General features: G+C 40.3%; 53 protein-coding genes and 1 tRNA gene (1 of these 54 running past the window's edge). 22 read left to right on the top strand and 32 right to left on the bottom strand.

Annotated features, from left to right (window positions below; all coding sequences use genetic code 11):
* Window positions 1–105, top strand: partial view of a M14 family zinc carboxypeptidase gene (locus QZ574_RS03530; RefSeq protein ID WP_297086835.1) — the 3' end only. 1,638 nt of this gene lie to the left of the window's left edge; 105 of the gene's 1,743 nt are visible here — the last part of the coding sequence; its start codon lies beyond the left edge, outside the window; its stop codon occupies window positions 103–105.
* A gap of 36 nt (window positions 106–141) precedes the next feature.
* Here the strand turns inward: QZ574_RS03530 and QZ574_RS03525 are convergent, their stop codons facing one another.
* The 10 genes from QZ574_RS03525 to QZ574_RS03480 form a co-directional block, all read right to left on the bottom strand.
* A complete protein-coding gene (locus tag QZ574_RS03525; RefSeq protein ID WP_297086833.1) occupies window positions 142–807 on the bottom strand; it encodes an inorganic pyrophosphatase in 666 nt (221 codons plus the stop codon).
* 84 nt (window positions 808–891) lie between these two features.
* On the bottom strand, window positions 892–2,358 hold the full coding sequence (locus QZ574_RS03520; RefSeq protein ID WP_297086831.1) for an aldo/keto reductase: 1,467 nt from the start codon (window positions 2,356–2,358) through the stop codon (window positions 892–894).
* A 79-nt stretch (window positions 2,359–2,437) separates the two neighbouring features.
* Window positions 2,438–4,069: a glycoside hydrolase family 9 protein gene (locus tag QZ574_RS03515; RefSeq protein ID WP_297086829.1), complete on the bottom strand. Its 1,632-nt coding sequence runs from the start codon at window positions 4,067–4,069 to the stop codon at window positions 2,438–2,440.
* Window positions 4,070–4,265: 196 nt separating this feature from the next.
* On the bottom strand, window positions 4,266–5,804 hold the full coding sequence (locus QZ574_RS03510; RefSeq protein WP_297086827.1) for a YifB family Mg chelatase-like AAA ATPase: 1,539 nt from the start codon (window positions 5,802–5,804) through the stop codon (window positions 4,266–4,268).
* Window positions 5,805–5,869: 65 nt separating this feature from the next.
* The gene (locus QZ574_RS03505) at window positions 5,870–6,799 is read right to left on the bottom strand and encodes a DUF58 domain-containing protein (protein ID WP_297086825.1); all 930 of its coding nucleotides are present in this window, start codon (window positions 6,797–6,799) and stop codon (window positions 5,870–5,872) included.
* 109 nt (window positions 6,800–6,908) lie between these two features.
* On the bottom strand, window positions 6,909–7,226 hold the full coding sequence (gene trxA, locus QZ574_RS03500) for a thioredoxin (RefSeq protein WP_297086823.1): 318 nt from the start codon (window positions 7,224–7,226) through the stop codon (window positions 6,909–6,911).
* A gap of 42 nt (window positions 7,227–7,268) precedes the next feature.
* The gene (gene dnaE / locus QZ574_RS03495) at window positions 7,269–10,916 is read right to left on the bottom strand and encodes a DNA polymerase III subunit alpha (RefSeq protein WP_297086820.1); all 3,648 of its coding nucleotides are present in this window, start codon (window positions 10,914–10,916) and stop codon (window positions 7,269–7,271) included.
* A gap of 116 nt (window positions 10,917–11,032) precedes the next feature.
* Entirely contained in the window at window positions 11,033–11,428 is a 396-nt protein-coding gene (locus QZ574_RS03490; protein WP_297086818.1) for an HIT family protein, read from the bottom strand.
* Between the two features lie 5 nt (window positions 11,429–11,433).
* Entirely contained in the window at window positions 11,434–11,907 is a 474-nt protein-coding gene (greA, locus tag QZ574_RS03485) for a transcription elongation factor GreA (protein WP_297086816.1), read from the bottom strand.
* 162 nt (window positions 11,908–12,069) lie between these two features.
* Window positions 12,070–12,459: a hypothetical protein gene (locus QZ574_RS03480; protein WP_297086814.1), complete on the bottom strand. Its 390-nt coding sequence runs from the start codon at window positions 12,457–12,459 to the stop codon at window positions 12,070–12,072.
* 111 nt (window positions 12,460–12,570) lie between these two features.
* On the opposite strand from QZ574_RS03480, the gene QZ574_RS03475 reads away from it, so the two are divergent.
* On the top strand, window positions 12,571–13,014 hold the full coding sequence (locus QZ574_RS03475; RefSeq protein ID WP_297086812.1) for a hypothetical protein: 444 nt from the start codon (window positions 12,571–12,573) through the stop codon (window positions 13,012–13,014).
* Between the two features lie 50 nt (window positions 13,015–13,064).
* On the opposite strand, the gene ahcY is transcribed toward QZ574_RS03475, so the two are convergent.
* Window positions 13,065–14,483 carry an adenosylhomocysteinase gene (gene ahcY, locus QZ574_RS03470; RefSeq protein WP_297086810.1) on the bottom strand — a complete coding sequence of 473 codons (1,419 nt, stop codon included), beginning with the start codon at window positions 14,481–14,483 and terminating at the stop codon, window positions 13,065–13,067.
* A gap of 85 nt (window positions 14,484–14,568) precedes the next feature.
* The gene (gene recQ, locus QZ574_RS03465) at window positions 14,569–16,755 is read right to left on the bottom strand and encodes a DNA helicase RecQ (protein WP_297086808.1); all 2,187 of its coding nucleotides are present in this window, start codon (window positions 16,753–16,755) and stop codon (window positions 14,569–14,571) included.
* Window positions 16,756–16,979: 224 nt separating this feature from the next.
* Here recQ and tatC point away from each other — a divergent pair, with 224 nt between their 5' ends.
* The 8 genes from tatC to QZ574_RS03425 all read left to right on the top strand — a co-directional run bounded on the left by tatC (window position 16,980) and on the right by QZ574_RS03425 (window position 23,228).
* Window positions 16,980–17,828, top strand: a complete 849-nt coding sequence (gene tatC / locus QZ574_RS03460; protein WP_297086806.1) for a twin-arginine translocase subunit TatC — start codon at window positions 16,980–16,982, stop codon at window positions 17,826–17,828.
* A gap of 32 nt (window positions 17,829–17,860) precedes the next feature.
* Window positions 17,861–18,583, top strand: a complete 723-nt coding sequence (gene lptB, locus QZ574_RS03455) for an LPS export ABC transporter ATP-binding protein (protein ID WP_297086804.1) — start codon at window positions 17,861–17,863, stop codon at window positions 18,581–18,583.
* Between the two features lie 199 nt (window positions 18,584–18,782).
* Window positions 18,783–18,854: transfer RNA gene (locus QZ574_RS03450), tRNA-Glu, on the top strand.
* A 30-nt stretch (window positions 18,855–18,884) separates the two neighbouring features.
* The gene (gene rpsT, locus QZ574_RS03445; RefSeq protein WP_297086802.1) at window positions 18,885–19,136 is read left to right on the top strand and encodes a 30S ribosomal protein S20; all 252 of its coding nucleotides are present in this window, start codon (window positions 18,885–18,887) and stop codon (window positions 19,134–19,136) included.
* Window positions 19,137–19,283: 147 nt separating this feature from the next.
* The gene (gene radC / locus QZ574_RS03440; RefSeq protein ID WP_297086800.1) at window positions 19,284–19,982 is read left to right on the top strand and encodes a DNA repair protein RadC; all 699 of its coding nucleotides are present in this window, start codon (window positions 19,284–19,286) and stop codon (window positions 19,980–19,982) included.
* Window positions 19,983–19,996: 14 nt separating this feature from the next.
* Entirely contained in the window at window positions 19,997–21,319 is a 1,323-nt protein-coding gene (locus QZ574_RS03435; RefSeq protein WP_297086798.1) for a polysaccharide deacetylase family protein, read from the top strand.
* A 13-nt stretch (window positions 21,320–21,332) separates the two neighbouring features.
* The gene (locus QZ574_RS03430; protein WP_297086796.1) at window positions 21,333–22,250 is read left to right on the top strand and encodes a hypothetical protein; all 918 of its coding nucleotides are present in this window, start codon (window positions 21,333–21,335) and stop codon (window positions 22,248–22,250) included.
* 6 nt (window positions 22,251–22,256) lie between these two features.
* A complete protein-coding gene (locus tag QZ574_RS03425; RefSeq protein ID WP_297086794.1) occupies window positions 22,257–23,228 on the top strand; it encodes a polysaccharide deacetylase family protein in 972 nt (323 codons plus the stop codon).
* On the opposite strand, the gene QZ574_RS03420 is transcribed toward QZ574_RS03425, so the two are convergent.
* Window positions 23,225–24,124, bottom strand: a complete 900-nt coding sequence (locus tag QZ574_RS03420) for a sulfotransferase domain-containing protein (protein ID WP_297086793.1) — start codon at window positions 24,122–24,124, stop codon at window positions 23,225–23,227. The two genes, QZ574_RS03425 and QZ574_RS03420, sit on opposite strands and share 4 nt — an antisense overlap.
* A 93-nt stretch (window positions 24,125–24,217) precedes the next feature.
* On the opposite strand from QZ574_RS03420, the gene upp reads away from it, so the two are divergent.
* A complete protein-coding gene (upp, locus tag QZ574_RS03415) occupies window positions 24,218–24,880 on the top strand; it encodes a uracil phosphoribosyltransferase (RefSeq protein ID WP_297086791.1) in 663 nt (220 codons plus the stop codon).
* Window positions 24,881–24,945: 65 nt separating this feature from the next.
* On the opposite strand, the gene QZ574_RS03410 is transcribed toward upp, so the two are convergent.
* Entirely contained in the window at window positions 24,946–25,626 is a 681-nt protein-coding gene (locus tag QZ574_RS03410) for an FAD-binding oxidoreductase (RefSeq protein ID WP_297086789.1), read from the bottom strand.
* 204 nt (window positions 25,627–25,830) lie between these two features.
* Between QZ574_RS03410 and QZ574_RS03405 the strand changes: the two genes are divergently transcribed.
* Window positions 25,831–26,334 carry a flavodoxin domain-containing protein gene (locus QZ574_RS03405; protein WP_297086788.1) on the top strand — a complete coding sequence of 168 codons (504 nt, stop codon included), beginning with the start codon at window positions 25,831–25,833 and terminating at the stop codon, window positions 26,332–26,334.
* Here QZ574_RS03405 and QZ574_RS03400 read toward each other — a convergent pair.
* From QZ574_RS03400 to QZ574_RS03370, 7 genes are all read right to left on the bottom strand, one after another.
* Entirely contained in the window at window positions 26,331–27,041 is a 711-nt protein-coding gene (locus QZ574_RS03400; protein ID WP_297086785.1) for a methyltransferase, read from the bottom strand. The genes QZ574_RS03405 and QZ574_RS03400 overlap by 4 nt on opposite strands.
* Window positions 27,042–27,059: 18 nt before the next feature.
* Complete coding sequence (locus tag QZ574_RS03395; RefSeq protein WP_297086783.1) at window positions 27,060–27,836, bottom strand: TIGR02757 family protein; 777 nt, start codon at window positions 27,834–27,836, stop codon at window positions 27,060–27,062.
* 5 nt (window positions 27,837–27,841) lie between these two features.
* Window positions 27,842–28,492 carry an ABC transporter ATP-binding protein gene (locus QZ574_RS03390; protein WP_297086781.1) on the bottom strand — a complete coding sequence of 217 codons (651 nt, stop codon included), beginning with the start codon at window positions 28,490–28,492 and terminating at the stop codon, window positions 27,842–27,844.
* Window positions 28,493–28,504: 12 nt separating this feature from the next.
* The gene (locus tag QZ574_RS03385) at window positions 28,505–29,554 is read right to left on the bottom strand and encodes a calcium/sodium antiporter (protein WP_297086780.1); all 1,050 of its coding nucleotides are present in this window, start codon (window positions 29,552–29,554) and stop codon (window positions 28,505–28,507) included.
* A 25-nt stretch (window positions 29,555–29,579) separates the two neighbouring features.
* Entirely contained in the window at window positions 29,580–29,846 is a 267-nt protein-coding gene (locus tag QZ574_RS03380) for a twin-arginine translocase TatA/TatE family subunit (protein ID WP_297086778.1), read from the bottom strand.
* Between the two features lie 480 nt (window positions 29,847–30,326).
* The gene (gene secDF / locus QZ574_RS03375) at window positions 30,327–33,329 is read right to left on the bottom strand and encodes a protein translocase subunit SecDF (protein ID WP_297086776.1); all 3,003 of its coding nucleotides are present in this window, start codon (window positions 33,327–33,329) and stop codon (window positions 30,327–30,329) included.
* 106 nt (window positions 33,330–33,435) lie between these two features.
* Window positions 33,436–33,837 carry a hypothetical protein gene (locus QZ574_RS03370; protein ID WP_297086774.1) on the bottom strand — a complete coding sequence of 134 codons (402 nt, stop codon included), beginning with the start codon at window positions 33,835–33,837 and terminating at the stop codon, window positions 33,436–33,438.
* A gap of 183 nt (window positions 33,838–34,020) precedes the next feature.
* On the opposite strand from QZ574_RS03370, the gene QZ574_RS03365 reads away from it, so the two are divergent.
* Together QZ574_RS03365 and QZ574_RS03360 are read left to right on the top strand one after the other, a co-directional pair.
* Complete coding sequence (locus QZ574_RS03365; protein WP_297086772.1) at window positions 34,021–34,458, top strand: gamma-glutamylcyclotransferase family protein; 438 nt, start codon at window positions 34,021–34,023, stop codon at window positions 34,456–34,458.
* 102 nt (window positions 34,459–34,560) lie between these two features.
* On the top strand, window positions 34,561–35,331 hold the full coding sequence (locus tag QZ574_RS03360) for a DUF6090 family protein (RefSeq protein ID WP_297086770.1): 771 nt from the start codon (window positions 34,561–34,563) through the stop codon (window positions 35,329–35,331).
* A gap of 20 nt (window positions 35,332–35,351) precedes the next feature.
* On the opposite strand, the gene QZ574_RS03355 is transcribed toward QZ574_RS03360, so the two are convergent.
* The 8 genes from QZ574_RS03355 to QZ574_RS03320 all read right to left on the bottom strand — a co-directional run bounded on the left by QZ574_RS03355 (window position 35,352) and on the right by QZ574_RS03320 (window position 45,393).
* Window positions 35,352–35,777 carry a retropepsin-like aspartic protease gene (locus tag QZ574_RS03355; protein WP_297086768.1) on the bottom strand — a complete coding sequence of 142 codons (426 nt, stop codon included), beginning with the start codon at window positions 35,775–35,777 and terminating at the stop codon, window positions 35,352–35,354.
* 110 nt (window positions 35,778–35,887) lie between these two features.
* The gene (locus QZ574_RS03350) at window positions 35,888–36,808 is read right to left on the bottom strand and encodes a malate dehydrogenase (protein ID WP_297086766.1); all 921 of its coding nucleotides are present in this window, start codon (window positions 36,806–36,808) and stop codon (window positions 35,888–35,890) included.
* A 256-nt stretch (window positions 36,809–37,064) separates the two neighbouring features.
* Window positions 37,065–39,239: a DUF5916 domain-containing protein gene (locus QZ574_RS03345; RefSeq protein WP_297086765.1), complete on the bottom strand. Its 2,175-nt coding sequence runs from the start codon at window positions 39,237–39,239 to the stop codon at window positions 37,065–37,067.
* Window positions 39,240–39,408: 169 nt separating this feature from the next.
* On the bottom strand, window positions 39,409–40,743 hold the full coding sequence (locus tag QZ574_RS03340; protein WP_297086764.1) for a TolC family protein: 1,335 nt from the start codon (window positions 40,741–40,743) through the stop codon (window positions 39,409–39,411).
* Window positions 40,744–40,801: 58 nt separating this feature from the next.
* Window positions 40,802–41,932 carry an efflux RND transporter periplasmic adaptor subunit gene (locus QZ574_RS03335; protein ID WP_297086761.1) on the bottom strand — a complete coding sequence of 377 codons (1,131 nt, stop codon included), beginning with the start codon at window positions 41,930–41,932 and terminating at the stop codon, window positions 40,802–40,804.
* A 108-nt stretch (window positions 41,933–42,040) separates the two neighbouring features.
* Window positions 42,041–43,318 carry an ABC transporter permease gene (locus tag QZ574_RS03330; protein WP_297086758.1) on the bottom strand — a complete coding sequence of 426 codons (1,278 nt, stop codon included), beginning with the start codon at window positions 43,316–43,318 and terminating at the stop codon, window positions 42,041–42,043.
* A gap of 24 nt (window positions 43,319–43,342) precedes the next feature.
* Window positions 43,343–44,605 (bottom strand): ABC transporter permease, encoded by a 1,263-nt coding sequence (locus QZ574_RS03325; protein WP_297086756.1) that lies wholly within the window; start codon window positions 44,603–44,605, stop codon window positions 43,343–43,345.
* A 62-nt stretch (window positions 44,606–44,667) separates the two neighbouring features.
* Entirely contained in the window at window positions 44,668–45,393 is a 726-nt protein-coding gene (locus tag QZ574_RS03320; RefSeq protein WP_297086753.1) for an ABC transporter ATP-binding protein, read from the bottom strand.
* 429 nt (window positions 45,394–45,822) lie between these two features.
* Between QZ574_RS03320 and QZ574_RS03315 the strand changes: the two genes are divergently transcribed.
* The 8 genes from QZ574_RS03315 (at window position 45,823) to QZ574_RS03280 (ending at window position 54,808) form a co-directional block, all read left to right on the top strand.
* Window positions 45,823–47,355, top strand: coding sequence for an FAD-dependent protein (locus QZ574_RS03315; RefSeq protein ID WP_297086751.1), 1,533 nt, complete (start codon window positions 45,823–45,825; stop codon window positions 47,353–47,355).
* Between the two features lie 424 nt (window positions 47,356–47,779).
* Window positions 47,780–49,342: a T9SS type A sorting domain-containing protein gene (locus QZ574_RS03310; protein WP_297086749.1), complete on the top strand. Its 1,563-nt coding sequence runs from the start codon at window positions 47,780–47,782 to the stop codon at window positions 49,340–49,342.
* A gap of 12 nt (window positions 49,343–49,354) precedes the next feature.
* Window positions 49,355–50,134 carry a hypothetical protein gene (locus QZ574_RS03305; RefSeq protein ID WP_297086748.1) on the top strand — a complete coding sequence of 260 codons (780 nt, stop codon included), beginning with the start codon at window positions 49,355–49,357 and terminating at the stop codon, window positions 50,132–50,134.
* Window positions 50,125–50,781 carry a hypothetical protein gene (locus QZ574_RS03300; RefSeq protein ID WP_297086747.1) on the top strand — a complete coding sequence of 219 codons (657 nt, stop codon included), beginning with the start codon at window positions 50,125–50,127 and terminating at the stop codon, window positions 50,779–50,781. Before QZ574_RS03305 ends, QZ574_RS03300 begins: the two co-directional genes overlap by 10 nt.
* A 159-nt stretch (window positions 50,782–50,940) precedes the next feature.
* Window positions 50,941–51,441 carry a hypothetical protein gene (locus QZ574_RS03295; protein ID WP_297086745.1) on the top strand — a complete coding sequence of 167 codons (501 nt, stop codon included), beginning with the start codon at window positions 50,941–50,943 and terminating at the stop codon, window positions 51,439–51,441.
* A 236-nt stretch (window positions 51,442–51,677) separates the two neighbouring features.
* Entirely contained in the window at window positions 51,678–52,937 is a 1,260-nt protein-coding gene (locus QZ574_RS03290; RefSeq protein WP_297086743.1) for a diaminopimelate decarboxylase, read from the top strand.
* Window positions 52,938–53,027: 90 nt separating this feature from the next.
* Window positions 53,028–54,137 carry a glycosyltransferase family 1 protein gene (locus QZ574_RS03285; protein WP_297086741.1) on the top strand — a complete coding sequence of 370 codons (1,110 nt, stop codon included), beginning with the start codon at window positions 53,028–53,030 and terminating at the stop codon, window positions 54,135–54,137.
* Window positions 54,138–54,244: 107 nt separating this feature from the next.
* Complete coding sequence (locus QZ574_RS03280; protein ID WP_297086739.1) at window positions 54,245–54,808, top strand: L-threonylcarbamoyladenylate synthase; 564 nt, start codon at window positions 54,245–54,247, stop codon at window positions 54,806–54,808.
* 55 nt (window positions 54,809–54,863) lie between these two features.
* On the opposite strand, the gene QZ574_RS03275 is transcribed toward QZ574_RS03280, so the two are convergent.
* The 3 genes from QZ574_RS03275 to QZ574_RS03265 all read right to left on the bottom strand — a co-directional run.
* Window positions 54,864–55,568, bottom strand: coding sequence for a head GIN domain-containing protein (locus tag QZ574_RS03275; RefSeq protein ID WP_297086738.1), 705 nt, complete (start codon window positions 55,566–55,568; stop codon window positions 54,864–54,866).
* Between the two features lie 331 nt (window positions 55,569–55,899).
* Complete coding sequence (locus QZ574_RS03270; RefSeq protein WP_297086737.1) at window positions 55,900–56,427, bottom strand: hypothetical protein; 528 nt, start codon at window positions 56,425–56,427, stop codon at window positions 55,900–55,902.
* A gap of 781 nt (window positions 56,428–57,208) precedes the next feature.
* A partial coding sequence (locus QZ574_RS03265; RefSeq protein ID WP_297086736.1) for a 30S ribosomal protein S16 occupies window positions 57,209–57,671 on the bottom strand: 463 nt, incomplete at its 5' end.

Raw genomic sequence — 57,671 nt, 5'->3', positions numbered from 1 at the left:
GAATTTGCACAAAACCATCGTGCGCAGCTCGGGTTTATCTACAACAACTCTGAATGGGCTGAAGAAACGCACAAACGTTACCCTGTAGCCCGAATTTATGAATAGAAAAAAGGCCTGATTTTCAAAAAATCAGGCCTTTTTTTATGCGAGCAGTTTGCCTAAGTTTGCAAACTTATTGTTGTAATCTTCAACTGACAGCCTAACAACCTCAAGCGCTTCTTCCTGCCCATAAGTTGCTGCAATTTCTGTATTTGAGTCAACGCCAGGCATATCTTTGTAAGTCAAAAAATAATGCTCTAATCGTTGAATAACAATCTCGGGCACCTGGCTAACATCGGTAAAATGACCATAAACGGTATCGTTATCCAAAACGGCAATAATCTTATCGTCAGCCTGGTCGCCATCAATCATTCGGAATCCGCCAATCGGACGCGCGGTAACCAACAAATCGCCGTGTGCCAGATCCTTTTCTGTTAGTACACAAATATCAATCGGATCGCCATCTCCTTTAATGTTTTTCCGGCCTGCTTTCTCACTACAGTACTCGCCTACCTTGTTGCCACAATAAGTTTGCGGAATAAAACCATAAAGCGCAGGAACAACATTCGAGAATTTTTGCGGCCGATCCACGCGAAGGTAACCGCTATCTTTATCAATTTCGTATTTAACTGTATCTGTTGAAACCACTTCTATAAAAGCAGTTAATTCTTCGGGAGCATTTTCACCAATAAAAACACCGTGCCAGGGGTGTGATTTATAACGTAGCCCCATCAGCCGTCCAATAGGATCTGAAAGTCTGTCTACCATAATTGTTAATTTTTGTTTTTATTCTGAAACCAATAGTAACTAAATTAGTTCAAATTTGAACTGCATTATGTAATTAATTTTTTATTAAACAATTTCAAAATCTGCTCTGTTTCCGGCTTTATCAACAGCAGCAACACTTATTTTTCCATTTGTCTTTAAATCAAAACTAAAAGGTTTACTTTTTAAAATTTGCGGGTGATGCTCCACTTTTCCAATTAGTTTTTTATCCTGAAAAATTTCGTAATGCGAGATCGGCTCATCGGCGGCAATTGAGGTATCCCATACCAATTTTCCATTCTGTTGGCGTACATTTTGGGGAGCCGACAGTTGTTTCCTCTCCAAAGCCTGAAAATAATTACTTGCCGGCTTTACTTTATTGGCCTGTTGTTCAATGCGTTTTCTTTCGTCCTTACTCATCCCGTCTGTCTCAATCTGCGCGGCATAAAAATTTTGCACCAACTGGCACTTTACAGGGTCATCATCAATCTGTCCGATACCAATAATCAGGGTATGCACACCCGGCGTTGTTAACGAATACTCAATTAATGGTTTACTGGGTAGTTCAGGCGAACCTACTTTCCGAAAAACATCGTCGGGGGTTTGCGACCACCGCGGCTCTTTATGATACATAGCGGCATCGGCAAAAACTTTCATCCCTATTATACCCATTCCTTTGGCAGCTGCAACCGGAATTACATTGTGTTGCATATTCATTTTTGTTTTATCGTTGGCGTTAATGGCCACCAGCATACCATCTAAAATTCCGAATTCGTCACGCTGAATCATCTCCATCATTGCCGGAGGATTGGCGTGCCCCGAAAAACCTATGTGCCGGATTAGTTTTTCGTTTTTAGGATTCATCCCTGTCAGGTTTGTTCCATCGCGCAAATCGCGCAGTGCCACCAGTGCTCCAAAGTTACTATCCGGATCGAGTGGCGTTTCCAATCCCAGGTAAAGTACATCTACCTCTTCGGTGTTGTGAAGGGTGTGGCACAATACCATATCCAGGTAGGCTCCTTCTGGGTAATTGCCTTTTCCATCGCCAAAAACCTGTGTTAATGTTCGTTTTACATCATCAACGGCACACTTTACATTTTCGCCCTGGCTCCAGTTGCGCACACCATCGCGTTCGGGCCAACCGGGTTTTCCCCATCGCATGGCTGTTTTGCTGGTTAACCAAATAGATTTCCGCAAGTTTTCATCATAAGCTTCTTCTCCCGGAATAAGGTTTAGCTTTTTAAAAGCTTTATTAAAATTGAGTTGGCTTTCCTGGTAAAGGTTTGAGGTGTCAAAATAATTTATGCCAAGCGAAAAAGCTTTTAAAATTATCGCAACCGGATCAACATCATCCGGTGTCCACTGAATAGATGCCTGTCCGCCCAGCCCGAGGGTAGTGACATTAAACCCGAGCTTGCCAAACGGACGTTTCATGGGCTCGGGCAGTTTTTCGGTATTACAGCCACCAAACGAAATAGCAGAAACTGCAGCCGTTGTTGTTGCTGATACTTTTATAAAATCTCGTCGGGTTACAGGATACTTTGATGGTGCCATAAGTGCTTGATTTTTGATTTCTTTAAAATTAACGGAAATTAGCAGAACGACCTAATATTCAACACAAAAACGCTGGCAGTCAGTATTGAACAAAACCCGCCAATGCATATACCAAGGCAGCCTGCCAGTTAATCGCAATTTCGTTTTTACTGTAAGAGGCCTGTTCATCTACCCAATCGGTAGCCGAGTGTCCTCCACCAACAAGATATCCCGGCCAGGGAGCATCAATTTTATCGGCTCCCGAACGGCGGTCGTGCGGGCGCATGGGCGGGTTGATGCCCAAACCGGTTACATACGATCGATTGTAATAATTCTTTCCGAAAATATGATCGAGAATTCCATTAGCTGTGTTTTTATATTTTGGATCCGGCTGAAGCAAATGGGCAACCTGCAGATTTACGGTTTGTCGGGCAACAGTTCCATTACATCCCCAGTAATACCTGCCTCCGAGTGTACGCCCATACACATCGGTCTCACCTTTTTCTACTAAAGCATCGGCATTGGCGATAATATTCTTTTTTATGGATGATGCTGTTTCGGCATTTTTTTCTTTGCGCAACGAAAGGGCATAGGTATACATGCCCAGATTCGACACATTTTGCCAATCCCAGTTTTCAAGTATTTCGTAGTTGATTGCCGCTGCCCTTTTTTCAAAATCAGCCAGGCAGCTTTCGTCACCTGTAGTTTCCCAAAGTTCTGCTGCTGCCCACAGTCGGTCGTCAGCATCTTTTGATTGGTAGCCTCCGGTTGAAAATTTACCCTGGTCAAAACGTTTATGCTCCGTGTTTTTCTGCAGAAAACGATAACTTACCCACGCGGCATCCAGACATTTTTTGGCATAAGCCGCATCGTAGGGTTTAAAATGCCGTGCTGCCATAGCCATAATAGCAACAAAATCAGCTGTTGCCGCCGAACTCCATTCGGTAAAATATCGCTTGGCATGATCGTCGCTGGCCATTATAAAACCTGAAAAGTTTTTTCGTGTTAGTTTATGCGAAACCCTGCCCGAACCATCGGGGTACTGCATTTTTAAAACCCAGTCAGTTTCCCACTTCAATTCCTGCAGGAAATCGGGGAAACCGGGTGCTGTTTCCGGAATATCCAGATCCATTTTTTCCAATTCAGCATGAAAATGATCCCAGGCATAAAACAATACTCCCATTGTTATTCCTGCATTTACCACATATTTTCCATGGTCGCCGGCATCGTGCCAACCGCCTGTACCATCGCGCTTCGAACCTTTATCGCCAATGTAATCTTCGTAAGCATCGTTTAAATGGCAGGCCTCCTGGTGGTAGTGGTTTCCGCCAAACTCACCATCAACAGCCATGCCGCAACGCCATAAATAAAAGGCACGCATACTTGTTTTGGCTGCAAAATTAAAAGCATCAGTAGCAATGGTAAATTCATGGCTTTGACCAATTCCGGGTACTTTCAGTATATATTCTCCCGGTTCTTGAAAATCGGAAAAATCAATTCTCCATACTTCCTGATTAACGTCTTCCTGGAAAATTGGCCCTGTAGCGTTACCTTCAAAAACAATTTCTCCGGATGAAACTGAAACAAGTTGAAATGAAGTACAGGATTTCGGAATAGCAGCTGTTTTGGGGCCATCAGTTAAAAACCCCAACGAATTAATATGAATACTTTGTGCAAAACCCAGGGAAAAACTACTCCAGAAAAAGAGTACAAAAATGACAGTTTTTTTCATGGTATGGTTGTATTGATTTAGGCTTTGAAGATACGAAATTTACTTATTGTTTAAAAGACAATATTCTTTACAACTTTAGGGCACCGATTAAAAATCAAGCCGGGGCTTCATCAAGCAAGTCAGAGAAGGTAAAAGCAGCGTTTTTTGGCTAATCAGCGAGTCTCATTTGGATTGCGACCATCACGATAGTTGATGCCTACCCACCCCAATTCTCCCGATCCAGGCTACGGTAATGAATAGCTTCTGACAAGTGATGTGCCTGCACCTGCTCTTCGCCCTCCAGGTCGGCAATCGTGCGCGACACTTTCAGTATGCGATCGTAGGCACGAGCCGATAATCCCAGTCGATCCATCGCATTTTTAATCAATTCGTTACTTTCGCTATCCAGCACTACATATTCGCGTATGAGTTTTGAACTCATTTGTGCATTGGCATAAACGCCTTTATGTGTTTCAAAACGTTGTTCCTGAATTTTTCGGGCAGCCAACACCCTTTCCCGAACGGCTTCACTACTTTCCGATGATTCCATTTCAGAGAGTTTTTTGAACGGAACGGGAACTACTTCAAGGTGAATATCGATACGATCGAGTAGCGGCCCAGAAATTTTATTGAGGTACTTTTGCACCACACCGGGGGCACAAACGCACTCTTTAGTAGGGTGATTATAATAACCACACGGACAGGGATTCATTGACGCAACCAGCATAAAACTTGCCGGATACTCCACCGAGAATCTGGCTCGCGAAATGGTAATATTGCGGTCTTCAAGCGGTTGGCGCATAACTTCCAGCACTGTTCGTTTAAATTCGGGCAATTCATCTAAAAATAAAACGCCATTTTGCGCCAGGCTAATTTCTCCGGGTTGTGGATAATTTCCACCACCTACCAAAGCTACGTCAGATATAGTGTGGTGTGGCGAACGGAATGGCCTGCGGGTCATCAGCGCAGTTTCTTTATCGATTTTGCCGGCAACCGAATGAATTTTTGTGGTTTCCAGCGCTTCTTTTAACGAAAAAGGTGGCAAAACTGTCGGTATTCGTTTGGCCAACATGGTTTTTCCCGATCCGGGTGGGCCAACCAAAATGATGTTATGCGAGCCTGCAGCTGCAATCTCCAGGGCGCGTTTTACATTCTCCTGTCCTTTAACGTCTGCAAAATCGAGCGGGTTATTATTTATTTGAGCGTAAAACTCGGCTCTGGTATCAATAACTGTTTGTTCAAGTTTGCTTTCATCATTCAAAAAGTCAATCACTTCCGTAATATTTTCGGCACCATACACTTTAAGCCGGTCGACTACAGCGGCTTCGCGTGCATTTTGTTTGGGCAAAATCAGGCCTTCAAATTCTTCTTTACGTGCATTTATCGCGATGGGCAGCACCCCCTTTATAGGTTGCAAAGTACCATCAAGCGAAAGTTCGCCCATTAAAACATACCTGGCCAGTTTTTCTGAATTAATTTGACCCGATGCCGCCAAAACAGCTGCTGCCAGCGTTAAATCATAAGCCGATCCTTCTTTCCGGATATCGGCAGGGGCCATATTGATAATGATTTTCTTTTTAGGCCATTTGTAACCATTTAAACGCAGGGCCGATTCAATTCGTTGCTGACTTTCTTTTACAGCACTGTCGGGCAAGCCAACAAGCAGGAATTTAATTCCAGTGGTTACATCTACTTCAATGGTAATGGTTGTAGCATCGATCCCAAATACTGCACTTCCGAAGGTTTTAACTAACATAAACGGGGATTTAGTTTAACAGTAGTAAATGTAGCAAAAAGGGAGGAGAATTAAAAGACTGGCAATCAGAACAATTTTTTACGTTTTACCAGGTACGAAAAGAGTACATCATTAAAATCTTTGTTAATGTCAGCTTCTGCAAGGTCAATCTGGTATTGCCCGCACTTTACTTTTAAATCTTCAAAATATTGGTTTACCGTAGCGGTATAGTGCTGTTTTACTTCCCACGGATTAAACTTTACAACCTGGCCACTTTCCAAATCCACAAATTTATGTGGCCGGTTTCCAAAGTCAAACTCCCGCTCGAGTTCATGATCGGTTACATGAAAAAGAATAACCTCGTGTTTGTTGTAACGCAGGTGTTGCAGTGCCGAAAACAACTCCTCGTTTTTCGAGCTGTCGAGCATGTCGCTAAAAATAATAACCAGCGAACGTTTGTGAATGTTTTCTGCAATTTGGTGCAGTACCTGTGTGGTATTGGTGGTTTTTCGCAAACTGGCATTTTCGGGCTGAATAAGCTCCGACAGTTTTCCGTACATCACCTCGGCGTTTACCGACGATATGCGGGGCGAGGAGTGGAACTCGATTTCGTCTGAAAAAAGGGTAAGTCCAACGGCATCGCGCTGTTTACGCATTAAATAAATGAGTGCAGCTGCGGTGTAAACCGAAAAGGCCAATTTGTTTTGCAAATGCTTTTTCCCTTTTGAATAGGGGAATAACATGGATGAGGAGGTATCGACTACCAATTGACACCGCAGGTTGGTTTCCTCTTCGTATTGTTTAACGAAAAGCTTGTCGGTGCGTGCGAACAGCTTCCAATCCACATGCTTGGTTGATTCGCCCTGATTGTAGAGACGGTGTTCGGCAAATTCAACCGAGAAACCATGAAACGGACTGCGGTGCAAACCGGTAATAAATCCTTCAACTACCTGCCGGGCCACCAGTCCGAGGTTATCAAAACGATGAAATTGTTCTATGTCGAATATATTCTTCACAAATCAAAAAAATAAAAACTGTCATCCCCGTAGCCAGCAAATGCAGCATTTTTAATCGCTACATTCTTCTTACAACTACCAGAAATGACAGTTTTAATTTACAGAACTATTACAGCAGCGCTTCCAGCTTGTCGATAAAGGCTTGTTTTGGAGCTGCGCCAACCTGTTTGTCTACAACTTCACCGTTTTTAACAAACAATACTGTTGGAATATTTCTGATTCCATACTTTGCTGCAACCTCTCCGTTGTTGTCAACATCAACTTTGCCAATCACTGCTTTGCCTTCATATTCGGCAGCCATTTCTTCAACAATCGGTGCAATCATTCTACAAGGGCCACACCATACTGCCCAAAAGTCGATCATTACCGGTTTGTCTGAATTCATTACCAATTCTTCAAAATTGGCATCTGTAATTTCTAAAGCCATATTAAAATCTTTTTATTGTTGTATGTCGTTTGATTCACAAATCTAATTAATTCTGTAACTCATTTCGGCCTGTTGGTCAAAAAAGTTCAGAAAACTATCCAAAGGATTTACCCGTGTTGTTCTTGAAAACATTTCAATGTGCATATTGTTTTCCGGATCGAAAACATTAAACTTTAACAAGGCCTTGCCTTTGTACTCTTTTGACAAATTATCAATTTGTTTTACCAGGCTCTCATTCAGAGCTTTAAGTGGAATATTTATGGTTATACTTTTTATGTAATTCTCGCGAACATCGTCGAGCAGTTCAATTTTATTCACTTTAAATTCGTAAAAATCGCTATTGAACCGTTGTTTTACCGAGCCTTTAACCATGATAAAAATTCCCACTTTGCAATACTTACTAAAGTTTACATAGTCGTTACCAAAAAAGAAAAGTTCTTTTGAGTCGGTGTAGTCAGACAGGGTCATCACAGCATACATATTTCCGTTTTTCGATTGTCCTTCGCGCGCAGCAGTTACCATTCCGCCAAAAGTAAAATCTTTCTCCTTGTACTTCGAGATGTCGTTGTTCAGGTCTTTTAGGGCTACATCTTTGGAGCAAAAATTGGTAATCTCCAATTTATAATCATCAAGTGGATGGGCGGTAAGGTAAATACCAATCAGGTTCTTTTCTTTTTCGAGCAGGATTAGCTTGGCCCATTCATCCACCTTGGGCACCGGAGGTTTTTGTATATCCTGCGCTGCGCCCATGCCCCCAAACAAGCTTTGCTGAGCACTTTGTGCCTCTAGTTGTATACGATTACCGTATTTAATTAATTTCTCGATAAAGTTGGTATCATCATTTTCATGTTCTCCGGCAAAAAAGCAGCTACGGGTTAATCCCTGCAGGTTATCAAAAGCACCGGCCATTGCCAGGGCCTCAAGGTTCTTTTTGTTTACGGTTTGCAGGCTTACGTTCTCCACCAGGTCGTAAATGGTTTTAAATTCACCTTGCTCCTTTCGCACATCAATAATATTTTGAACAGCACCGGCTCCCACGCCTTTAATTGCCCCCATTCCAAAACGGATATCACCAATTTTATTGGCAGTAAACTTGATAAAACTTTCATTTACATCAGGGCCCAACACATTAAGTTTCATGCGCTTGCACTCGGTCATCAGCTTGGTAATATCGGTAATATTGTTCAGGTTTCGGCTAAGGTTGGCAGCCATAAACTCTGCGGGGTAATGTGCTTTTAAATAGCCAGTTTGGTAAGCAATGTATGCATAACATACCGAGTGCGATTTATTAAAAGCGTACGAGGCAAATGCTTCCCAGTCTTTCCAGATTTTTTCAATTACCTCGTCGGTTGTTTTGCCTTTGTTTTTGCATTCGTCAACAAATTGCCGGTTTGCCTTACAGCCGTCAACAAACTTTACTTTTAGTTTATTCATTACAGCCATAATCTTTTTACCCATTGCCTTTCGCAGGGTATCCGAGTCGCCGCGTGTAAACCCGGCTAACAAGCGCGAGAGTAACATCACCTGTTCCTGGAAAACGGTAATACCATAGGTATCACTAAGGTACTTTTCCATCATGGGCACATCGTAATCTACTTTTTGTTTGCCATGTTTACGGGCAATATAATCGGGAATGTATTCCATTGGTCCCGGACGATACAGTGCGTTCATTGCCACCAGGTCTTCAAAACGGTTTGGTTTCAAATCGCGCAGGTGCTTTTTCATTCCGTCCGATTCAAACTGGAAAATGGCAGTAGTTTCTCCGTGGCTAAAGAGCTCAAAAGTTTTGGTATCATCCAGCGGAATATCGTTTATGGCAATTTCAATCCCTTTTGACAGGCGGATATTCTCGAGACATTCTTTAATGATTGACAATGTTTTTAATCCCAGGAAATCCATTTTCAGCAACCCGATATCTTCTACAAAGCGGCCATCGTACTGAGTTGTCAGCAAATGCTCTTCGTCTTTGGTGGGCATCAACGGAATATGGTCGGTTAGCGTATCGCGACTAATTAGAATTCCGCAGGCGTGTACACCGGTATTCCGCACCGAACCTTCCAGCTTTTCGGCATAGTTAAGCGTATCAACCACCAGCTCTACCGGCGAATTCTTTTCCTGCGCCAGTTCGTTGCTTTCTTTAAAGGCTTTTTTAAAGCTCATTTTTGGCGCATCGGGCACCAGTTTTGCCAACCTGTCGGCCTCGGGCAATGGCAGTTTTAATACCCGCGCCACATCTCTTATGGAGGATTTGGTGGCCATGGTTCCGAAGGTACAGATGTGTGCTACTTTATCCTGTCCGTATTTGTTGGTCACGTATTCCAGCACCAATTGTCTTCCATCGTCATCAAAATCAATATCAACATCGGGAAGCGATATCCGGTCGGGATTCAGGAAACGCTCGAAAAGCAAGTCGTATTTAATGGGGTCGATATTGGTGATACCTGCGCAATACGAAACAGCGGCACCGGCGGCCGAGCCACGTCCGGGCCCAACGATTACGCCATTATCTTTGGCCCAGTTGATAAAATCCTGCGTAATCAGGAAGTATCCCGGATAGCCCATCGTTTTAATGGTATTCAGCTCGAAAATCAGCCGGTCCTCCACACTTTTTTCAAGCGGATCGCCATACCTTTCCTTTGCCCCTTCGAAGGTAAGGTGTTCTAAAAATGCCGATTCGAGTTTTACACGGATTACTTTTTCATAACCTCCAAGACGTTCAAATGCCGAATCGCCAAATTCCTCGCGTAAGTCAGCTTCCGAATATTTTTCTTTAAAACTTTCCTCAGTCCCTATTTCTTCGGGTATTGGGAACACCGGCATAATAGGTGCCGAGTTTAATTCGAAAGTTTCAACTTTTTCTGCAATTTCGTTGGTGTTGGCCAATGCCTCCGGCAGGTCGCTAAACAGCTGATTCATTTCGGACTGGGTTTTAAACCACTCTTGCTTGGTGTAGCGCATACGGTTCGGATCATCAAAATCCTTTCCCGTATTTAAACAAATCAGCAGGTCGTGTGCTTCGGCGTCTGCCTCGTTTGTAAAGTGAATATCGTTGGTGGCAATTAATTTAACACCCATCTTTTTAGCTAACGGAACCAGCAGCTTATTTACTTTTACCTGCCAGTCGTACACTTCTTCGCGTTCGCGCTGCGATTGTGCCGGATGCCGCATTAACTCCAGGTAATAATCATCGCCAAATAAATTTTTATACCACAAAATAGCTTCTTCAGCATCTTTCATGTGGTTGGCCATCAGTAGTTGCGGAATCTCTCCCCCCAAACAAGCCGACGATGCGATTAATCCCTCATGGTGTTTCTCGAGCAACTCCTTGTCAATTCGCGGTTTGTAGTAAAACCCGGAGGTGTTGGCTACCGATATCAGCTTAATCAGATTACGGTACCCGGTTCGATTCTTTGCGAGTAGTATCAGGTGATGTCCCGAGCGATCGACCTTATCACTTTTACTGCTGATTGACCGTGCAGCCACATAAGTTTCGCAGCCTAAAATTGGTTTAATTTCAGCTTTTGAACAGGCTGCATGAAACTCTTTAATGCCGAACATAGTTCCATGATCGGTTAAAGCCAAAGCCGGCATTTCATCTTCTTTTGCTTTGCTAACCAGGTCGCTAATGCTGGCCGCCCCATCTAAAATTGAGTACTGCGAGTGTACGTGTAAATGCGTAAAAGGTACCATAAAAACTGTGATAAAAAGTTTTTAAAGATACCAATAATGGCAACTGGAATAGAGGGGTGTTAATAAAAATTGATGAAATTAAGGCAAAAAAAAATCCTGATGTTTTATCAGGACTGTCAATCAATATTTTCTGCAATCAGATTTTTTATTGTCTCAAATTCTTCGGGTGTGAATTTCTTTTTATCCGAAAAATTCAGAATGTCGGCTTCATTTTGCATGGGCACCAAATGAATGTGAGCATGTGGTACCTCGAGGCCTAAAACCAAAACACCCACCTTTTGGCAAGGAATTGCTTTTTTTAAACCCTTTGCCACTTTTTTGGCAAACATTTGCAAACCGGCATAAGTCTCGTCATCCAGGTCGAAAAGGTAATCCACCTCTTTTTTAGGAACAACCAAAGTATGTCCTTTGCCTACCGGAAATATGTCGAGAAATGCAAAATAATTCTCGTCTTCTGCTACTTTGTAGGCAGGAATTTCTCCGTTAATTATTTTGGTAAATATGCTTGCCATTTTTCCTAAATTGAAATTTCTACAATCTCAAAAGGTATTATTCCCGACGGAACTTTTATTTCAACTACATCGCCAACTTTTTTCCCCATTAACCCTTTGGCAATAGGTGTTTGAACCGATATTTTTCCTTCTTTAAGGTTTGCTTCACTTTCAGGAACCAAAGTATATTGCATGGTAGCATTATTCTTTTTGTTCTTTATCGTCACCTTATTCAAAATCTGCACCTGCGAGGTGTCAATTTTCGACTCGTCAAGAATACGGGCATTGGCAACTTTCCCTTTTAGCTGTGCAATTTTAGCCTCCAGCATTCCCTGGGCATCTTTGGCCGCATCGTATTCGGCATTTTCAGAGATATCGCCTTTTTCAATAGCTTCTCCAATTTGCTTCGAAATCTTCGGACGCTCAACAGTCATTAAGTGTTCCAATTCTTTCTTTAGCTTTTCTAAACCGTCTTTTGTTAAATATGTTACTTCGGACATTTTGTATCCTCCTTTAATTACTATTATGCCTTGACAAGGCTATAAAAAAATAGAAAGAACCCCGAATGGATCGGAACTCTTCCTGATGCAAATTTAAATATTTTCTTGGATTTAAAACTAATCTAACTAAAAAAATATCGAAAACAGGTGATTTTTACGCAGTTAGACATATTTTCGATTAATAATCTCGCTATAGATTACCGCTTTCTTTAGTGAAAATTCTTCCCCCATAACCAATTTCCTTTTTTTATTCTCTCGTACTGATTTCATTGGCTTTCTTATCGATTTCGCTCCTTCGCGGTCTGCCTTAAAATCATATACGGGCCGTTCAATAGTTTTTGGTTCCGGCTGAACCAGTTCTTCTTCAAACGGCTCTTGCCTTTCTGTAATCAATTCTTCTTCCTGGTCCATTAGCATATCCCAAAAATTCTGCGATTCTTTTTTCGGAGGCACGGCATTGTTGGCGCCGGCTGCTTTCTTTTTGCGCTTCTGGTTTAGTGCTCCAAATACAGCAATTACCAATGTCAATATAATTACTAATACATCATCCATAATTTTCTATCGCAATAAATTGTACTTTTGGCTGTTCAGAATATAAAAGTAAGAAACGCGCACGGAAATAAAAATTTTTACATCAAAGAACAGTAACGAATAATAAACAGGATGGATACAAATGGAAAATTACATAGATTTTGGAGCAGGGGTATAAAACAATTATTTTTTCTTTCCTTGTTTTTTTTAATGTATTCATCATGCGATGAAATTGATTCGGAAATACCGGACGTTCCGGTAAGTCTTAATATTGATCTCGGGATTTGGAATGATCTTACAGTTCCGGGCAACTCCGTGTTTTTTCAGAATTTTGGCTTCGGCGGCATAATTGTTTATTGTGAAATAGAAGGCTCTTATTATGCTTTTGATGCTGCATGCACCAACGAAATTAATCCATCGTGTAAAGTTGCGAATGAAGGGGTGGTTGGGAAATGTTCCTGCTGCGAATCGGAATTTATTTTTATTGGCGGAACACCAACAAAAGGGCCGGCGGCAGCACCGCTCAGGCAATACAAAACTTCGCTTAGCGGAAATATGCTCAGGGTGTACAATTAAAAATGGGCTCCACTTTGTGAAACCCATTCTTACAACATATCTTATTTTGATTAATATCTGTAATGGTCAGCTTTAAATGGCCCTTCTTTCGACACGCCCAAATAAGCGGCTTGTTTCTCGGTGAGTTCCGTTAATTTCACACCAATTTGTTGTAGGTGCAAACGTGCAACCTCTTCATCCAGTTTTTTCGACAAGGTATAAACACCAACCTCGTAGTTATTTTCCCACAAATCAATTTGTGCCAACGATTGATTGGTAAATGAGTTGCTCATTACAAACGACGGATGGCCGGTAGCACATCCCAAATTCACCAGGCGCCCTTCGGCCAACAAGAAAATACTTTTACCATCCTGGTAGGTATATTTATCTACTTGTGGTTTTATATTCAGTTTTTGTATTTCGGGCCATTTTTCAAGCTGTGCAACTTGTATCTCGTTATCAAAGTGGCCAATATTGCACACAATAGCCTGGTCTTTCATGTTGGCCATGTGTTCGGCTGTAATTACATCACAGTTTCCGGTGGTGGTAACATATATATTTCCTTCATCCAGCGCATCTTCCATGGTTTTCACCTCAAAACCTTCCATGGCGGCCTGAAGCGCACAAATCGGATCAATTTCTGTCACAATTACGCGTGCGCCATAACTCCTCATCGAGTGGGCACAACCTTTTCCAACATCGCCATAACCGGCAACAACCACTACTTTACCCGCAATCATAACATCAGTAGCACGTTTTATTCCATCGGCAAGCGATTCGCGACAACCATATAAATTATCAAACTTCGATTTGGTTACCGAGTCGTTAACATTTATAGCAGGCACCAGCAATTCTCCTTTTTCAAACATCTGGTACAAGCGATGTACCCCGGTTGTTGTTTCTTCCGAAACACCTTTCCAGTCGGCAACTGCCCGATGCCATTTTTGATTGTCTTCTTTTAATGTCTTTTTTAGCAAATCAAGAATTACTCCTTCTTCTTCACTCGAGGGCTCTACATCCAACACACTTGCATCTTTTTCGGCAGCAAAACCTTTGTGAATAAGCAACGTAGCATCGCCGCCATCATCAACAATTAATTGCGGTCCTTTTCCTTCGGGGAAACTCATAGCTTCACGGGTGCACCACCAGTATTCTTCAAGCGTTTCGCCTTTCCAGGCAAATACCGGAATACCAGCTTCTGCAATGGCGGCTGCAGCATGGTCTTGTGTTGAAAAAATATTACAACTGGCCCAACGCACATTGGCACCAAGCGCTACAAGCGTTTCAATTAGCACTGCAGTTTGTACCGTCATATGCAAACTACCCATTATTCTTACGCCATCAAGGGGTTTGCGTGGCCCAAATTTTTCTCTGATGGCCATTAAACCGGGCATTTCCTTCTCTGCAATATCAATTTCCTTTCGCCCAAAATCTGCTAACGAAATATCTGCTATTTTGTAATCCATTGTTTTCTGAACTATCACTGTCATTTGTTTCTCTTTAGTATTTTCAAATAAAAATGCGTGCAAAAATAACAATTTCTGCAACAAAAAGTTGTATATCAGCAATTAGGATTTAGTTCCCCATATCGGAGAAGAATTTCACGCGCATCAGGCGAATATCATCTTCCGAGTATTCATCCTCGCCCAACTCGTCTAAAGCTTCTTGAACTGAATCAGTTTCTGCTTCGCGAAAATAATCGAAAATTTCTTCCTGATGATCTTCATCAAGCACATCATCAATGTAGTAGTCAATATTTAATTTTGTACCAGAATTTACTATTGCTTCGACCTCGCTAATTACGTCACTCACCTCAATTCCTTTCGAGTCGGCAATGTCTTCAAACGATAACTTTCTGTCAACACTTTGAATGATAAACACCTTCATTTTCGACTTATTGGCCACCGTGCGCACTACCAGGTCTTCCGGGCGCTCAATCTCGTTTTCTTCAACATACGATTTTATTAGCGCCACAAATTCTTTTCCATAACGCCGTGCTTTTCCTTGTCCAACCCCTTGAATATTCTGCAACTCTTCAATATTTACAGGGTATTGTATCGACATGTCGGCCAACGAGGGATCCTGAAATAGTACAAAAGGTGGCAAATTGTGTTTTTTTGCCATTTTCTTGCGCAGGTCTTTTAACATTGAAAACAGCTGCGGATCGCCGCTTGCACCTCCCGATGGGGCTCCCCCTGAGTTTCCCGAATCATCCTCTTCTTCGTACTCGTGGTTTTTAACCAGCATAAAACTATGTGGTTTTGCCAAAAACTCATGCCCTTTTGGTGTCACTTTCAGTAAACCATAATTTTCAATATCCTTATTTATTATTCCGGCAACCATCGACTGACGGAATACAGCATTCCAGAATCGCTCATCGTGTTCTTTTCCGGTACCAAACGATTTCAAGGTGTAATGTTTAAACGATTTCACAGCCGCTGTACTGTTACCAATTAAAATATTTGCAATATGGTCGCCTTTGTATTTCTCGTTAACTTCAAGAATAGCTTTTAGTGCTGTTACTATCTCATTTTTAGCCTCAATCTGCTCTTTAGGGTTTAAACAGTTGTCGCAGTTCCCACAATTTGTGGGTTGGTATTTCTCACCAAAATAGTGCAAAAGAATAATGCGCCGACATATAGCCGATTCGGCATACGAAACAGTATCGAGCAACAATTGTTTTCCTATTTCCTGTTCGGCAACAGGTTTGCCGTGCATAAATTTTTCAAGTTTCTGAATGTCTTTATAACTATAGAAAGTTATGCATTGCCCTTCGCCTCCATCTCTTCCGGCACGTCCTGTTTCCTGGTAATATCCCTCCAGGCTTTTCGGAATATCGTAATGAATTACAAAACGTACATCGGGTTTATCAATTCCCATCCCAAAAGCAATTGTTGCAACTATTACATCAACCTCTTCCATCAAAAATTTATCCTGGTTACCCGAACGGGTGGCTGCATCCATTCCGGCATGGTATGCCAGTGCTTTTATGCCATTTACCTGCAGGGTTTCAGCCAGTTCTTCAACTTTCTTGCGGCTCAAGCAGTAGATAATTCCCGATTTACCTTCATTTTGTTTAATAAACTTAATGATTTGCGTTTCGGTTTTAACCTTCGGTCGTACTTCGTAATATAAATTTTCGCGGTTAAACGAGGCCTTAAATACTTTTGCATCAAGAATACCCAGGTTTTTCTGAATATCATGCTGAACCTTTGCTGTAGCTGTAGCCGTTAAAGCAACAATTGGCGATTTGCCTATTTCTTCAACAATAGGTTTTATCCGGCGGTATTCGGGTCTGAAATCGTGTCCCCATTCCGAAATACAATGAGCCTCATCAATGGCGTAAAATGATATCTTGATTTGTTTAAGAAAATCAATATTCTCTTCTTTTGTCAAAGACTCGGGTGCTACGTACAATAATTTGGTCTTTCCAGCCAACACATCTTCTTTCACCTGTGTTATTGCCGCTTTCGACAAGGATGAATTTAAAAAATGCGCCACACTATCTTCTGCATGGGTTCCTCTGATGGAATCTACCTGATTTTTCATCAAAGCAATTAAGGGTGAAATAACAATTGCCGTTCCCTCTAAAATTAAAGCGGGCAACTGATAAATCAACGATTTTCCTCCCCCGGTTGGCATCAACACAAAAGTATTATTTCCTCCAAGAACACTTTCAATTGCCTCTTCCTGCTGCCCTTTAAAACGGTCGAAACCAAAAAAGTGCTGCAGCTTTTCTGCTAATACAACTTTTTTACTCATATAATCACTCTCCCCATATCTGTAGCCTTAAGCAAATTCTAAATTATTAAAAGTAAGTAAAATGGCAATAGCTTTTAATATTTTTTATTGTTAAAATTTAAGGTTTGTGATAAAGATTAATTTATGCTTGAAAAGAAGAAGCAAAACAGTATATCGGAATTATAGTGATTTCAGATGAAAAAATTCATTTACATTTGTGAAGTTTTTTTTGAAAACCAGAATTCATGAGCGAAGAACATAGCACTAAAAAACAGGGAGAAAAAGGCAAAACCAGCGAGATGTCGTTTCTTGAACACCTCGAGGTACTTCGTTGGCACATTATCCGATCGTCGGCTGCCATACTTATTTTTGCCATTGCTGCATTTATTTTAAAAACATTTATTTTTGATGTGGTTATACTGGCCCCACGCATGCCCGACTTTTGGACCAACCGCATGTTTGCGAAACTGGGCGACCTGGTTGGATCAGAGGCCGTAAAAATTAACCAGGTGCCGCTAAAAATGCAAAGTATTAAAATAGCCGGTCAGTTTTCTACACATATAATGGTATCAATTATTGCCGGTTTTATTATGGCTTCGCCCGTTGTTTTTTACGAGTTCTGGCGCTTTATAAAACCCGCTTTGTATGAAAACGAACGCAAACATGCCGGTGGAGCTGTATTTTTTACATCAATACTTTTTTTAATGGGTGTACTGTTTGGCTATTTTCTAATCGTTCCTTTATCCATCCATTTTTTAGGAACCTACCAAGTTAGCAGCGAAGTTGAAAATACTATTAATCTTCGTTCGTACATCGGCTCGGTCACCTCCATTTCGCTTGCTGCGGGGGTAGTTTTTCTGATTCCCATATTTTCGTACTTTTTAAGCAAAGTTGGTTTGCTTACCCCGCAATTTATGAAAACCTACCGTCGACATTCTTACGTAATAATGTTGCTGTTATCGGCAATTATTACCCCACCCGATATTTTTAGCCAGGTAATGGTATGTTTCCCTCTGGTATTTTTATATGAGATTGGCATTTTTATTTCGCGGAGCGTGGTTAAAAAACGTGAAAAAGCCATGGAAGCCATGTAAATCAGTTAAAAATTGACGTTATTTGATCCACTATGATTCTTCGAGCAGAAAATATTGTAAAAAAATACCGTAAACGAACCGTTGTAAAAGGTGTAAGTTTTGAAGTTAAACAAGGAGAAATTGTTGGTTTACTCGGACCAAACGGGGCAGGAAAAACAACCTCGTTTTATATGATCGTTGGACTTATCCAGCCTTTTGCCGGAAACATTTATCTTGACAGTGAAGAAATAACCAATTTGCCCGTTTATAAGCGTGCAAAAAAAGGTATCGGGTATTTGGCACAGGAAGCTTCTGTATTTAGAAAACTAAGCATTGAAGACAATATTAAAGCCGTGCTTGAAATGACCAATTACTCAAAGGAGTATCAGAAAGAAAAACTGGAAACTCTCATTGAAGAATTTAGCTTAGGTCATATTCGCAAGAGTAAAGGCATCCAACTATCGGGAGGTGAACGGCGCCGTACAGAAATTGCACGCGCACTGGCCATCGATCCAAAATTTATTTTGCTTGATGAACCTTTTGCCGGAGTAGATCCTATTGCTGTTGAAGACATTCAGCAAATTGTAATGCAACTTAAAGAAAAAAATATTGGTGTTTTAATAACCGACCATAATGTACACGAAACACTACGAATTACCGACAGATCTTATTTGCTGTTTGAAGGAAACATTTTAAAAGCAGGCACCGCCGACGAGTTGGCTGCCGACGAAGATGTACGCCGGGTATACCTGGGCCAAAACTTTGAATTACGCTAAAAAGATTATTTTCTAACTTTTTTTTCATTTTTTATTTGCAGTTTAAAAAATCTTTCTTTCCTTTGCAGCGCTAAAATAAAAACGGCACTATAAACGAATAGAAAACGTATTTTAGCTGAGAAAAAATCCTGAAAAAATTTGGTTGATTACAAAAATGCAGTATTTTTGCAGTCCCAAAATTAAGGGAGTTAAATAGGAAGGCCCGTTCGTCTAGGGGTTAGGACGCCAGGTTTTCATCCTGGTAGCAGGGGTTCGAATCCCCTACGGGCTACTAATTTTTTAAAAAGAGAGAAACGAGAAAATGGCACATCATAAGTCAGCATTAAAAAGAATTCGTCAAGACGAGAAGAAAAGAGTACACAACAAGTACTACGCAAAAACTACTCGTAACGCGATTAAAGCTTTACGTAACGCTACCGATAAAGCCGAGGCAGAAAAAATGTATCCTTCGGTTGTAGCAATGATTGATAAATTAGCAAAACGCAATATCATTCATAAAAATAAAGCAGCCAACTTAAAATCTAAATTAGCCTCTCAGGTTAGTTCATTGTAAGAAGAAAAGCTTCAAAGATATAGCATAACCTCTCCGAGTTTCGGGGAGGTTTTTTTGTTATATATACTCCTGTATGTTCTTTAACTATTGGATTCATATTTCCGATATCGGTAATTATGATTAATTTTAGAAAAGAACCCGATAAAAATGGGAGAATACAAGAAACTCAACATTAAAGACTGGGCGGCTGAAGACCGGCCACGTGAAAAGCTACTTGCTAAAGGAGCACGGTCGTTGACTGATGCGGAGCTGATAGCCCTACTGATTGGCTCGGGTAATCTTGAGGAAACTGCCGTTGAGCTCTCGCGACGTATTTTGGCTGCTGTTGAAAATAACCTGAACGAACTTGGCCGAAAAAACATAGAATTTTTTAAAAATTTTAATGGCATTGGCGATGCCAAAGCAGTTACTATTGCAGCAGCACTTGAACTGGGGAAACGCAGGAAAGAAGCTGATGTTTTTCATAAAAAACAAATTAGCGGAAGTAGCGATGCAGCAGAATACTTTAAGCCACTTTTGTCCGATTTAAACCATGAAGAATTTTGGATCCTGCTGTTAAACCGGGGCAACCGCATCATCGATTCGTTTATGGTAAGCCAGGGCGGAATTTCAGGAACTGTTATTGATGTTCGCCTGATACTAAAAAATGCCCTTGACCGAATGGCCAGTGCTCTTATCCTCTGCCACAATCATCCATCAGGAACTCTGCAGGCATCTGATGCCGATCTTAAAATAACCAGTAAAATAAAAAATGCGGCTGAAATTATGGACATCACAGTGCTCGATCATATCATAATCGGGCAAAACAGCTACTTAAGTTTAGCCGACGAAGGTATGTTAATCTAAAAATTCGAACGATAATGGTACTTTTTTATTCCGACGAAATTAACCCGCGAATAGAATATATCGGGAAGCTGATTTTCAGCAACATTTTACAAACTGAAATTGCCTTTACCCAAAATTCAAATGAGTTTCGAAAGTCGGACTTACCAAAAATCAACTATTCGCACGAGAAATTTGGCGATGAATTTTATATCAAGCCGCACAAACTTATTTTCCAAAAGGCATTAATTAACCCAACTATAAATCCGGTTTGGTATGAAGGGCAAAAATATTTTTGCGAAAGCTCAAAAGACTCCGATCTACCATTCGATCCATTTGCTGCTTCGTTTTTTTTGGTAAGCCGGCACGAAGAGTACGTTAACACGCAACGCGACAAACTGGGGCGTTTCCCATTCCAACAAAGTATTTTAAGCAAATACCAACTGCTGCAAAAACCAGTGGTAAATATTTGGGCCAAACTATTAGCTCAGCTGTTAAAAACAAAATACCCATCGTTTGAGTATACCGAATCAAAATTTGAATTTATTTCTACCATTGATGTAGACAATGCCTACGCCTATCAAAACAAAGGCTTTTTTCGAACAACAGGTGCCTGGGTTAAAGCACTGCTAAAAGGCAATTGCAAAGAATTCAGAAAACGCCGACGCGTATTGCGGAGAAAAGAGGCTGATCCGTTCGACACCTACGATTATCTCGACTCGGTTTTTTCCGGGAACGAGGACAAAGCAAAATTTTTCTTTCTACTGGGAGACTATGGTAGATTCGATAAAAATATTGCCCATACCAACAGAGACTATCGCGAACTAATAAAAAAGACAGCCCGGAAATATGATGTTGGTATTCACCCCTCGTTTGGCAGCAGCAAGAAAAAAGGCAAAAAGAAAGTTCGATTGGAAAAACAACGCCTTGAAGAAATTATTGGCAAAAGTATATCCAAAAGCCGCCAGCACTACTTACGATTGAAATTTCCGAAAACATACAACCGTTTAATAAAAGCAGGTGTCGAAGAAGATTACACGCTGGGCTATTCAGGCCAAACAGGATTTCGGGCAGGAATTTGTACACCGTATTGTTTTTACGACCTAAAACACGAAACAGTAACCAACTTAAAAATTGTTCCGTTTCAGGTAATGGACGGCACCCTGAGATATTACCTGCAACTCTCGCCCGAAAAAGCTTTTGAAGAAATAAAAAAGATTATGCTGGAAGTTAAAAATGTTGGTGGTACATTTGTAAGCATCTGGCACAACGAAACCGTTAACAACCAGGACAACTGGGAAGGTTATCGTGAAGTGTTTGAAAAGATGAACAAACTGGGATTTGAATGGGCAAACAAATAGCCCGATTTTTTGAATGAGTAAAGCACCAAAAATTAAATACATAAAACATAAAAATATCGATTCGGCGAAATGGAATGCCTGTATTGATAGAGCACAAAACTGCCGAATTTATGCCTACGACTGGCATCTCGACCGAACAGCAATAGTTTGGGATGCACTGGTTTATGGTGATTACGAATATGTAATGCCACTTCCATACCGAAAAAAATTGGGCATTCGTTACCTTTATCAACCCATTTACTCGCAACAACTTGGTATTTTCCCGGCTCCCTCGGCAACATTACACAAGGTTTTTATTGATAAAGTGCAGCAACATTTTTGGTATTCCGATGTTCAGTTCAACTCCCAAAACATGCCGATTGAAGATGAGCAGGTCGCTTGTACTGAACGCTACAACTACCTCTTACCGCTTAATCAAGATTTTAAAGCCATTATTGGGGGCTATTCAAAGCATACAAAACGAAATATCAGCAAATCACAACGAAACGATTTAAATATAATTGAAGGCATTCGCTTGGAAGAATACCTCGCGTTTAAAACAAAGAACCTGCCACCGGGCACAGCTAACGACGCTATCGAAAAATTAAAAAGTTTAATTGCCTTTGGCGAGTACAAAGGATTTGGGAAGGTTTATGGCGTATACACAACTGCGAACGAGCTGTGTGCCGCTGTGTATTTTTGCAGATGGAAAAACCGAATTATATACTTTAATGCAGCCACAAACGATACCGGCAAAGAGTTGAGAGCTATGTACTACCTACTTAACCGTTTTATAGAAGACAATTCCGGTAAAAACCTGTTTCTTGATTTTGAAGGTTCAATGATCCCGGGTGTTGCACGTTTTTTCAGTGGTTTTGGAGCAAGGCCTGAACGTTATTTTCAGCTGAAGTTTAACCGCCTGCCCGGGCCCTTAAAATGGTTAAAAAAATAATTGGCCATGAGAAACTTATTACGTTTTGCCAGCAAAATTGCAAGTCCACTGTTTCCAACACATAAACTACTGAAAACAAAGGCGCCTGTTTTTCTCCCTTTTTATCACGTTGTCAGCAATAATAGATTACCCTACTTATTAAACTACCCGGTAATTGATGAGCAACAATTTAAAAAAGAACTCGACTTTTACCTTCGTCATTTCAAACCGGTAACACTAAGCCAACTGCAGAACAAACCTGCTCCTGGCACTTTTCATTTAACTTTTGATGATGGATTGAAAGAATGTGCCGAAATAATTGCACCTATTTTGTTACAAAAAGGAATTCCTGCAACATTTTTTATTAATAGTGGCTTTGTTGACAACAAAGCGCTTTTTCATCGTTACAAAGCCAGTTTACTTCTCAGCGAAATGCATACTCATCCTGACCGTGAGGTAGATGAATACCTGAGAAACAATGGTATTGCGCGCAACAATATTCTGCAAACCTCATTCGCCGACCGAGCCATTTTAGACCATGCTGCCGAACTGCTTGAACTCGATTTTAATGCGTTTTTGAAAGAAACACAGCCATACATGAGTACCGGGCAAATAAAACACCTTGCAGCACAAGGATTTACTATTGGCGGACATAGCCACAAACACCCCGAATTTTGGAAAATACCCGAAAAGAAGCAGCTTAAACACATTAAAAAAAGTATGAAATGGGTGGAGATAAATAGTAATCAAGCTGTTAAAGCCTTTGCATTTCCTTACACCGACGATGGTGTTTCTTCGTCACTAATAAAACGCATTCATAACGAAGGAATTTGCGACCTGAGTTTTGGGACTGCAGGCGTAAAATACGACCAGATTGACGGACATTTTCAAAGGTATCCGGCCGAACACAGTGCCAATTTTCAATTGAATATTAAAGCTGAATTTGTGTACTTTAAACTGCGAAAAATATTGGGGAAAGCCACGGTAAAACACCCTTAACCGTCAAGCCAGTGCGACAGATCTTTACCAATCAGTTGCTGTAATTTCAAAATATCTGCCCTGAAAAAATCGATCAGTGCTGCTTTGGTATTCTTATCCATTTCGGGCTTAACCATTTGTTTCTCTCCGGTAAACCTGTTTCGAACAAATTTTACCAATGATTGTGGCACAAAACGTTTCAGAAAAACAATTAGTTTCCTGGAATTCTCAAGTTCATAAATCAGCTGGTTTTTAGGAGCTCCCGATACGTTATACTTATAACTAGTATCGAATTTGAATTCGGATTCTACCTCCAAAAATTCAGCAATCTCTGCTAAAACAGTATCCGGATTATTTTTAAAATCATCGAACAGAATAACTTTAACTTCCTTAAAATTATCGATGTACGACTTCACTTGTTTATAGTACAATCCCGAGTTTTTATATTGCCAGGCCCAAATCCAGTCGTTTTTCAAACGCTCCTCTTCCAATTGCAAACCTTCTTCAAACGTTCGTTCTTCGCGTTTATCACGTTTGAAATGCAAGTAAGCGGAAAATGCCCGCTCGATAGGCGAACGCAATATGATAATGATTTTAACCTTTTCGCCCAGTTCTGCTTTTATTTTTGGTATACCTTTTTCGTAAAAATAGAGCATTTCCGGAGAAATATCGCCAATGGCTTTTTCTGCTTTAACAGCAGCAAAAAGTTTGCTGTAATCTTCCAAAGTTCGATGAATAGAATCATCAATTCGTTCATCGCCAGGCCCACGGTAGCCTCCTTTCATTTGCGAAAAGTATCTTCCCTCTTTCTGTATTTTCGAAAGAAAAATATTGGGATGCTGGTTTAAATAATGATAAAGCGAAGAAGTTCCACTTTTTGAAGCTCCTACAACCAGAAAATTTGGAAGATTATTCATAGTTCATGGTTTATTTTCATACTTTTGACAAGCCAAAATAAAAAATAATTTTATTCCTGGCCTGACATATTTATCTAACAATTTAGAAATTTTATGGAAGTTCGAGTTTTAGGAAATACCCACTCTATTTTAGACCAATACCTGGCAGAAATTCGCGATACAAAAATTCAAACCGACCCTTTGCGTTTTAGGGACAACCTAAACCGAATAGGCGAAATATTTGCCTATGAAATTAGTAAGGAAATGCCGTTTGAAGTAAACAATGTAACCACTCCGCTGGGTGTTGCAGAAGTTCCGAAACTTAGTAAACAACCGGTTTTAGCCACTATTTTGCGCGCTGGTTTGGCCATGCATAATGGCTTACTCCGTATTTTCGATCGAGCTGAAAACTGTTTTATTTCGGCCTTTAGAAAATATACTGAAGGTGGTGGTTTTGAAATTGAATTTGAATATATGGCATCGCCATCGCTAAACAACAAAGTGGTAATTCTTTCAGATCCGATGCTGGCATCTGGCAAATCGATGGAAATTGGTTATGAAGCCTTGTTTAGCAAAGGAAAACCTGCACACATTCACCTGGTTGCTATTATTGCCAGCGAAGAAGGTGTAGAATATGTGAAAAATGCCATAAAAGACGAAAATGTTACGCTTTGGCTGGGGGCTGTTGACCCTGAGATGACACCCAAATCGTACATTGTACCCGGATTAGGCGATGCTGGGGATTTAGCTTTTGGCGAAAAAATTGATTCGAAATAGGCAAAAAAAATGCCATCCCGGAGAAAAAACCAGGATGGCATTTTTTTATGTTCTTAAAGGAGCAATTAAAAATACACTTCTACAGTAATATCTTCCCTGCCAAATCCTTTATCATTTAAAATCTCCATCGAATCGAAAATCATATCACTGTTTCCACACAAATAAAAGCAAGTATTTTTATCAAACTTTGCCTTTTTTAAATAATCGGTTACACGTCCGTTAAAATCACCCTTCTTGTCGCGCGAGGTACAAAGGGTATAACTTTTTTCGTCATACGAATCCTTTTCATAGGCCTCTTCTTCGTAACGAACGCCGTGAATAAGGTGGTAATCCAATCCCGGATAGCTTTTTACCATGCTATGAAACGGAGCAATACCTGTTCCACTGGCAATAAAAACATGTTTGTGGCTGTCTTTTTTCTTCTCATCAAGTCCAAATTTTCCGAACGGTCCATGTACCTCAACCATATCGCCCACCTTAAGGTGCTTTAACTTGGGCGAGAAATAACCACCCTCCACTTCTTTAACCAATACTTCCAGATTGTTGCCTTCTTCTGCACTATAAATAGAATATTCGCGGCTCTGGTAATCGCCGGTTATGGATAAAGAAACATGTTGCCCGGCTACAAACTTAAACCTGCTTTTAGGTAACGAGAGCACAAATGTGTGCTCTGTTAAACTTCTGATCTCAACAACTTTATAATAATTGGTATCAAGTTGTACTTCTGGTTTCATATCAATTGTCATGTGTATCGTTTTCTTTTCGGCACAAAAATAAGTGCAATTCTTAATTTAAAGATCTTTTGGTATTTTATTTCACCGATTGTTTCAGAGAATTAACCGATTTTTAACACGAATGTTCAGTAAGTTGCCCTAGTTTTGCATAGATATTTTCGAATACATATTTCGAAAGTTGATAAAAAATCAAGTCTGGAAAACAATTAACTTAAAATGAAAACACTAATCGCCTACTGCACCACCCACGGATGTGCCGAAAAAACAGCCAACAAACTAAAACAATTTCTTGGTGGGGAAATCGTACTGGTAAACCTTAAAAACGAAGCAAACCCTGATGTAACGAACTTCGATCGCGTAATAATCGGAGGCTCGATACATGCCGGGCAAATTCAAAAAAGGGTAAAAGAATTTTGCAGGCACCAGCTGAAACCTTTGCAGAATAAAGAATTAGGCTTATTTATTTGTTGCATGGAAGAAGGTGAAAAAGCCGAAATCCAGTTGCATGATGCCTTTCCCAATGTACTGCTTCAACATGCAAAAGCAAAGGCTTACTTTGGTGGAGAATTCGATTTTAATAAGATGAATTTCTTTCAGAAACTAATTGTAAAAAAGGTGGCAAAAGTTGAAGATAGCGTGTCGAGCATCAACCATGAAGCCATCAAGAACTTCTCGAAACAAATGAATAAAATTTTTAATCCGTTTCTGTTTCTGGTTTAGGCCTTGAGGTAATACCGGCTGGTAAGCGCTTTGAACGCTGTGGTCCATGTCCCGTCGTTTTCGTATATCACCAGTGTTTCGCTTATAACATTGGCTTTATTCCTGCCGAATTCGAATAACACACGGTTTACTGCCTTGTTAGGTTTTGGTTGAACCCATGTTTTGCGCTGCAAAAAAAGGTTGTTCTTTTCGGCCAGGTGTTCGATCGCTTTTTCAGCTTGTTTTGGGAAAATAAAAGCACATCTGCCGTTTTCGGAAAGCAAACGCGAGGCTCCCTCAATTAAAACGGAATATGGTAAACTATCGGTATGTCGGGCCAGTGTTCGTTCCTTTGTTCCGGCCTTTAACGAGTGCTGAAAAAACGGTGGGTTTGAAACAAGCAGGTCGAACTTAAGCTCATCGTCGTTTATTAATTCCTGAAAAGAAATTTTACGAACCTTTATTTGCTCTGCCCAAGGCGATGCCTGAACATTTTGCTGTGCCTGAATTACTGCATTTCCCTCCACATCAATAGCCATAATCCGGGCACTGCTTTGTTGTGCCAGCATCAAAGCAATTAATCCGGTACCTGTGCCAACATCCAACACCAGGCGGCAATTGTTTACCTTTGCCCAGCTCCCCAACAGCACACCATCAATACCCACTTTCATGGCTGCTTTTTCCTGATGAATGGTAAACTGTTTAAACCGAAAATAATTATTGCCCATAATTGTACTGAAAATAGATTAAAACTTCTCAAATACCCCCAGGCCAAACAGTGCAAAATCGTATTTAATGGGGTCGTTGGGGTCAAATTCGCATAAAGCTGCAGTAATTTCTTCCACAGCTTTCCAATCGTTTGATTTACGATTTAACAAGCCCAGTTTTCGTCCAACGTTTCCGGTGTGTACATCCAAAGGCAACATCAGTGCCGATTGCGGTATTCCATTCCACAGACCAAAATCAACCCCCGATTTATCATTACGGCACAACCACCTCAGGTACATATTCAATCGTTTTCCTGAAGCGCCTTTCCCCACATTCGAAATATGCTTGCGCGTGCGTTCACCTTCCGTTTCGAAAAACACAGAATAGAAATGTGCCAAAGCTGATTTTACAGCGTGTCCGTTTTTATATCCATTTTCAAAAACGGTTTGTAGTCCACCGTGATTTTTATAAATATTTCGTAGCGAGCGAATAAAATAAATACAATCGTTGCCATTAAAAGTGCGGTGAACAAACTTTTGCAGGTGTTTGATTTCCTTTTCCGAAGCATTTAACACAAAATCGTACGGTTGATTATCGAGGAGATGCATTAGCTGCAGCGCATTTTTTATTATGGCAGCGCGGTTACCCCAGGCAATGGTTGCGGTAAGAAAACCGGAGATTTCAATATTTTCTTTTTCAGAAAATGCTTTGGGAACCTGAATCGGATCGGGTTCAATAAACTCAGGCTGATTGTATTTTTCAACTTTTTCGTTGAGGAAGTCTTTTAATTCGTGATTTATTAGCCCCAGCGTCATTTCACCTATTCTATAACACCATCTTTAATGTGAATGATCCGGTCTGATTTTTCAGCAAAATGGTCATCGTGGGTAACAATAATAAAGGTTTGCCCCAGGTCGTCGCGCAACTTAAACAGCAGGTCGTGCAATTCGTCGCGGTTTGCCGAATCAAGATTTCCCGATGGTTCATCAGCCATTACCACCGACGGACTGTTTACCAGCGCCCGGGCCATTGCCACACGTTGCTTTTCGCCACCCGATAACTCCGATGGTTTATGTGTCATCCGATCAGCTAATCCTAAATAATCGATTAACTCTTTGGCACGAGCCTCGGCCTTTGCTTTAGGCATTTTTGCAATAAACGCCGGAATACAAACATTCTCGAGGGCAGTGAACTCGGGCAACAGGTGATGAAACTGAAACACAAAACCAATTTCGCGATTACGAAAAGCTGCCAGTTGCCGCTCGTTTAGTTTTGAAATATTGGAATCGTTAAAATACAGTTCGCCACTATCGGGTTTACTTAAAGTACCCAAAATTTGCAGCAAAGTAGTCTTTCCTGCACCACTGGCCCCAACAATCGAGTAGAGCTTTCCTTTCGGAATATCAAGGTCTATTCCCTTTAAAACCTCGAGGTTACCAAACGATTTTTTTATGTTTTCAGCTTTTATCAATACAATAGTAGTTTAAAATACCAAACCCAAACCGGAAAGTTTTAGTACCTCGTTTAACACATAAAAAAGGTAAAAAAGCAGTAGCACCACGCCTGTCAGCTTTCCAACTTTCCAACGCTGAATGAGTAAGAGCGCAATCAATAAAATTACCGACCCGGATAAAATTAATGTGGAGCTCATTAAATCGCCACCAGCTGCAATACTGCCTCCGGAAAATACCATAACCAAAAGGAAAGGCAATCCTAAACCAACCAGAATATCAAAAATATTTGATCCTACGGCATTACTTACCGCCATATCGCCACGGCCTTGCCGGGCAACAATAAGCGACGAAAATAAATCGGGTATTGAAGTTCCGATGGCGAGCACGGTTAAAGCAATTATGGCTTCCGGAATATGCAATTCGTGCGAAATAATAACTGCCAGTTCAACCAGGCCCCAGCTAAGTGCTGCAATAATTACTATCGAAATAAAAAATACCAGGTAGTAATGTTTTGGTTTCGGAAAAACAAAACACAACACCCGATCAAAAAGTCCTAAAAATCCCTTGGGGTTGCATTCCTGCTCCTCTTCTCCATCGCCCTGAATATCTTCGTACTTAAACCACTTGCGCCAGTATACAACGGCTATTACATAAAGTACATAAACACATAAAAGTATGGCGGTTTCGTACATTACCAGTTGTCCGTCCCATATAAATAGCACAAGTAAGCCCACCGATAATGAGTAGAAAATAAGATCGCGAATAACGGGTATTTTAGTCAACGTGGCTTTACGCACCATGGCCGAAGCACCAACAATAACCAACAAATTAAAAATAGCACTACCCACAATACTTCCAATGCCAATAACCTGATGGTCGCCTGGTTTAATTACCGCAAACAAAGCCACAAATAACTCGGGTGCGCTCGAGCCCACGGCCATTAAAGTTGCACCAGCGGCATCGTTTGATAAACGTAAATCTTTTGAGATTTTATCGAGCGATGAGATAAAAAACAAATCGACAACCCTTGCCAGCAAAATAAAACAAGCCAACAATGCCAATATGGAAAGTAGTATCATTAATACTGATTTTTTTTTGACGAAATTATTCCTTCAAATTATCGGTAATTCCTTTTTTAATCTCACTTGTTTCTTTTGTTACGGTAGAAGAAACATCGTTAATATCTTTTTTAATATCAGAAGTGTGGTTATCGAGTTCGCGTTTTATCTCGTTGGTAGCCTTTTTAAACTCCCGCATGCCTTTACCCAGCGTTTTGGCAATATCGGGTATGGCTTTCGATCCAAAAAACAACAATGCCAACAGCATCACCAACACAATCTCTCCGCCACTTATAAATAATAAATACTGCATCGTCAAATTGATTTAGATCACAAATATATAAAAAGTTGGAAGTCGGAAGACCGAAGTAGGTAGATTGTTTTGCACGCACTTATGGATAACTATTCGACTTAATACAGACCCGGTTTCATCCTTTTACCCTCCGCAGCCTATCAGCGGCTTTCCGCAGGCCAAAAAAGGGCGTCCGCAAGCACTATTTGGCTATCCGCTGACACAAATTAGGCGTCCGCAGCCAAGGTTTAGCTCTCCGCAGGTGCTTTTTAGGCGTCCGCAGCCGAAAAAACACGTCCGCACTTACAAATTTCTCGTCCGCTGATCGGCGGACGAGAAATTTGTAGCAGCGAAAGACTTGTTTGCCCACAAATATTTACTTTTTGTCAGAATTACACAGTTCATTTCTCAAAAAAAAAAGATGTCACCGCATTTAAGCAATGACATCCTTCTGATATAATTCGATCTTCCGTCTGTTGACTTCCGACTTTGGTCTTCAATTTATTTTTTACGTTTTGCCACAACTTTAGCCACACGGTTGCGGGTGTCGTGTGCAATTGGTGTTGCAATAAACAGCGACGAGTAAGTACCCACAAGTACACCTACCAATAACGCAAACGTAAAGCCGCGTATGGTAGCACCACCAAATAAGAAAATGGCAAGTAATACTACAAAAGTTGATAACGAAGTACTGAAAGTACGACGCAATGTACTGTTCAATGCAGCATCAACATTCTCTTCGCGATCGCGTTTTGGGTGCAAGCCCAGGTACTCTCTGATGCGGTCGAAAACCACCACGGTATCGTTAATAGAATAACCCAATACCGTTAGAATTGCAGCAATAAATGCCTGGTCAATCTCTAACGAGAAAGGCAGTACTCCGTACAGTAACGAGAAAATACCCAATACAATTAGCGAGTCGTGTGCCAATGCAGCAACAGCTCCCAAACCATATTGCCAATCGCGGAAACGTACCAGGATATAAAGGAAAATAATGATCAGCGAGAAAACAATAGCGATCGCAGCATCTTTACGAATATCATCAGAAATGGTAGGACCTACCTTTTGCGAACTTTGCTGATACTCTTGCGTAAATTGCTCCAAAGTAACTGTTTTATCAATCAGGTCAGCATCTTGCAAACCTTTCATTAATAAAGCTTCTACTTCGTTATCAATATTTTCGCTGTCGTCGTCAATTTTATAATTGGTTGTAATTTTAATGTTGTCGCCCGATGTTTTTACCTCTGGTGCAGCATCAAACACACTGGCCAATGCCTCGCGCACTTCGCCAACTTCAACGTCTTTTTCGAAACTAACAATGTATGAGCGCCCACCTTTAAAGTCGATACCATAGTTTAAGCCACGAACAAAGAATGAACCAACAGATAACAGAATGAAAGCTGCAGAAATGATATAGAAAGTTCTTCTTTTTTCAAGGAACTTAATTTTTGTATTACGTAACCAGTTTTCGGTTGCCGATGAGGTAAACAAAATACGTCCACCTTTGCGCAATTGCCATTCGAAAATCAAACGGGTTAAGAAAATAGCCGAGAACAGTGAAGTAAGAATACCAATAATCAGGGTAGTTGCGAAACCTTTAATCGGGCCAGAACCAAACAGGTAAAGTACAACACCGGTTAATAAGGTAGTAACCTGGCCATCGATAATTGCCGAGTAGGCATTTTTATAACCATCAGTAATGGCCAGTTTAACACCTTTTCCGGAACGCATTTCTTCCTGAACACGTTCGTAAATAAGCACGTTTGCATCAACCGACATACCAATGGTAAGTACAATACCTGCGATACCAGGCAGTGTAAGTACAGCACCTAACGAAGCCAAAATACCGAAGATGAAGAACATGTTGGCAATCAGTGCAATATTGGCTGCCAAGCCGGCATTTTTACTGTAAAAGAACAACATATAAACCAGTACCATTGCAAAGGCAATAATAAACGAAATCAAACCGCTGTTAATTGCTTTCTGACCCAATGAAGGACCAACAACATCTTCCTGGATAATACGTGCAGGAGCCGGCATTTTACCCGACTTCAATACGTTTGCAAGGTCTTGCGCTTCTTCAATACTTTCTAAACCGGTAATGCTTGAGCGACCACCAGGAATCTCACCATTTACGGTTGGGAAAGAGCGGACATAGTTATCTAAAACAATAGCAATTGATTTACCTACATTTTCTTTGGTCATCCGTTGCCAAACTTTTGCTCCTTCAGCATTCATTTGCATAGCTACTTCAGGGCTCGAGCCAAACTGGTCGAAATCCTGACGGGCATCAGTAATTACACCACCATCAAGCGGAGCCTGTCCGTCGCGGGTTGTTACTTTTAATGCAATCAACCGGTAGTACGTTCCGGCTTCATCAACTGATTTGGCTGTCCAGCGGAATTTTAAATCGCGTGGAAAAAGGTTTTTAACCTGAATATTGTTAAGGTAGGCATTAACCTTGGCAGTATCTTTAGCATGCGACATACCAACAATGGGACCTGGGTACAATTGCCCGGTTTGGTCGGTACTTGGATTTAAGATAGCAAATAAAGGATATTGCGATTTGAAAGCGTCAAGGTTATCCAGTGCTGCGGTAGAGTCTCCTTCTGCACTGGCTTCCAGTTCAGAAAGTAGCGAGTTTTCCTCATCAGCCTCTTCTGTTTCAGCTGTAGCTTCGGTTGCTTCTTCACTGGTGGCATCAACAGTTTCTTCTGTTGCCAGGTCTTCCATTTCTTTAATTTTCTGGTTAGCCTGCAACATGTATTGGTATACTTCCTGGTTTTCGTAGGTTTCCCAGAACTCAAGGTTGGCTGTACCTTGTAAGAGGTTACGCACACGGTTTTGATCTTTTACACCCGGTAGTTCAACCAAAATGCGACCACGTGTTTGCAGCTGCTGAATATTTGGCTGGGCAACACCAAAACGGTCGATACGAGTACGAATAATGTTGAATGCATTGTCAATGGCACCATCAGTTTCTGTACGAATAATATCAAGCACCTCTTTGTTGGTGGTGTTGAAATTAACTTTATCACGCAGCTCAAGCGTATTAAAAACAGAAGCCAAACGGGCATTAGGATCGATCTCCTCGAAAGCATCGCCAAATAAGGTTACAAAATCAGCCTGACTGTTTTTCTGTAGTTCAGAAGCGCGATTCAAAGCAGCATTAAAAGTTTCGTCGTCGCTGTAATTCGACATCGCACGAATGATGTCTTTAACCTCAACCTGCAGGGTTACGTTCATACCACCTTTCAGGTCAAGTCCCAGGTTCATTTCCAGTTCCTGAACATCTTTGTAAGTAAATTTTTTCAATCCAAGGAAGTTGTATACCACTTCGCTTTTCATCGAATCAATGTATTGAAACTCCTTTTCAGAGTCTCCTTGTGCATATTCTATGGCATCTTCCTTTATCTGGTTTGATTTCCAGGTAAACGAAAGCTGGTATAAACATACCGCTGTCAACAGAATTGCAAATGTTAAAATTGCACCTTTGTTTTGCATTTGAATTTTAATTTAAATGTTTACTATTTTTTAATTGATTGAATACGGAATTTACCAGGCACACTTCGCCTGATGCTCTTAATTTTTCATAAGAAAGAGCTTTGAGCTAAGCCAGTGGGTCTTCGTCGGGGGATAAAATGTGATTCTGAAAAACCAGGTAATGATAGGATAAAATAAGCGGTGTAGTTTGTTTTACTACCTCTGCTTTTAAAACCTGGTAATTTCGGATTGAATGATGATTGCGTAAAAATTTGTCGTGTAGTTGAAGCTTTAACTGCCGTGCCGAAGCTTTCTGCTCAAGTATCTTAACACTATTTACAGTAGTTTGCGTAATTAGGTAGACTTTACCCTGATCGCTGCTTTGCTCCTGCGATTCGGCTTGAATTTTTTTCAACTCTTCCGGATGATTTCCAAAATAAACATCAAGAATAAAAGCGGCAGCAACCACAACCATAAACAAGGCCAGTTTTGCCATTAATCTTTTCGTGATATTTATTTTTAGCTTCACTCTGTAAAACGCAATTTTTATTTTTTCAATAAAAAGCTGTACAAAATACAGCACTTTTGCATTAAAAATTTCACTCCTCGTTTTAAGGCATTATTTTTAAGCGGAGCAAATATACCGAAATACTTGAGCTTTCCAAAAACGGAGCCGCTATTTTTAAAGTATTTCGTTTAATACCAATAATTTATGGCAAATTTATTCGTTTACGGCTCATTGCTTTTTAGCGAAATAGCAGAACAATTGTGTGGTCAAAAAATAAAAACTGCCAATGCTGCGTTAAAAGGCTATGCGCGCTTTGCACTAAAAGGTGCCGATTACCCGGCCATGATAAAAAAACAAAACTCGCTTGTTTATGGCAAAGTGCTTTTAAACCTTACCCCTGAAGCCGTTGAACTTCTTACGTTTTACGAAGGTAACGAATATGAAATAAGGCCCCTGCGTGTAGAGCTTGCAAATGAAAAGAAAATAGATGCTTTTGGATTTTTATGGACCGGTGGAGATGAATATCTTGAAGCTTTTGATTGGGATAAGAAAAAGTTCGAGTTGGAATCGTTGCAATTTTATGTTGATGATGTAATTCCATCGACCCTGGATACTTATAGAAACGAAAAGAAAAGCACATGAAAATAATTAGAACACAAGTATAAATAGCCTTAGTTGGTTGAAGAATAAAGCCCATGAAAGAAAACAATACCCTAAACGAAAATGTTAAAGCTGCAAAAAACGATGTTACAACTATTTAAAGCGCTCCGGCTACAAAAACTCAAGGAGAGTAAAATAAAAAAATACCTGCTCTATGCCCTTGGGGAGATTATTCTGGTGGTTATTGGAATTTTAATTGCACTGGCCATCAACAACAATAATATAAAACGCACCATTCAGAAAAAAGAACAAACCTACCTGGTGGGTTTAATGGACGAATTTACAACCAGCAAATTAAAGTTGCAGGAATTGATTAATGTAAACAAAAACAATTACGAAGGTGCACGGCAGATTATTTCATACGTATCGAACAGCAAAATCCAACCCGATGAAGAACAATTCTCACTCCTTTTATATAACACCTTTGTTTTTGATGTTTCGTTTAATCCGAACAACTCGCTATTAAACGAAATGATGAACTCGGGTAGCCTAAAAGACATTTCAAACCCAACACTGAGAATACATTTAACCAATTGGATTTCGACAATGGAAGACATTGCCAAACAGGAAAATGATCTGGAACAGCAGCGGGAAAAAATTCTGGATTTATTTCGGGGCAACACGCAAAGCATTCGCACTATTTTCGACCTTGCAGGAGTTTCGGCCAATGAGCTCGATATTGAACCACTCCCCAAAAATATCAGCAACCTCAACCTGCTGCACTCCACCCAGTTTGAGAACTTATTGTTTACCTTTATTTTAACCAGCAAAGCAACTGAAGAAGCCCACTACCTGCCGCTAATGAAACGCATTGATGCTATTCTTGAATTGATTGAAAAGGAAATTAAAAGCTGATTGTTAAAGTGGGAATACCCTCAGTCAGATAATTTAAGCAGCTGTCGTTTATAGTCGATTACAGCATGGTATTTTAACAAAAAATCGCTGCCCAGTAAACCACAAATTTTATATTCGCTAACTTTTTGGTACAAGTCATTTATTGCATCCATATCAATTAAGGCCACTTGCATGGCTTCAACCCTGAATTTACCAAAGCTTACAGGATTTAAAGTTCCGAGTGATGTTTTTAAGGGAGCTTCGCTCATATTGGCGGCATGCAAATCTTCGGTTTCGTCCATTACAGCGGCAATACCTGCAGTCAGGTTTTTATCGAATACCGAGCGTGATGCTCCTGTGTCTATCACCCAATATTCTTGCTCACCACTGTTTAAGCAGCACGATACGAGCAGGTGAAAATTTGACGATTCGAGTTCTACTATTTTAACGGGTAATTTTACGCGCATGGCTTAAAAGTAAACAATTTAACAAAGCAGCTGCTACAGCGGCCATACATTGGTGCAAAAAAAGGCCCGCAGCAATTGCGAGCCTTTGTATATCATGTTGTTCTTTCGAATTACAGCAATGCGTTAACTTTTGAAACGCCTTCAGCACTTGCAGTAAGTTTTTCTTTTTCTGCAGCTGAAAGTTCAATTTCAACAATTTTTTCGATACCGCTTTTACCAATTACACAAGGAACACCTAACGAAATGTCGTTTAAGCCATATTCACCTTCAAGCATAGCTGAACATGGGAACATTTTTTTAGAATCAAGAGCAATAGCACGAACCAATTCAGATACTGCTGCACCCGGAGCATACCATGCACTGGTTCCTAAAAGTTTGGTTAATGTGGCACCACCAACTTTTGTTGCTTCTACAACTTCTGCTTGTTTTTCTTCGCTTAAAAACTCGGCAACAGGTACACTGTTACGCACAGCTTTTTCAATAAGTGGAACCATTCCGGTATCGCTGTGGCCACCAATTACCATGGCGTCAATGTCTGATTGAGGACAGTCGATAGCTTCAGCCAATCTGTACTTGAAACGTGCGCTATCCAATGCTCCACCCATACCAATAATTCGGTTTTTAGGAAGTCCTGTAGCTTTATGTGCAAGGTAAGCCATTGTATCCATTGGGTTACTAACCACAATAATGATTACGTTTGGTGATTCGGCAATTAGCTTTTCAGCAACATCTTTAACAATTCCGGCATTAATACCAATCAACTCTTCGCGAGTCATTCCTGGTTTACGCGGAATACCACTTGTGATTACTGCAACATCGCTACCCGCTGTTTTTGTGTAATCGTTTGTGCTTCCAACGATAGTAGAATCAAAACCGTTTAATGAAGCAGTTTGCATCAAGTCCATTGCTTTACCTTCGGCAAAACCTTCTTTAATGTCAACCAATACAATTTCGTCTGCAAAATCTTTAATTGCAATGTACTCCGCACAACTTGCGCCTACTGCACCTGCTCCAACTACTGTTACTTTCATTTTACTAGTGAGTTTTTATGTTATAAAATCTTTTATTCTCTTAAACAATTGTCAGTCAAATTGTTTTAAGGCACGCAAAGTTAATTTTTTTTCTCAATGATAGAAATAATTTCAGGTTCCCCAAATCGGTTTAACAATAAGGTAAAACATATTTTCAGGGGTTTTTTCCATAGCTGAGTTATTTCACAAATGCTTAAATAATAGGGCACTCATTATGGCTTAAATCAGTATCTTCCTGAAGCCTGCTTATGGTTAATCAATTAAACCAATAGGTCATTTTTAGCACAACCGCCCTGTTTTTTGCATTCCAGTTTCCGGTAAAATAATTGTCGGTATAAACCAAATAAATATCCGATACAGGCTGATAACGCCATTGGAACCGGGAGTTTATATTCAGGTTGCTAATTTGCTCGTTGTACTGAACGAAAGTTGACCAGAAAATTTTATCGGTAAAAGTAATGTCCATTTTGGGGCCAACCAACCAAAATTTTTCACGGTTAAAAGGCGCTCCCAAATCCATATCGGTATAATTAAAGTTCATACTCAAATTTACATACGGCTGAAAGCGGTAACCAATTTCGCCTTCAACATATTGAATATCTCCGCTGTAAAAACTTCCTTTTACCGCCTCGGCTTCCCAGGTAAACAACGATTTACGGGTGGAGGCATAGGATACAGTAAAACCGCCAAAATCATATTCCGTTCCTGCGGGTAAAGAATTTTCAGGATCTTGAGTGGGGTTAAAATCGTGCCGCAACTGCACAAAATAATCGGTGTAGGCAAGGCTCAGTTCCGAGCGGTTTTCAAATTGCATTTCGTATTCCAATTCGTACTCGTGTTCAATTAAATTATAATCAGCGTTAAAATAATTATCGATTTTTAGGCTTGGCCCATGGCTCACAATTTTTTTATTGGGCACAAAAGTATAGCCAGCTGTGCCGCCCAAAAAATTATAACCGGTGCGCCGCACATAACCTGTTTCGGCCCGGTAGTTTTCTCCCACCGCAGTTTCGAAAAAGCCAAGCTTTACTTTTTGGGTACTGTACATAAGCATAGCTCCCTGTGCGTATTGTTTATCGGGGTTACCCGGCTGAAACGAACGGTGGTAAAAAAATTTGCCATCCCAGATATTGTCTTTGCTGGCCAGGTTATAATCGAAACCAAATACACGGTTGTACATGCTGGTGTCCGACGGAACATCAAGATTTTCTTTGTTAACAGCAATAAAGCCCATATTCGATCGGGCAAAAACTTTCTTTTGTACCGACGCTACGGTATAGTTTCTTGCCAAACGTTCGTTTGTTTTTTCGGTAGTCATATTCATAAAACCAATACGCCAGTTGCTGCCAATTTTTCCACTTAAACGGGCGCCGGCTTTTACCGGAGCATCAAGTCCGATGCGCCGCGAGAAAAATGGCGTTAAGGTATGCTGATAACCGTAATTGGCAAAGAGGTCGCTATTCTCTAGAAAGAATTGCCTTTTTTCAGGAAAGAACAACTCAAACCGATCGATATTGGTTACCTGCTCATCCACTTCAACCTGGGCAAAATCAGGATTATAGGTTAAATCCAATGTCATTGATGATGATAACCCCAGTTTGGCATCAAAACCAATGTCTTTTCGATAATCCGTATCCGAACCGTCTTCCATGTTTTTAGCGGCACTTCCTAAAACATAGGGAATAACAGAGAATTGCATTTTGGATTTAGGCAAGGGATCTTCAAATTTCATGACTCCGGTATAAGCCAGGGTTGAAGTTGGAAACTGGCGTGGAACAGGTGCCCATGCCGACTTTTCGTTTGATTTTAAATCAAGCCGACTAAAGTTAACATTCCAGCGCTGGCTCGATTTTGGGTAACGCAACGATTTAAATGGGATTCGCATTTCGCTTATCCATTTGTCCCTGTAGTGTTTTGTTTTCGATTCCCATTTACAATCCCAGTCGAGCGAAATGTCGTTTCCGTTGCTCATTGTGCCATCCCATTTGGCTCCCGACGCCGAAATTCCAAATGAAAAGCCATTGGTTTGATCCAGGAAAGTATCGAAAAACATCAGCAGATTATCGTTGCTGCCAAAACTAAAATCGCGCCTGAACGATTCCATCACACGTTTTCCGGGAATGGTATCGTAAAAAACCTGTGCCACATAAAGCGCTTTGTCATCGTAGGTCATCATCATTGTAGAGGGCTGGGTGGCATAACCGCTATCAACCGGCAATACCTTAAAAAAACTGGCTGTTTTTTGGGCCTTTTCCCAGTCGGGCTCATCAATTACCCCATCGATGACAATTGGCGATTTCGCCTTTTTTAACTGATAAATGTGGGAACCGTTAAAGGTATGCAAAGTACTGTCGCGACTTAATGTAAGGTTATTGGCAATAACGGTTGGCGAGACGAAAGCACACAACAATAAAACGAAAAACAACTTCATTCGAAATAGCTTTAATTGATTTAGGTATAATAGGTTGACAAAGATATTTAATTTGTCAAAATCACAAAATGAGGCAGTAGAGGATTGATAAGGCAATAAAAGTGCTGGCATAAAAAGCCCTGACGGAAACCGCCAGGGCACAAAAAACAATGTTCAAGCATTGATTTAACTACAAGGAGATAGGAACTCCATTGTAGAAATCAAGTATTTTCGTGCGGAAAATGTATTCGTATTTGGCCTGTAAATAATCCGACTGTGCACTGGTAAGATTTGTTTTACTTTGGTTGTATTCTACCGAATTAATCATTCCCACATTAAATTTCTCTTCGGTGTAACGAAATGCCTCTTTCATTGATGCCACTGCTTTTTCAGAAGAAATGTAACGGTTTAAAGCCGCCAGAGCATTGGTATAAACCGTTTCAATATCGCGGCGTAAAACATTACGCGTTTGTTGCAGCTGGTACTCGTAATCGGCAATTTGCAGTTCGGAGTTGGTGATATTGTTTTTTACCTGGTATCGATTAAAAATTGGGATACTCAGCGTAAGTCCCAGGCTTGAGCGGCTGTTGTTTTTTAGCTGTTCTCCCAAGTCAATTCTGTCGCCGTAAATATCTTTGTACTGGTTATTGTACTGGTTATAATAATTGGCACCAAAACTTAAACTCGGATAACGATACCCCTTTGCTACAGCTAACTGTTTCATGGCACTTTGTACGCGCAGCTGTGCCGCTTTAATTTCAGGTCTTACATTTATGGCATTACTGAATACATCAAAAGCATTCATCATGGTAAGGTTTGCCTGAATTTCGGGCAGCACAGGTTTTTCAATTTTAAAACTCTCAGCCATTGGCAGTTCTAAAAACTGGTAAAGATTTAAATACGCCAGCTGCACCCTGTTTTGGGCATTAACCAAATCCAGTTCTTCACGGGCCAGTTGGGCTTCAATCTCAAGCAATGCGCCTTTTGCAGCGCTTCCTGCTTCAACCAGCTGGCGGGTACGGTTAATTTGTTGTTTGGTAACTTCTAATGTTGCCTCGGCCACCAGTTGTAATTCTTCGGCAAAAAGGATTTCAAGGTATTCGGCCGAGATGGAAAGCATGATATCATCCTTGGTTTTTTGCAGATCTGCCATGGTGGCATTCAGGTCGAGTTCACGCATTTGCACCGTATTACTCAGCGTTAGTCCGTTGTAAAGGGTCCAGCTGGTACTTAATCCTCCGGCTACACTTGCCGAGTTTATATTGTCGTAGGTATTGTCGTAGGTAAGCGATCGTCCAAAACTAAAATCGTTGCTCAGCTGGGCATTTAAGTTGGGTAACTTATCGTCTTTTGCCTGCTTTACCAGCATTTCGTTGTACCTGGAATTAATTTCCTGGCGTTTAATCTGGATGTTATTTTCGATGGCATAATCGAAACAGGTTTGTAAATCCCATTCGTTTTGTGCATTCGATGTAAAACTGCTTAACCCAATTATGCCTAAAAATAAGGCGAATAACTTCTTCATTTTTATATTGTTTTTTGTTTGCGACTAATTTACATAAAGCCGGGTAATTTACCTATTATTAGCCTTTATTGGCTTGTTCCTGTTTTGCTTTTTTCGGATCGATCTTCTCTCCTTTTACCTTATCATCAGGTTTTAACCCTTCAGTAATTTCAATATTTATACCATCTGAAAGTCCGGTTTTTACAAAACGTTTTTCGTAATCGGGTTCTTCGTTAGTGCCTTTATTAACTTCAACAAACGACGAGTCGTTTTCAAATTTTAGTAATCCTTCAGGAATTACCATCACACTGTCTTTCCGATCCAAAACAATGTTGGCATTTGCACTGTAACCGGCTCGTATAAACTGGCCTTCTTTTAGTTGCACATTGGCTTTTATTTCAAATTGTATGGCTCCGTTATCTTCAACCCCTTTTGGAGAAATATATTCCAAAACTGCGGCAAATTTTTCTTTATCGATAGCGCCAATTTCTAATTCAATGGGCATGCCTTCGCGAATTTTACCTACTTCTGTCTCATCTACATTCCCCTCAAAAATCATATCTTTCATATCGGCAACCGAAGCAATTGTTGTACCGGCATTAAAGGTATTTGCCTGTATTACCGAGTTACCCTCTTCAACCGGAACATCGAGCACCATACCGTTTATGGTTGACCGAACAAGGGTATTAGTAGCCGTTGAAGCCTTTTTTGTTACACCATTTTTAATTAATTCCAGATTATTTTCGGCAGCTGTTAGTTCTTCTTTGGCCGAATCGTACTCCACTTTTGCAGATTTAAACTCTTCGTAAGAGATTACGTTTTTATCAAAAAGTTTTTGCTGGCGATCGTAATCGATTTGCGCATCTTCAAAATTAATTTTTGCACGGTTTAAACGGGTTTCAGCAGCGTTCAAAGTTACCATGTCCGGAATAATTTTGATACGTGCAACTACCTGCCCTTTGGTAATTTTATCACCCGCTTCCACATATAATTCATCAATAATTCCGGAAACCTGAGGAACGATTTCAATTTCGTAACGTGGCACCACCGATCCGGTTGCAACGGTTTTCATTACCACATCGCTGTAAAATGGATTTTTGTTCTCAAAGAAATCTGTTTTCTTTTTTGATTTGTTGTACAGGAAGAACAGGGTTCCTCCGAATGCTCCAACCAAAATTACAAGTCCTAAAATTTTAACTACTTTTTTCATCTTGTTATGTTTTTTGTTTTCAAATTCGCCTGCCGTAACTCGTTAAATGTCAATATTTTTGCAGGCTCGTTTTATGGCTTTTTGATTTTTATTCTGATCTATACTTGTTTAAATACCTTCATCGCGCAGGGCATCAATGGGTTTTATGCTTACAGCCCGGCGTGCCGGAATAAGGCCTGCAAAAATTCCGGATACTACCAGAACCGACAAGGCACCCACCGCCATTTTAAAACTAACCTCCGGCCTACGGAAAAATATATCGTCGGCATTGGCGGCATTCATTTCCAGCATCATATTCAGCAATTCAAGCAGGCCAACACCAAGCGCAAGACCAATGTAACCGGCAATTACAGTAAGAAAAACACTTTCAGCTACAATGTGCAGAATCACTTTTCCGGGTGTTGCTCCTATGGCTCGCTGAATACCAATTTCCTGCGTACGCTCCTTAATAATTACCAGCATTATATTACTTACTCCAATAACTCCGGCCAACAAGGTTCCAATCCCAACAATCCAGGTTAAGAGCTGAATGCCGGTAAATAAACCCATATATTTTTTCCATTCCACCTCAATATTAAACGAGCCAACTGCCTGTCGGTCGTCAGGTGCAATCCTGTGCCGTTCTTTTAATAATTCTTTTAATCGGGTTTCTACTTTGCTAACCGGCACACCAGGCTGCGAGGTAACCGAGAAGAAATGCACATCGTCGCCCATGTTAAAGGTTTTTTGCATGGTAGAGAATGGCATAATTATAGTTTCATTTTTTCTTCCGCCACCAATGTTTACGCGTGTTTCGCCCTTAACTACTCCAACTACCTGAAAGTAAACACCGTTAATTTTGAGGTACTGCCCAATCGGGTCTTCCTCTTTATCAAACATAACCTCCACCACACGTTCGCCAATATTTACCACTTTGCGCGAGTGCTGCATATCAATTTCGTTAATTAATCGGCCTTGCAATGGTGTCCACGGGTCTATTTTAAAAAAGTCGGGGTAATCGCCATAAATGTTAAAGGCTCCGGTTTTTTTACCTCTGATTACATTGTCGCCCTGGTAGGTTCGTGGGCCAAACAGGCGTGGCGATAGGTATTCGATATCGCTGATGTTGGCTTTAATGTATTCAATGTCGGTGTTTTTATAACTCCAGCGTCGGCCACGCTGAAACCCTTTGTAGGGTTTACTCGTGCGCTCAGTCCAGAAAAATGCAGAGTTGGAAGCAAAGGCTTTAATGCCGTCCATCACGCCGTTTTCAAGGGCACGCCCTGCACCCGACATAACTATCAGCATAAATATGCCCCAGAATACACCAAAAGCCGTCATAAAACTCCGCATCCGGTTTTTCTTTAAGGCGCTTAATATTTCTTTCCAAAGATCTAAATCGAACATTGTTTTTGCTTTTTTTGTTTTCTGTTATTCGTCGCGCAAGGCCACAATAGGTTTAATTCTTGCGGCACGTTTGGCCGGAATATAGCCTGCAATAGCACCGGCAATTACCAGTAGCAAGGTAGCCGACATGGCCACTCCCAGGTCAACAGTTGGGTTGCGGAACAAGGTTTCACCATTTCCTCCGTTTGTGGCTGCTGATGCTTCAAACTGTTTTTCAACGATAAAATTTATTCCTTCCATTAAACCGGTACCCAGCACCAACCCGATGTATCCGGCAATGGTTGTTATCATTACTGCTTCAAGAAGAATGAGGCCGATTACCGATGCAGGACTGGCTCCAATGGCTTTTCGGATACCAATTTCCTTGGTTCGCTCTTTTACTACAATCAGCATAATATTGCTAACGCCTACCACCCCGGCTATAAGTGTACCTATGCCTATTATCCAAATAAAAATATCGATGGCCTGAAAGATTTTCATGGTTTGAATGACATCTTCGAGTTTGTTGTACGAGCCCATAGCCGATTCATCAGTCGCATCAAATTTGTGCTTGCGAGCCAGCGTTTCGCGCACTTTTGCTTCAATGGCCTGGCTTTCTTCAAGCGTTTCGGCATTTATGGTAAGTGCAAAATTGTGCAGGCGGTTTGATCCGTTAAAAACTTTTTGTCCGGTGGTTACAGGTATGTAAGCGTTACGGTGCCGGGTGCCACCTCCCTCGCGACAAACACCTACAACTTTAAACGGTATGTTATTTACCCGAACATACTCGCCAATGGCATTTTTATCTTTAAAAAGGGCATCGTAAATATCTTTTCCCAGTACAACCGATTTTCTTGTCTGGTCAATATCCACTTGGTTTACAAATCTGCCGTCAACCATTTCAATCGATTCCACTTCTTTTAAATCAGGATGACAGGTAACCGCAGTGTATTCGCCGTACTCGCTTCCGTACGAAAAAAGATTGCCCCCGATGTAGTAGCGCCCCGAGGTATATTCAATGCCTTCAAGGTCTTTTAACAATTCATAATCGGCATTGGTAAAACGTATCTGGCGGTTCTCTTTCATTCCCTGGTAGGGAATGCTTGTTCTGCCGCTCCACAACCACATGGCATTAACAGCATCGCGCATAAAATTTTGCGATACACCATTGCTCAATCCGTTGCCGGCACCCAATAAGATCATCAACATAAATATGCCCCAGGCTACGCTAAATCCGGTAAGGAAAGTGCGCATCTTATTTTTCTTGATGGTTGCAAGAATCTCCTGCCATTTATCAATATCGAACATGATAGCTTAAGTTTAAAATGAAAATAAAAGTGACAAAAACGCCGGTGGCGAATAGGATTTGCTTATGCCGTTTCCAACTCTTTTGCGTACTGATGCTGGAAATGTTTCAGGTCGCCGTTTTTAATAATCTCATCAATACGGCCATCTTTTAAACGAACAATTTTCTGCGTCATGGCAGCAATATCATGCTCATGGGTTACCAAAATAACGGTAATCCCATCGGCATTAATTTCTCTGAGAATATCCATTACCTCGTACGAGGTACTGGTATCGAGTGCACCGGTTGGCTCATCGGCAAAAATTATTTTTGGTTGCGAAATTAAAGAACGGGCAATAGCTACACGCTGTTTTTGTCCGCCCGACATTTCGTTGGGTAAATGCGTTGCCCAATCCAGTAAACCTACTTTATCGAGGTATTCCAGAGCAATTTTGTTGCGTTTTTTGCGGTTAACGCCCTGGTAGTAGAGCGGAAGCGCTACATTTTCCATGGCATTTTTGAAGGAGATGAGGTTAAACGACTGAAAAACAAAACCCACCAACTCGTTCCGAAGACGGGCGGCCTGCTTTTCCGACATATCCTTTACCAGCGAACCATTCAGGTAATACGAACCTTCATCGTAGTTATCTAAAATGCCAAGAATATTTAATAAGGTTGATTTTCCGGAACCCGACGACCCCATTATTGAGACGAATTCTCCTTTTTTAATCTCAAGGTCGATTCCTTTTAACACATGTAACGAGTTACTACCAGTTACATACGATTTGTGAACATTGTTTAGACTAATCATGGCTTGAACTTGTTTTTTCTGAAGAAAATCCTTCAGGCTGTTTTCTGTGGCAAATTGTTGCCTTGTTTTTTGTTTTCAGTTTAAATTTGACGAAAAAAGGGTTTAACCTTTCTATTTTTTCGACCAACTCCCGATTTTAGTATGTGAAAAATTGATTCTTTCCTGTTTTTGTTTTCCGGCTTTGAAGCGGTGCTGTTTTGTTTTCATATTATGTGACGCACAACTTTTAATTACGTTACAATGATTTTTTGCTTTTTAAAATGGCTTACAGAAACCTGTACCTTTTATTTCTCTCAATTGCCTGCAGGTGCCCAACCCTGGTTTACAACACCAACCATAAGTGAATTTTCAGATTTTATTTCCCGGGTTAGAAAAAAGCTTCCTGTGCTACCAATCTTTCCGTATTTTTGACTTCTAATTATCAAGCAAATGGGAACAACAACAGTATCATTTAAATTACCAACCAACTACAGCACCGAGCTACTGCGCGAAAAAATTGCCAAAACGCTACGGATTAAAAACTTTTCGTTCGCGCTGGAAACCAAAAGTCTGGATGCCCGGAATAAATCGAACATCCACTGGTTGGTAAAAGCTGTTGTAACATCGCCCGAAATTAAAAGTGACGAAAAAGTTGAGAAAGAAAGGCTTGAAATACCTTACAAGAAAAGCAATAAAAAAGTTGTTGTTGTTGGTAGCGGACCTGCCGGTTTTTTTAATGCTTTTGTATTGCAAAAAGCCGGTTTTAATGTTACTCTCATCGAGCGCGGGTCGGATGTTAAAACACGCGGGAAAGCCATTTCCACTTTTGAAAAAACAGGATATTTTAACGCGCAAAACAATTACGCTTTTGGCGAAGGTGGTGCCGGAACTTTCTCCGATGGCAAACTTACTTCGCGTTCCAAACGCATTTCAAAAGAAAAACAGTTTATCCTGGAAAGCTATGTGGAGGCCGGCGCCCCGGAAGAGATACTATATATGACCCACCCGCATTTGGGTACCGATAACCTGCGAAAAATTGTGCAAAACCTGCGTAAAGCGTTTGAGAACCTGGGAGGTAAATTTCTGTTTGAAACGATGCTGGAAGATGTGGTGATTGTTAATTCAAAAGTTAAGGAGGTAATCACATCAAAAGGAAATTTACCGGCCGAGACCTTGTTTATTGCACCCGGTCATTCCGCTTTCGAGACCTACAAAATGCTGATAAAAAGAGGTATTCCTTTCCGCACAAAAAACTTTGCCATTGGCAGCCGAATGGAACACACTCAGGAAATCATAAACCGTGCTCAATGGGGAAAACCAGAACTTCAGGGAGTGAAAGCCGCCGAGTACCGCCTTACTTCGCAAGCCGACGGCAAACATTCCGTTTTTTCATTTTGCATGTGCCCCGGCGGCATGGTAGTTCCGGCAGCTGCCTACGAAAACACTAACATTGTAAACGGGATGAGCTACTACAAACGAAACGGCAATTTCGCCAACGCCGCCTGCGTAGCCGCCATTCACCCCGACGAGCTGGCAGGCAAAACGGTTTCGCCCATTGAAGCGCTCGACAAGCTGCAACAACTGGAAGAAAGCTTTTACCAATATGCTGAAGGTTATGCTGCGCCGGCATGTTCCATCAACGACTTCCTCAAACAAAAAGGCAAAGGATCGCAGTTCGAAACCAGTTATCCGTTGGGATTAAAACCGGCTCCGCTTTGGGACTTACTACCCCAACCGGTTGTTGAGTCGATGCAGGTTGGCTTGCAGGATTTTATCCGTAAAATGCGTGGTTTTGAAAATGGCAACTTGTTGGGTTTCGAAAGCAAAACTTCTGCACCGATTCAGGTAATTCGCGACAGGAATGGTTTATGCAAAGGCTTCGATAATATTTACATTATTGGCGAAGGCAGCGGCTATGCAGGTGGAATTATTTCAAGCGCTGCTGACGGGATTAAGGCAGCCATGAATTTTGTAGAAAAATGACAAAATTCTAAAACAATACACAAACGACTATCATAATATATTCCCAAAAAAATCAAAAGATAACCCCCAAGAGTCTTATAGATTATTTATGTTATATAACACAGAAACAGTTCCTATAACCTAACATACAGATAACCAACGCCTAGCATTTAACAATAAAATGGGGGGGGTAAAACTAATTTTTTATTTCGACATTAATTAGCATACCTTTATTACAGAATGTAACAAAACCCCCAGTCTATTAAACCCGGGCAGGACGTAAAAAGACAGAATGAGACGATTAACCCAAATAGGAAAAAATAAATTCGTGAGGTAAGCCTCCCCGGGGATGAGTTCACGCATTACTTTGTTCCCGGCCCGGGGAGGCAGCCAGTTTTGAAAAACCGTCCGCACAAGACTAATATCCGGAACACACTTTTGCAAGTTGGCATTTGTAATAGTAGGGCATCTCGCTGATTTATTCACAAATGTGCTATTAATTATGAAATTTAAATATTTACTTTTCTTACTATTTGTTAACTCAATCGTTCATGCACAGGATCCGGAATATCATGTAGTCTCATCCGATCCAGAAATCCGGGCCATCATAAAAAAAGGCATGGAACTGATGAAAGACAATTCGATTAAAAATAATAGGATTCTTGCGCTTTCAGAATTTAATGAAGCTGCTAATTTGGGAAGTGCAACTGCCCAATTTATAGTAGCCGAAATGTACGAGAAAGGATTAGGTACCAAAAAAGACAAACTAAAAGCCTTTGAATGGTATAATTTATCAGCTGAAAATGGTGATATGCATGCCATGTATAAAGTAGGGCTTATCTACAAAGAGGGAAAAATTGTCCCACAAAATTTTGAAACGGCTGTTGAATGGTTCCAACGTTCAGTTGATGCAGGAAATCCGGCCGGTAATTATTTTCTGGCTTACATGTATTTCAAAGGCTTCGGCGTAAAACAAAACTATATTACTGCTTTTGAGTTGGCACAATTAAGCTCCGATGCGGATATCACAGCCGGAAAACATTTACTTGCCTATTGTTATGAAAATGGGCATGGAACAAAAGCGGACCTCGATAAAGCAGAGAAACTTTATATCGAATGTGATAAACGCGGTTATAAACAATCAAAGGTCAGACTCGAAGAAGTAAAAAAGAAAAAACAAACAGAGGCAAATAAAAAGAATAAATCAGCTCAAATATCTAACAATTCTTCTTATCAAATTCCAATTGCCCTGCAAGGATTTTTCGATCTCAAAGCAGATGACAAAAGGCCAGCAATGCAAATAGGAGGTAAATGGCAAGGAATGTTGTTTATCTATGATTGGTCAAAACAAAAGAACGAAGAACAAATGATTTTGAATCTCACTCTTAATCAAGATGGCTATAATGTAAACGGAAACTGGAATTTAGAAAGCTCCAGTAAACTCCCTTTTAACTCTATCAAAGTCGGGAATAGTTTGTTCTTCAAAAATCTTGAGTTAGAATTTGAATGGGCTTACGGACAACCTGAAAAATGGTCTATAAAGGAAGGGCAATTCGAATACCAGGTAATTGATGATGAAATATTTCTCATAGGTGATCTCAAACTTTCGAATCCAAATATCAATAAGCCCTTTAGGCCATGTAACATTGTATTAAAAGCTGTTAACATAGAGAATAATCAAGACACGGTTTTGAATAAGGATATATTTGCTATTGAATTGAATAATATTGTTAAAGAAAATGATAAAAATCGAAAGATTCAATTATCTGTTTATCCAAATCCTACATCTAATAATATAACAATACAGTATAATGTTTTAGAACCTGGCAGTGTTCAGCTTAACCTTATTGACATCAATGGGCAATTAATCAAAACAATTGAAAATGATACTTATAAAATGATCGGGAAGTACTCCACTGCTACTTCGATTAGTGAAAAACCCGGAAGTTATTTTATACAATTGGTCCATAATAACCAAGTTTATTCAAGTGCCATTATAAAACAATAAAATCCTACAAACATGAGTAAAATAACTAATTTCATTCAATTCATATCTATTTTGTCTGTAATACTTTTAACTACAAATAGAGCACAAGCTTACATAGCATTAGAATACGATGGAACCACTTATATTTGTGATCATATGGAATTCAGCCCGACCACTAATACTATGACATTTTTTGATTGCCACGGTTATATAGAGGAAATTACTGTTTCTGGCAGCTCAGGAGGCGGTGGTGGTGGCGACACAGGAGATACTGGAACTTCAACCACCGAGTCTCCAACTGATGAGACTTCTTCGGGAGGGGGAAGTAGCAGTAGTTCATCAAACAATAATCCTGTTGAGCAAAATTGTATATACAATAACTTTAGTATTAATAGTTCGGGCATTGATGTCAATTACGTCCCTGTAGAAGGTGGCGGTCTAAATGGGACCTGTTCTTATAGCTCAAATATGAAATTATCAGGGAATACACTAAGTGGAAGCGGTTCTGCAATGTTCAATAACCTATATTACTCAGCTGATTTTTGGGGTAATATCAGACTCTTAAAAAACAGTATTGAAATCGGATATTGTCTTTTAAACGGTCCAAGCACAAATGGCGATATTTATGATTCTTCGTATAATTTCATTGGTTATGGAAGTATTACTGCCCCACCTGTTCCTAATTGTAATGATTCGTATAGCTCCAAACTATTTTTAGGATTTACAATCCAAGATTTTACTGGAAATTATACAGGAATTATAGCTGACTTAAATAAAAATATAGAACTACTAAATATAGAACAATGGAAATAAAATACATATTCATAATTCTTTTGATAGCATTAGTTAGTTGCCAAAATAAACATAATAATCAAAATCAATTTAATTTAGGATTAGGTGATGACGAAAAAAGTGTTGCTATAGCAGAATATGCAATGAAGCAACAAATTGAGGAGTTAAAAGAGAACCAGTTTGATGAAGAATCGTTAAATACTGCTTTAAAAGTTTTTGACCAGATTACCACTCATTACCCCGATTCGGTTAAATTCCTTTTATTTAAAGGAAAAATTCTATTGTGGAAAAAAGAATACAAATCTTATATCAGATTTAACTTGGAGTCTATTAATAAGTTCAAAAATCAGGCGAGTATCTATGGCAGTATTGGGCATGCATATTATTTACTAGGCGACTCTGTGAACGCCACTAAATATTATAAACTGTCAATTCATAAATATGAACAACAAATTGCCAACAATAAAAACAATACACAAATGATGTTCAATAGGGCCTTTATGTTTAACTTTACTGAGGGGAAAAGCAAAGCTATTGAAGAATTAGAAAAATACAGAAAGAAATTTCCCGAAGACTTTTATTTAAACGGCCCAATTCATTTATTCTATGATTTTGATAAAGAAGAATATTTTAGAAAAATCACACAAAAAGGAAATGGAGTCTACTAACATACTCAGCGTTTCCTTGTTGGTTGCACTGACTTTATTTATCACCCTAAAGATTGACATGATTATGATATAAGAAGATTCCTTTTTTATGTCGACACCCATTTGATATGGATTCCAGCGCAAGAAGATTGTCATATGAAATACGGCAAATAATATATCATGAAAAGAAAATTATTATACATTGGAATACTTATTTTATTTCTTGGCTGCCAAAACAATACAAAGAATAATTTTTCCATTTCGGGCAGATGGTGGTATGTTGAGAATGGATATTACAAAGAAATACACGCAAATGATACCTGTATGTTTGTATTTGATTTTTCAAATGTTGAAAATAAATATTATAGCATCAATTATTTTATCGAAGCCGATACATTGTGGACTTTTCGGGGATCTATAAAAAAATCTTTTAAACCAGTTGCTCCATTTATGAAAGGCGAAATTTTCTCTTCAAATGAGAACAGCTTTAAGTTAGTAAAAAATAAAAATGAAATAACATATCACAAGCTTGATAACGATATGAAATTGTTTAACAACCAATTATCAAAAATTTACACAAATGGTTCGTTGGATTCTCTATCATGGCGGACTTGGTTATCATATCAGGAAAGCTACGAAAACAGAGCAATTCAGTATTTTCGCAACCAACAGAAACAATAAGAGCTAAGCGCTCAATTCATAATAATATTCTAATAAAAGGATTCTTTTAAAGTTAGAAGAATCCTTTTTGACTTTCATACCTATGAGGAAATTGAAAACACTTTGTTGAGAAAATGTTTTTTCAAAAAACGCTCGTAATTGTAAACTTCCAGTTAATTCAAAAATCATTATTTAGAACAATTCTATAAAAATCAGATAGAAAGTGTAATTTTGCCTCTCTAAAATTTCAAGACGTTATGGCAGACAAAAAACTACCTTTTTCAAAAGACCAGCTTAACACAATTATTGAAAAATTTCCTACCCCCTTTCATATTTACGACGAAAAAGCGATTCGCGAAAATGCCCGTTATTTTAAAAATGCCTTTTCGTGGAACGAAGGATTTAAAGAGTACTATGCTATTAAATCGGCTCCGAATCCCTACCTGATGAAAATTTTGCGTGAAGAAGGTTTTGGAATCGACTGCAGTTCGATTGCTGAGCTTGAACTGGCAAAACGAATTGGAATGAGTGGCGATGAAATAATGCTGACATCGAACGATACACCTGCCTACGAATTTCAGCTGGCAAAAGATTTGGGTGCCATTATCAACCTCGACGACATTTCGCACATTGATTTTGTTGACAAACACGTTGGTTTGCCCGACACCATTTGTATGCGCTACAATCCGGGCGATTTAAAAAAGGGGAACCTGATTATCGGGCATCCGGAAGAAGCCAAATATGGTTTTACACACGAGCAAATGATTGAAGGCTACCGGATTTTGAAAGAAAAAGGTGTAAAACATTTTGGAATTCATACCATGGTGGCGTCAAACGAATTAGACTCAAATTACTTTGTTGAAACTGCCGAGTTGCTTTTCAAACTCATTGTTGAAGTATACGAAAAAACAGGTATCAGCATTGAGTTTGCCAACCTGGGTGGCGGAATTGGAATTCCCTACAAACCAGGAGAAAAACCGGTTGACCTTGAATTTGTTAGCAAAGGAGTACAAAAACTTTACAACGAAATAATCGTTAATGCCGGACTGGCGCCATTAAAAATATTCTTCGAATCGGGGCGTGCCATAACCGGACCATACGGTTATTTGGTAACCAAAGTACGCCACATTAAAAAAACCTATAAAACGTATGCCGGATTGGATGCCTGCATGACCAACCTAATGCGCCCGGCGCTTTACGGAGCCTATCATCATATTACCGTAATGGGTAAAGAAAACGAGGTGGCCAATGTAAAATACGATGTTACCGGTTCGTTGTGCGAAAACAACGATAAGTTTGCCATCGACCGTATGCTGCCGGAAATTGAGCCGGAAGACATTGTTGTTATTCACGACACCGGCGCACACGGCCACTCGATGGGTTTTAACTACAACGGAAAACTAAAATCGGCCGAGTTGTTGTTGCGCGAAAATGGCGACGTAGCAGAGATTCGACGTGCTGAAACGCTCGCGGATTATTTTGCAACGCTCGACTTCGATGGAGTAAAAGACTTTTAAGAAACTCATACTTCACAATAAATTAATAAGGCCGGGCACCAAAACCCGGCCTTTTTTGTATTTTTAAGAGCACAGAAAACAACAGGAACAATGAAGATTGGATACGATGCAAAACGAGCTTTTCTCAACACATCGGGTTTAGGAAATTACAGCAGAAACACCTTAAATGCCCTGGCCAAGTATTTTCCAGAACATCAGTATACATTATTTACTCCTGAAATAAAAAGCAACATGCTGGAGGAGCAGGAGAAATTCGATATTATTGCTCCGGAACAGGCCAACTCCGGAATTAAAAAAGCCATTTGGCGCTCGTTGCAGCTTAGCGAAGAAATTGAACAAACAGGAGTCAACCTTTTTCACGGCTTAAGTAACGAATTGCCAAAGGGCATGCATAAAGCCACCATCCCAACACTGGTTACCATTCACGATTTGATATTTATTCGTTACCCTCAATTTTACAAAACCCTCGACCGCGCCATTTATTTCCGAAAAACAAAATACGCCTGCAATGCTGCCACCCGAATTTTAGCCATTAGCGAGCAAACCAAAGCCGACATTATCGATTTTATAGATATTGAGCCCTCCAAAATTGAAGTGGTTCATCAGGCCATTTCGCCGCTGTTTTTTGAAAATGCAAACACGGGCAGGGTAAAAGAAAAATATAAATTACCAAAAGAATTTGTGCTTGCTGTTGGCACAGTGGAAGAGCGAAAAAACCAGCTTTCGATTCTAAAAGCAATGGTAGAAAAAAACATACAGTTACCACTGGTTTTGGTGGGTAATCCCACCTCCTACTGCAACGACATTCATAAATACATTGCTGAAAAGAAACTGCAGAACCGAGTCATCTTTTTAAAAAACATACCGGAAAACGATCTGGCTGCAATCTACCAGTTGGCGCGCCTTTCCATTTACATTTCTGTTTTTGAAGGATTTGGCCTTCCCGTTATCGAATCAATGGCCTGTGGTTGCCCGGTAATTACCTCAAACGCATCGTGCTTGCCCGAGACTGCCGGCGATGCAGCAGTATTGTGCTCGCCAACCAATATTGAAGAACTGGGGAATAACATGGAAAAGATTCTTACCGACACCAATTTTCGAAAAGAATTAATCATGAAGGGAAGAATAAGAGCCAACGAGTTTCAACCCAAAAAATATGTGGAGAAATTAGTTTCTTTGTACACCGAATTAATAAAGTAAGGGATTCAATTTTTCTTCTCGCTTCTTTTTAAAGTATCTGGTCTCCTTCGGGAGACAATTAAAACGAAGTGAAGCAAAGGAGTTAACTGACAATAAAAGCTTATTACATGCACGACGATTTAAAAAAAGCTGTTGAGGTTTTAAAGGATGGAGGTATAATTTTGTACCCAACCGATACCATTTGGGGAATAGGCTGCGATGCCACCAATGCCGAGGCGGTAAAACGCATTTACGACATAAAAAAACGCGAAGACTCGAAAAGTATGCTGGTTTTAATGGAAAACCCGGCCTTGCTCGATCGTTATGTAGAAGAAGTTCCGGAGGTGGCCTGGGACCTGGTAGAAATCTCAACAACTCCATTAACGGTGATTTACCCCGGAGCAAAAAACCTGGCGACGAACCTTATTGCTGCTGATAGTAGTATTGGAATTCGTTTTACTAAAGAAGAATTTACCACAAAATTGCTACAGCGATTCCGTCGTCCTATTGTTTCCACATCGGCCAACATAAGTGGCGAAAAATCGCCTGCCTTTTTTGACGAAATTTCTGATGAAATAAAAAAACTGGTAGATTATGTAGTAGAGTACCGGCAAAACGACCATACGCCATCAAAACCCTCGAGTATTATTAAACTCGGCCCCGGCGGACAAATCGATATTATTCGAAAATAAAAAAGGCCATCGATAACTTTCGATGACCTTTTACCAACAGGTTTATAACCTGTAACTATAAACTTTTTACTCTGCCCGAACCGGCAACTGAAGCATCAACAGTTGGATTTCCGTGGTAGTACACATTGCCCGAGCCGGCAATACGTGCCTTTACCGAGCCGTTTGAATTTACATTGCAATTGCCCGAGCCGGCAGAGCTTACACTAACCTGCTCGGCCTCGAATCTGCTGGCTTTAAAATTACCTGAACCCGAAATAGCTACATTTAATTCTTCGGCAACACCACGGCCACCAATTTCAATATTCCCCGATCCCGAAATGGCACCTTTCACTTTTGTCGATTTCAAATCGTCGATCTCGATGTTGCCGCTTCCACTAATGGCAAGGCTGATAATTCGGGCATCCAGTTCTTTGGCCACGATATCGCCCGATCCCGATACGCCAAGACCATCAACATCAGGAACACTAATGTAAATATCAATTTTACCGGGTTTAAAATTACGCCGAAAAACATTTTTGTTCGGAAAACGGATTACCAGCTTATTCCCATTAACTTCGGTAATAATTTCTTCCACAACCGACTGTTTGGCTACAACCCGAATACTTTGCTCGCTGGCTTGCGTGAGGTAAACGGTTGCCGGAATTCGTAAACTAATTTCCGAAAAGCTGGACACATCACGGATTTCTTCTTCTGCCAAAACGCCTGAGGAAACAAACATGGCTAAAAACAACATGCTAAAAATTAATACTGTTTTCTTCATCTGAATAAAATTTATTGTTTTCAAAAATTACTACATACACGAACTACTCCGAATGAAAAGTGGCCAGAGCAGTAGTGTTGTTTTTAAAAGTACTTTTTAATGACGTGCAGGACACGACAAAGTTGCACGGTGTATTGAAAAAACTTCATATTATAACATAAAATAACTTTTCATGACCGGGAATTACTTTCAGTCATACAAATTTACTTTTCCGAAAATTACCTGGCAGTGAACTTTGCCATGTTAAGTTGGTATTTTTTTGCTTAAAACAGGAGGTTGAGAAAAAGACTCCGGAGCATTATCGGAAAATACCGGCAGATTTTAAGCTTCATTAAGCATCAATCAGCCCCTCGGGAAGACTAAGTGTAACTGTTTTTTCAATTTCGTTATACGCCACCAGCATTTCCTCGTGGTACGGAATAAGTAATTCTTCGCCTCGGTACGAAACGGTAAGCACAATATTTCCGGAATAATCATCTACCTGATCGATAGTGCCAATTTCCCCTAGTTTACTGTCGATAAGCATGAAGTCTTCGAAAATTGACTCCGTTTCCTCCATTTCATCAATAATTTCGTTATGAAACAGATAGGCAGAAGCTCCAATTAACCGTTTAGCGTATTTTTCATCATCAACCCAATCGAACTTAACAATTGCTGATTTGGAAGACCGAAAACGAAAGCCGTCTTTTTCTACAAAAAATGGTACCAGCAAACCGTCAAGTTCAACAAAAAAGCGATCGCTTTCTTCTACAGAATATTCAAATTGTTCTTCAAATTCCAGAACAACTTCTCCATGCACACCGTGTGTCTTTCTGAAAAATCCAACTTTTTGGCACTCCGTTTTAGGTATCGTTTCCATACTTCAAAAGTAAAGCATTTTCTCTTGAAACGGTAGTTATGAGTGGAAAGTTCCAAAAAAGTGTTACATAACTTTTTATCAGAAGTCAGGTTAACTCGTAAAATATGTGAATTTTCCTTCACTCAGAATTGTAAAAACTATTGTTATTTTTTTCTGCTGGAGGCTATCATTTTTGTCATGACACAAAAACGAGACACGAGGAAGGCATTTCCGAGCTCAAGGCTGCTTTTGATCTTCACCCTACGTCTTCATAAAACCCAAATTCGGACGAGTGATCTCCTCGCCTACTCGGAGCTTCCCGCTCATTAAGGTTTTATTTCAACTCCGGACAAAGACCACAAGAGGCCGTTCCACTTATGAAAAGCTGGCAAAACTAAAATGTTACTTCCAAGCTTCGTCCTCGGGCGGTAAGTCCTAAAACAAGAAATAAAAGCGGATCTAATATAAATTTTGTGCGGGCTCGTCAAAAATCCGTCAATTGTGCTAAGCCGCTATATTGAAAAAACGCAAAGGTTATTTTCTGACTAGATTTTGGGTTCCTTTTGATCGAATGCAAAAGGAACTGCCCGTCTGGCAAGAATACAAAAGCTACAAAATGGAATTTGAATTTCAAGATCCGGGAATTAGTTGATCAAATTGTTTCAAGCCCTTCGAAAGAAAAAACCACAATAGTAGTCGATCGCGGAATGATTGAGTAAAAATTAAGACTCGGACTTGAGTTCACAAAAAAACCACCTGCCAAACGGCAAGTGGTTTTCTATAATCAGATGAGTTGTCTTTCTTAAGATTCCGCACCTTCTTGTTTTGGAGCCTCTTCTGCTTCTGTTTCTTCAGCCTGAGCTTCCGTTGCTTCTTCAGCAGCTTCGGCACTTGCTTCGGCTTCAGCCTCTGCTTTTGCAGCTTCAGCTTCAGCGGCCAATTCTGCATCTCTTGCAGCAATGGCAGCAGCTCTTTCTTCTTTGATTTTAGTTTCAGCATCCATTTGTTTTTTAGCTTCTGCAGCGGCATCACCGGCCAAACGGTCGATTTTTGCCTGAATTTTAGCTTCTTTTTCTGCAATCCAGCTTTCTAAACGCTTTTCAGCTTCAGCTTCATCAAATGCTCCTTTTTTAACTCCACCCATCAGGTGTTTTTTGTACATAACACCTTTGTAAGACAAAATTGCCTTTACAGTGTCGGTTGGTTGTGCGCCTTTAACAAGCCAGTCGTAAGCTTTGTCAAAATCGAGATCGATAGTAGCAGGA

The sequence above is a fragment of the uncultured Draconibacterium sp. genome, assembly GCF_913063105.1.
Taxonomy (GTDB): Bacteria; Bacteroidota; Bacteroidia; order Bacteroidales; family Prolixibacteraceae; genus Draconibacterium.
The sequence above is the reverse complement of the archived record's forward strand: the minus strand, read 5'-3'. Positions and strand labels throughout refer to the sequence as shown.

What these genes read in the sequence shown, in the direction of transcription:
- QZ574_RS03350 (WP_297086766.1), bottom strand. Translation starts at nt 36,808, where the DNA reads ATGAAAGTAACAGTAGTTGGAGCAGGTGCAGTAGGCGCAAGTTGTGCG.
- QZ574_RS03340 (WP_297086764.1), bottom strand. Translation starts at nt 40,743, where the DNA reads ATGAAGAAGTTATTCGCCTTATTTTTAGGCATAATTGGGTTAAGCAGT.
- QZ574_RS03325 (WP_297086756.1), bottom strand. Translation starts at nt 44,605, where the DNA reads ATGTTCGATATTGATAAATGGCAGGAGATTCTTGCAACCATCAAGAAA.
- QZ574_RS03475 (WP_297086812.1), top strand. Translation starts at nt 12,571, where the DNA reads ATGGATACAAATGGAAAATTACATAGATTTTGGAGCAGGGGTATAAAA.
- QZ574_RS03275 (WP_297086738.1), bottom strand. Translation starts at nt 55,568, where the DNA reads ATGAAGAAAACAGTATTAATTTTTAGCATGTTGTTTTTAGCCATGTTT.
- QZ574_RS03410 (WP_297086789.1), bottom strand. Translation starts at nt 25,626, where the DNA reads ATGACAATTGATATGAAACCAGAAGTACAACTTGATACCAATTATTAT.
- QZ574_RS03430 (WP_297086796.1), top strand. Translation starts at nt 21,333, where the DNA reads ATGAGTAAAGCACCAAAAATTAAATACATAAAACATAAAAATATCGAT.
- QZ574_RS03290 (WP_297086743.1), top strand. Translation starts at nt 51,678, where the DNA reads ATGGCAGACAAAAAACTACCTTTTTCAAAAGACCAGCTTAACACAATT.
- QZ574_RS03280 (WP_297086739.1), top strand. Translation starts at nt 54,245, where the DNA reads ATGCACGACGATTTAAAAAAAGCTGTTGAGGTTTTAAAGGATGGAGGT.
- QZ574_RS03420 (WP_297086793.1), bottom strand. Translation starts at nt 24,124, where the DNA reads ATGAATAATCTTCCAAATTTTCTGGTTGTAGGAGCTTCAAAAAGTGGA.
- QZ574_RS03435 (WP_297086798.1), top strand. Translation starts at nt 19,997, where the DNA reads ATGGTACTTTTTTATTCCGACGAAATTAACCCGCGAATAGAATATATC.
- dnaE (WP_297086820.1), bottom strand. Translation starts at nt 10,916, where the DNA reads ATGGTACCTTTTACGCATTTACACGTACACTCGCAGTACTCAATTTTA.
- QZ574_RS03480 (WP_297086814.1), bottom strand. Translation starts at nt 12,459, where the DNA reads ATGGATGATGTATTAGTAATTATATTGACATTGGTAATTGCTGTATTT.
- ahcY (WP_297086810.1), bottom strand. Translation starts at nt 14,483, where the DNA reads ATGACAGTGATAGTTCAGAAAACAATGGATTACAAAATAGCAGATATT.
- QZ574_RS03520 (WP_297086831.1), bottom strand. Translation starts at nt 2,358, where the DNA reads ATGGCACCATCAAAGTATCCTGTAACCCGACGAGATTTTATAAAAGTA.
- QZ574_RS03270 (WP_297086737.1), bottom strand. Translation starts at nt 56,427, where the DNA reads ATGGAAACGATACCTAAAACGGAGTGCCAAAAAGTTGGATTTTTCAGA.
- recQ (WP_297086808.1), bottom strand. Translation starts at nt 16,755, where the DNA reads ATGAGTAAAAAAGTTGTATTAGCAGAAAAGCTGCAGCACTTTTTTGGT.
- QZ574_RS03385 (WP_297086780.1), bottom strand. Translation starts at nt 29,554, where the DNA reads ATGATACTACTTTCCATATTGGCATTGTTGGCTTGTTTTATTTTGCTG.
- QZ574_RS03330 (WP_297086758.1), bottom strand. Translation starts at nt 43,318, where the DNA reads ATGTTCGATTTAGATCTTTGGAAAGAAATATTAAGCGCCTTAAAGAAA.
- QZ574_RS03395 (WP_297086783.1), bottom strand. Translation starts at nt 27,836, where the DNA reads ATGACGCTGGGGCTAATAAATCACGAATTAAAAGACTTCCTCAACGAA.
- greA (WP_297086816.1), bottom strand. Translation starts at nt 11,907, where the DNA reads ATGTCCGAAGTAACATATTTAACAAAAGACGGTTTAGAAAAGCTAAAG.
- QZ574_RS03405 (WP_297086788.1), top strand. Translation starts at nt 25,831, where the DNA reads ATGAAAACACTAATCGCCTACTGCACCACCCACGGATGTGCCGAAAAA.
- QZ574_RS03525 (WP_297086833.1), bottom strand. Translation starts at nt 807, where the DNA reads ATGGTAGACAGACTTTCAGATCCTATTGGACGGCTGATGGGGCTACGT.
- QZ574_RS03320 (WP_297086753.1), bottom strand. Translation starts at nt 45,393, where the DNA reads ATGATTAGTCTAAACAATGTTCACAAATCGTATGTAACTGGTAGTAAC.
- QZ574_RS03365 (WP_297086772.1), top strand. Translation starts at nt 34,021, where the DNA reads ATGGCAAATTTATTCGTTTACGGCTCATTGCTTTTTAGCGAAATAGCA.
- QZ574_RS03355 (WP_297086768.1), bottom strand. Translation starts at nt 35,777, where the DNA reads ATGCGCGTAAAATTACCCGTTAAAATAGTAGAACTCGAATCGTCAAAT.
- QZ574_RS03425 (WP_297086794.1), top strand. Translation starts at nt 22,257, where the DNA reads ATGAGAAACTTATTACGTTTTGCCAGCAAAATTGCAAGTCCACTGTTT.
- QZ574_RS03315 (WP_297086751.1), top strand. Translation starts at nt 45,823, where the DNA reads ATGGGAACAACAACAGTATCATTTAAATTACCAACCAACTACAGCACC.
- secDF (WP_297086776.1), bottom strand. Translation starts at nt 33,329, where the DNA reads ATGCAAAACAAAGGTGCAATTTTAACATTTGCAATTCTGTTGACAGCG.
- radC (WP_297086800.1), top strand. Translation starts at nt 19,284, where the DNA reads ATGGGAGAATACAAGAAACTCAACATTAAAGACTGGGCGGCTGAAGAC.
- QZ574_RS03490 (WP_297086818.1), bottom strand. Translation starts at nt 11,428, where the DNA reads ATGGCAAGCATATTTACCAAAATAATTAACGGAGAAATTCCTGCCTAC.
- QZ574_RS03295 (WP_297086745.1), top strand. Translation starts at nt 50,941, where the DNA reads ATGAAAAGAAAATTATTATACATTGGAATACTTATTTTATTTCTTGGC.
- QZ574_RS03380 (WP_297086778.1), bottom strand. Translation starts at nt 29,846, where the DNA reads ATGCAGTATTTATTATTTATAAGTGGCGGAGAGATTGTGTTGGTGATG.
- QZ574_RS03300 (WP_297086747.1), top strand. Translation starts at nt 50,125, where the DNA reads ATGGAAATAAAATACATATTCATAATTCTTTTGATAGCATTAGTTAGT.
- QZ574_RS03285 (WP_297086741.1), top strand. Translation starts at nt 53,028, where the DNA reads ATGAAGATTGGATACGATGCAAAACGAGCTTTTCTCAACACATCGGGT.
- lptB (WP_297086804.1), top strand. Translation starts at nt 17,861, where the DNA reads ATGATTCTTCGAGCAGAAAATATTGTAAAAAAATACCGTAAACGAACC.
- trxA (WP_297086823.1), bottom strand. Translation starts at nt 7,226, where the DNA reads ATGGCTTTAGAAATTACAGATGCCAATTTTGAAGAATTGGTAATGAAT.
- QZ574_RS03305 (WP_297086748.1), top strand. Translation starts at nt 49,355, where the DNA reads ATGAGTAAAATAACTAATTTCATTCAATTCATATCTATTTTGTCTGTA.
- rpsT (WP_297086802.1), top strand. Translation starts at nt 18,885, where the DNA reads ATGGCACATCATAAGTCAGCATTAAAAAGAATTCGTCAAGACGAGAAG.
- upp (WP_297086791.1), top strand. Translation starts at nt 24,218, where the DNA reads ATGGAAGTTCGAGTTTTAGGAAATACCCACTCTATTTTAGACCAATAC.
- QZ574_RS03400 (WP_297086785.1), bottom strand. Translation starts at nt 27,041, where the DNA reads ATGGGCAATAATTATTTTCGGTTTAAACAGTTTACCATTCATCAGGAA.
- QZ574_RS03335 (WP_297086761.1), bottom strand. Translation starts at nt 41,932, where the DNA reads ATGAAAAAAGTAGTTAAAATTTTAGGACTTGTAATTTTGGTTGGAGCA.
- QZ574_RS03515 (WP_297086829.1), bottom strand. Translation starts at nt 4,069, where the DNA reads ATGAAAAAAACTGTCATTTTTGTACTCTTTTTCTGGAGTAGTTTTTCC.
- QZ574_RS03510 (WP_297086827.1), bottom strand. Translation starts at nt 5,804, where the DNA reads ATGTTAGTTAAAACCTTCGGAAGTGCAGTATTTGGGATCGATGCTACA.
- tatC (WP_297086806.1), top strand. Translation starts at nt 16,980, where the DNA reads ATGAGCGAAGAACATAGCACTAAAAAACAGGGAGAAAAAGGCAAAACC.
- QZ574_RS03345 (WP_297086765.1), bottom strand. Translation starts at nt 39,239, where the DNA reads ATGAAGTTGTTTTTCGTTTTATTGTTGTGTGCTTTCGTCTCGCCAACC.
- QZ574_RS03360 (WP_297086770.1), top strand. Translation starts at nt 34,561, where the DNA reads ATGTTACAACTATTTAAAGCGCTCCGGCTACAAAAACTCAAGGAGAGT.